Origin of the sequence: Pedobacter terrestris (assembly GCF_052343045.1) — a bacterium.
Taxonomy (GTDB): Bacteria; Bacteroidota; Bacteroidia; order Sphingobacteriales; family Sphingobacteriaceae; genus Pedobacter.
On sequence record NZ_CP180264.1, the window covers coordinates 4,150,487 to 4,208,157 of the forward strand.

56 protein-coding genes and 1 pseudogene (2 of these 57 running past the window's edge) are annotated in these 57,671 nt (G+C 38.0%); 26 read left to right on the top strand and 31 right to left on the bottom strand.

The window, feature by feature from the left end:
• The 4 genes from ACJVDH_RS17690 to ACJVDH_RS17705 all read left to right on the top strand — a co-directional run.
• Nucleotides 1-189: the end of a sterol desaturase family protein gene (locus tag ACJVDH_RS17690; RefSeq protein ID WP_443944727.1), read on the top strand. The gene continues 279 nt to the left of window position 1, outside the view; 189 of the gene's 468 nt are visible here — the last part of the coding sequence; the start codon falls outside the window, past its left edge; its stop codon occupies nucleotides 187-189.
• A gap of 33 nt (nucleotides 190-222) precedes the next feature.
• Complete coding sequence (locus ACJVDH_RS17695; protein WP_443944728.1) at nucleotides 223-669, top strand: hypothetical protein; 447 nt, start codon at nucleotides 223-225, stop codon at nucleotides 667-669.
• Between the two features lie 112 nt (nucleotides 670-781).
• Nucleotides 782-1,798, top strand: a complete 1,017-nt coding sequence (murB, locus tag ACJVDH_RS17700; RefSeq protein WP_443944729.1) for a UDP-N-acetylmuramate dehydrogenase — start codon at nucleotides 782-784, stop codon at nucleotides 1,796-1,798.
• A 132-nt stretch (nucleotides 1,799-1,930) separates the two neighbouring features.
• The gene (locus tag ACJVDH_RS17705) at nucleotides 1,931-2,461 is read left to right on the top strand and encodes an RNA polymerase sigma factor (protein WP_443944730.1); all 531 of its coding nucleotides are present in this window, start codon (nucleotides 1,931-1,933) and stop codon (nucleotides 2,459-2,461) included.
• A gap of 299 nt (nucleotides 2,462-2,760) precedes the next feature.
• On the opposite strand, the gene ACJVDH_RS17710 is transcribed toward ACJVDH_RS17705, so the two are convergent.
• The 3 genes from ACJVDH_RS17710 to ACJVDH_RS17720 form a co-directional block, all read right to left on the bottom strand.
• Nucleotides 2,761-4,242: a phytoene desaturase family protein gene (locus ACJVDH_RS17710; RefSeq protein WP_443944731.1), complete on the bottom strand. Its 1,482-nt coding sequence runs from the start codon at nucleotides 4,240-4,242 to the stop codon at nucleotides 2,761-2,763.
• Between the two features lie 122 nt (nucleotides 4,243-4,364).
• The gene (locus tag ACJVDH_RS17715; protein ID WP_443944732.1) at nucleotides 4,365-5,255 is read right to left on the bottom strand and encodes a hypothetical protein; all 891 of its coding nucleotides are present in this window, start codon (nucleotides 5,253-5,255) and stop codon (nucleotides 4,365-4,367) included.
• Between the two features lie 86 nt (nucleotides 5,256-5,341).
• Entirely contained in the window at nucleotides 5,342-6,043 is a 702-nt protein-coding gene (locus ACJVDH_RS17720; protein WP_443944733.1) for a DUF2490 domain-containing protein, read from the bottom strand.
• A 196-nt stretch (nucleotides 6,044-6,239) separates the two neighbouring features.
• Here ACJVDH_RS17720 and fabV point away from each other — a divergent pair, with 196 nt between their 5' ends.
• From fabV to ACJVDH_RS17740, 4 genes are all read left to right on the top strand, one after another.
• Entirely contained in the window at nucleotides 6,240-7,433 is a 1,194-nt protein-coding gene (fabV, locus tag ACJVDH_RS17725; RefSeq protein WP_443944734.1) for an enoyl-ACP reductase FabV, read from the top strand.
• Nucleotides 7,434-7,694: 261 nt separating this feature from the next.
• Nucleotides 7,695-8,147 (top strand): cold-shock protein, encoded by a 453-nt coding sequence (locus tag ACJVDH_RS17730; protein ID WP_443944735.1) that lies wholly within the window; start codon nucleotides 7,695-7,697, stop codon nucleotides 8,145-8,147.
• A gap of 303 nt (nucleotides 8,148-8,450) precedes the next feature.
• Nucleotides 8,451-9,149 (top strand): SIMPL domain-containing protein, encoded by a 699-nt coding sequence (locus tag ACJVDH_RS17735; RefSeq protein WP_443944736.1) that lies wholly within the window; start codon nucleotides 8,451-8,453, stop codon nucleotides 9,147-9,149.
• Between the two features lie 102 nt (nucleotides 9,150-9,251).
• Nucleotides 9,252-9,566: a hypothetical protein gene (locus ACJVDH_RS17740; protein WP_443944737.1), complete on the top strand. Its 315-nt coding sequence runs from the start codon at nucleotides 9,252-9,254 to the stop codon at nucleotides 9,564-9,566.
• Nucleotides 9,567-9,652: 86 nt separating this feature from the next.
• Here the strand turns inward: ACJVDH_RS17740 and serS are convergent, their stop codons facing one another.
• Entirely contained in the window at nucleotides 9,653-10,924 is a 1,272-nt protein-coding gene (gene serS / locus ACJVDH_RS17745) for a serine--tRNA ligase (protein ID WP_443944738.1), read from the bottom strand.
• A 113-nt stretch (nucleotides 10,925-11,037) separates the two neighbouring features.
• On the opposite strand from serS, the gene rsmI reads away from it, so the two are divergent.
• The 5 genes from rsmI (at nucleotide 11,038) to ACJVDH_RS17770 (ending at nucleotide 15,203) form a co-directional block, all read left to right on the top strand.
• Nucleotides 11,038-11,748, top strand: coding sequence for a 16S rRNA (cytidine(1402)-2'-O)-methyltransferase (rsmI, locus tag ACJVDH_RS17750; RefSeq protein ID WP_443947634.1), 711 nt, complete (start codon nucleotides 11,038-11,040; stop codon nucleotides 11,746-11,748).
• Nucleotides 11,749-11,764: 16 nt separating this feature from the next.
• Nucleotides 11,765-12,415, top strand: a complete 651-nt coding sequence (locus tag ACJVDH_RS17755; protein WP_443944739.1) for a PH domain-containing protein — start codon at nucleotides 11,765-11,767, stop codon at nucleotides 12,413-12,415.
• A 59-nt stretch (nucleotides 12,416-12,474) separates the two neighbouring features.
• Nucleotides 12,475-14,118 (top strand): apolipoprotein N-acyltransferase, encoded by a 1,644-nt coding sequence (gene lnt / locus ACJVDH_RS17760; RefSeq protein ID WP_443944740.1) that lies wholly within the window; start codon nucleotides 12,475-12,477, stop codon nucleotides 14,116-14,118.
• 24 nt (nucleotides 14,119-14,142) lie between these two features.
• Nucleotides 14,143-14,661, top strand: a complete 519-nt coding sequence (gene lspA / locus ACJVDH_RS17765; RefSeq protein WP_443944741.1) for a signal peptidase II — start codon at nucleotides 14,143-14,145, stop codon at nucleotides 14,659-14,661.
• A 125-nt stretch (nucleotides 14,662-14,786) separates the two neighbouring features.
• The gene (locus ACJVDH_RS17770) at nucleotides 14,787-15,203 is read left to right on the top strand and encodes an OsmC family protein (RefSeq protein WP_443944742.1); all 417 of its coding nucleotides are present in this window, start codon (nucleotides 14,787-14,789) and stop codon (nucleotides 15,201-15,203) included.
• 55 nt (nucleotides 15,204-15,258) lie between these two features.
• Here ACJVDH_RS17770 and ACJVDH_RS17775 read toward each other — a convergent pair whose 3' ends face one another.
• Both ACJVDH_RS17775 and ACJVDH_RS17780 read right to left on the bottom strand, forming a co-directional pair.
• Nucleotides 15,259-16,899 carry an NAD+ synthase gene (locus ACJVDH_RS17775; RefSeq protein WP_443944743.1) on the bottom strand — a complete coding sequence of 547 codons (1,641 nt, stop codon included), beginning with the start codon at nucleotides 16,897-16,899 and terminating at the stop codon, nucleotides 15,259-15,261.
• Nucleotides 16,900-16,920: 21 nt separating this feature from the next.
• Nucleotides 16,921-17,589 (bottom strand): porin family protein, encoded by a 669-nt coding sequence (locus ACJVDH_RS17780; RefSeq protein ID WP_443944744.1) that lies wholly within the window; start codon nucleotides 17,587-17,589, stop codon nucleotides 16,921-16,923.
• Between the two features lie 100 nt (nucleotides 17,590-17,689).
• Here ACJVDH_RS17780 and gldB point away from each other — a divergent pair, with 100 nt between their 5' ends.
• From gldB to ACJVDH_RS17800, 4 genes are all read left to right on the top strand, one after another.
• Entirely contained in the window at nucleotides 17,690-18,724 is a 1,035-nt protein-coding gene (gene gldB, locus ACJVDH_RS17785; RefSeq protein ID WP_443947635.1) for a gliding motility lipoprotein GldB, read from the top strand.
• A 33-nt stretch (nucleotides 18,725-18,757) separates the two neighbouring features.
• On the top strand, nucleotides 18,758-19,537 hold the full coding sequence (locus ACJVDH_RS17790; protein ID WP_443944745.1) for a patatin-like phospholipase family protein: 780 nt from the start codon (nucleotides 18,758-18,760) through the stop codon (nucleotides 19,535-19,537).
• A 512-nt stretch (nucleotides 19,538-20,049) separates the two neighbouring features.
• Nucleotides 20,050-20,853: a M12 family metallopeptidase gene (locus ACJVDH_RS17795; RefSeq protein ID WP_443944746.1), complete on the top strand. Its 804-nt coding sequence runs from the start codon at nucleotides 20,050-20,052 to the stop codon at nucleotides 20,851-20,853.
• 67 nt (nucleotides 20,854-20,920) lie between these two features.
• Nucleotides 20,921-21,811 (top strand): hypothetical protein, encoded by an 891-nt coding sequence (locus ACJVDH_RS17800; RefSeq protein ID WP_443944747.1) that lies wholly within the window; start codon nucleotides 20,921-20,923, stop codon nucleotides 21,809-21,811.
• Here ACJVDH_RS17800 and ACJVDH_RS17805 read toward each other — a convergent pair.
• The 7 genes from ACJVDH_RS17805 to ACJVDH_RS17835 all read right to left on the bottom strand — a co-directional run bounded on the left by ACJVDH_RS17805 (nucleotide 21,808) and on the right by ACJVDH_RS17835 (nucleotide 29,103).
• A complete protein-coding gene (locus ACJVDH_RS17805) occupies nucleotides 21,808-22,527 on the bottom strand; it encodes a 2-phosphosulfolactate phosphatase (protein WP_443944748.1) in 720 nt (239 codons plus the stop codon). The two genes, ACJVDH_RS17800 and ACJVDH_RS17805, sit on opposite strands and share 4 nt — an antisense overlap.
• Nucleotides 22,528-22,641: 114 nt before the next feature.
• Nucleotides 22,642-23,721 carry a glycine cleavage system aminomethyltransferase GcvT gene (gene gcvT, locus ACJVDH_RS17810; RefSeq protein ID WP_443944749.1) on the bottom strand — a complete coding sequence of 360 codons (1,080 nt, stop codon included), beginning with the start codon at nucleotides 23,719-23,721 and terminating at the stop codon, nucleotides 22,642-22,644.
• 187 nt (nucleotides 23,722-23,908) lie between these two features.
• Nucleotides 23,909-25,111, bottom strand: coding sequence for a glycosyltransferase family 4 protein (locus ACJVDH_RS17815; protein ID WP_443944750.1), 1,203 nt, complete (start codon nucleotides 25,109-25,111; stop codon nucleotides 23,909-23,911).
• Between the two features lie 21 nt (nucleotides 25,112-25,132).
• Complete coding sequence (locus ACJVDH_RS17820; protein WP_443944751.1) at nucleotides 25,133-25,741, bottom strand: ribonuclease HII; 609 nt, start codon at nucleotides 25,739-25,741, stop codon at nucleotides 25,133-25,135.
• Nucleotides 25,742-25,869: 128 nt separating this feature from the next.
• Complete coding sequence (locus ACJVDH_RS17825) at nucleotides 25,870-27,012, bottom strand: ABC transporter permease (RefSeq protein ID WP_443944752.1); 1,143 nt, start codon at nucleotides 27,010-27,012, stop codon at nucleotides 25,870-25,872.
• Nucleotides 27,012-28,148, bottom strand: coding sequence for a glycosyltransferase (locus tag ACJVDH_RS17830; RefSeq protein ID WP_443944753.1), 1,137 nt, complete (start codon nucleotides 28,146-28,148; stop codon nucleotides 27,012-27,014). The genes ACJVDH_RS17825 and ACJVDH_RS17830 overlap by 1 nt, the downstream gene beginning before the upstream one ends.
• Nucleotides 28,126-29,103, bottom strand: coding sequence for a hypothetical protein (locus ACJVDH_RS17835; protein WP_443944754.1), 978 nt, complete (start codon nucleotides 29,101-29,103; stop codon nucleotides 28,126-28,128). The genes ACJVDH_RS17830 and ACJVDH_RS17835 overlap by 23 nt, the downstream gene beginning before the upstream one ends.
• A 42-nt stretch (nucleotides 29,104-29,145) precedes the next feature.
• On the opposite strand from ACJVDH_RS17835, the gene ruvC reads away from it, so the two are divergent.
• The gene (gene ruvC / locus ACJVDH_RS17840; RefSeq protein WP_443944755.1) at nucleotides 29,146-29,733 is read left to right on the top strand and encodes a crossover junction endodeoxyribonuclease RuvC; all 588 of its coding nucleotides are present in this window, start codon (nucleotides 29,146-29,148) and stop codon (nucleotides 29,731-29,733) included.
• Nucleotides 29,734-30,121: 388 nt separating this feature from the next.
• Here ruvC and ACJVDH_RS17845 read toward each other — a convergent pair whose 3' ends face one another.
• From ACJVDH_RS17845 to ACJVDH_RS17900, 12 genes and pseudogenes are all read right to left on the bottom strand, one after another.
• Nucleotides 30,122-30,988 (bottom strand): DUF4349 domain-containing protein, encoded by an 867-nt coding sequence (locus tag ACJVDH_RS17845; protein WP_443944756.1) that lies wholly within the window; start codon nucleotides 30,986-30,988, stop codon nucleotides 30,122-30,124.
• Between the two features lie 389 nt (nucleotides 30,989-31,377).
• Nucleotides 31,378-31,596, bottom strand: coding sequence for a hypothetical protein (locus ACJVDH_RS17850; RefSeq protein ID WP_443944757.1), 219 nt, complete (start codon nucleotides 31,594-31,596; stop codon nucleotides 31,378-31,380).
• 57 nt (nucleotides 31,597-31,653) lie between these two features.
• Entirely contained in the window at nucleotides 31,654-32,421 is a 768-nt protein-coding gene (locus ACJVDH_RS17855; RefSeq protein ID WP_443944758.1) for a 5'-nucleotidase, lipoprotein e(P4) family, read from the bottom strand.
• 245 nt (nucleotides 32,422-32,666) lie between these two features.
• A pseudogene (locus ACJVDH_RS17860) lies at nucleotides 32,667-32,762 on the bottom strand (F0F1 ATP synthase subunit gamma); the annotation flags it as partial.
• 200 nt (nucleotides 32,763-32,962) lie between these two features.
• The gene (gene atpG / locus ACJVDH_RS17865) at nucleotides 32,963-33,847 is read right to left on the bottom strand and encodes an ATP synthase F1 subunit gamma (RefSeq protein WP_443944759.1); all 885 of its coding nucleotides are present in this window, start codon (nucleotides 33,845-33,847) and stop codon (nucleotides 32,963-32,965) included.
• A gap of 76 nt (nucleotides 33,848-33,923) precedes the next feature.
• Nucleotides 33,924-35,498, bottom strand: a complete 1,575-nt coding sequence (atpA, locus tag ACJVDH_RS17870) for a F0F1 ATP synthase subunit alpha (RefSeq protein WP_443944760.1) — start codon at nucleotides 35,496-35,498, stop codon at nucleotides 33,924-33,926.
• Between the two features lie 89 nt (nucleotides 35,499-35,587).
• Nucleotides 35,588-36,127 carry an ATP synthase F1 subunit delta gene (gene atpH / locus ACJVDH_RS17875; protein WP_443944761.1) on the bottom strand — a complete coding sequence of 180 codons (540 nt, stop codon included), beginning with the start codon at nucleotides 36,125-36,127 and terminating at the stop codon, nucleotides 35,588-35,590.
• A 65-nt stretch (nucleotides 36,128-36,192) separates the two neighbouring features.
• Nucleotides 36,193-36,702 carry a F0F1 ATP synthase subunit B gene (atpF, locus tag ACJVDH_RS17880; protein WP_443944762.1) on the bottom strand — a complete coding sequence of 170 codons (510 nt, stop codon included), beginning with the start codon at nucleotides 36,700-36,702 and terminating at the stop codon, nucleotides 36,193-36,195.
• A gap of 95 nt (nucleotides 36,703-36,797) precedes the next feature.
• Complete coding sequence (gene atpE, locus ACJVDH_RS17885) at nucleotides 36,798-37,007, bottom strand: ATP synthase F0 subunit C (RefSeq protein ID WP_443944763.1); 210 nt, start codon at nucleotides 37,005-37,007, stop codon at nucleotides 36,798-36,800.
• A 38-nt stretch (nucleotides 37,008-37,045) separates the two neighbouring features.
• Nucleotides 37,046-38,182 (bottom strand): F0F1 ATP synthase subunit A, encoded by a 1,137-nt coding sequence (gene atpB, locus ACJVDH_RS17890; RefSeq protein WP_443944764.1) that lies wholly within the window; start codon nucleotides 38,180-38,182, stop codon nucleotides 37,046-37,048.
• A gap of 14 nt (nucleotides 38,183-38,196) precedes the next feature.
• Nucleotides 38,197-38,553 (bottom strand): hypothetical protein, encoded by a 357-nt coding sequence (locus ACJVDH_RS17895; protein ID WP_443944765.1) that lies wholly within the window; start codon nucleotides 38,551-38,553, stop codon nucleotides 38,197-38,199.
• A gap of 130 nt (nucleotides 38,554-38,683) precedes the next feature.
• Nucleotides 38,684-38,911, bottom strand: coding sequence for an AtpZ/AtpI family protein (locus ACJVDH_RS17900; protein ID WP_443944766.1), 228 nt, complete (start codon nucleotides 38,909-38,911; stop codon nucleotides 38,684-38,686).
• Between the two features lie 104 nt (nucleotides 38,912-39,015).
• On the opposite strand from ACJVDH_RS17900, the gene porW reads away from it, so the two are divergent.
• From porW to ACJVDH_RS17925, 5 genes are all read left to right on the top strand, one after another.
• The gene (gene porW, locus ACJVDH_RS17905; RefSeq protein ID WP_443944767.1) at nucleotides 39,016-41,784 is read left to right on the top strand and encodes a type IX secretion system periplasmic lipoprotein PorW/SprE; all 2,769 of its coding nucleotides are present in this window, start codon (nucleotides 39,016-39,018) and stop codon (nucleotides 41,782-41,784) included.
• Between the two features lie 81 nt (nucleotides 41,785-41,865).
• Nucleotides 41,866-44,088, top strand: a complete 2,223-nt coding sequence (locus ACJVDH_RS17910) for a transglycosylase domain-containing protein (RefSeq protein WP_443944768.1) — start codon at nucleotides 41,866-41,868, stop codon at nucleotides 44,086-44,088.
• A 111-nt stretch (nucleotides 44,089-44,199) separates the two neighbouring features.
• Nucleotides 44,200-46,002, top strand: coding sequence for an excinuclease ABC subunit UvrC (uvrC, locus tag ACJVDH_RS17915; RefSeq protein ID WP_443944769.1), 1,803 nt, complete (start codon nucleotides 44,200-44,202; stop codon nucleotides 46,000-46,002).
• Nucleotides 46,003-46,152: 150 nt separating this feature from the next.
• Nucleotides 46,153-46,551 (top strand): nuclease A inhibitor family protein, encoded by a 399-nt coding sequence (locus ACJVDH_RS17920; RefSeq protein WP_443944770.1) that lies wholly within the window; start codon nucleotides 46,153-46,155, stop codon nucleotides 46,549-46,551.
• 30 nt (nucleotides 46,552-46,581) lie between these two features.
• Complete coding sequence (locus ACJVDH_RS17925; RefSeq protein WP_443944771.1) at nucleotides 46,582-47,934, top strand: DNA/RNA non-specific endonuclease; 1,353 nt, start codon at nucleotides 46,582-46,584, stop codon at nucleotides 47,932-47,934.
• Between the two features lie 132 nt (nucleotides 47,935-48,066).
• On the opposite strand, the gene porN is transcribed toward ACJVDH_RS17925, so the two are convergent.
• The 6 genes from porN to ACJVDH_RS17955 all read right to left on the bottom strand — a co-directional run bounded on the left by porN (nucleotide 48,067) and on the right by ACJVDH_RS17955 (nucleotide 54,712).
• On the bottom strand, nucleotides 48,067-48,975 hold the full coding sequence (gene porN / locus ACJVDH_RS17930) for a type IX secretion system ring protein PorN/GldN (protein ID WP_443944772.1): 909 nt from the start codon (nucleotides 48,973-48,975) through the stop codon (nucleotides 48,067-48,069).
• A 7-nt stretch (nucleotides 48,976-48,982) separates the two neighbouring features.
• Nucleotides 48,983-50,515 (bottom strand): type IX secretion system motor protein PorM/GldM, encoded by a 1,533-nt coding sequence (gene porM, locus ACJVDH_RS17935; RefSeq protein ID WP_443944773.1) that lies wholly within the window; start codon nucleotides 50,513-50,515, stop codon nucleotides 48,983-48,985.
• Between the two features lie 41 nt (nucleotides 50,516-50,556).
• On the bottom strand, nucleotides 50,557-51,369 hold the full coding sequence (gene porL / locus ACJVDH_RS17940; protein ID WP_443944774.1) for a type IX secretion system motor protein PorL/GldL: 813 nt from the start codon (nucleotides 51,367-51,369) through the stop codon (nucleotides 50,557-50,559).
• Between the two features lie 37 nt (nucleotides 51,370-51,406).
• Entirely contained in the window at nucleotides 51,407-52,729 is a 1,323-nt protein-coding gene (porK, locus tag ACJVDH_RS17945) for a type IX secretion system lipoprotein PorK/GldK (protein WP_443944775.1), read from the bottom strand.
• Between the two features lie 224 nt (nucleotides 52,730-52,953).
• Nucleotides 52,954-53,724: a uroporphyrinogen-III synthase gene (locus ACJVDH_RS17950; protein WP_443944776.1), complete on the bottom strand. Its 771-nt coding sequence runs from the start codon at nucleotides 53,722-53,724 to the stop codon at nucleotides 52,954-52,956.
• A gap of 16 nt (nucleotides 53,725-53,740) precedes the next feature.
• Complete coding sequence (locus ACJVDH_RS17955) at nucleotides 53,741-54,712, bottom strand: DUF4271 domain-containing protein (RefSeq protein WP_443944777.1); 972 nt, start codon at nucleotides 54,710-54,712, stop codon at nucleotides 53,741-53,743.
• 239 nt (nucleotides 54,713-54,951) lie between these two features.
• Between ACJVDH_RS17955 and ACJVDH_RS17960 the strand changes: the two genes are divergently transcribed.
• From ACJVDH_RS17960 to hemW, 3 genes are all read left to right on the top strand, one after another.
• Nucleotides 54,952-55,521: a Crp/Fnr family transcriptional regulator gene (locus ACJVDH_RS17960; protein WP_443944778.1), complete on the top strand. Its 570-nt coding sequence runs from the start codon at nucleotides 54,952-54,954 to the stop codon at nucleotides 55,519-55,521.
• Nucleotides 55,521-56,912, top strand: coding sequence for an MFS transporter (locus ACJVDH_RS17965; protein ID WP_443944779.1), 1,392 nt, complete (start codon nucleotides 55,521-55,523; stop codon nucleotides 56,910-56,912). Before ACJVDH_RS17960 ends, ACJVDH_RS17965 begins: the two co-directional genes overlap by 1 nt.
• 133 nt (nucleotides 56,913-57,045) lie before the next feature.
• Nucleotides 57,046-57,671, top strand: the 5' portion of a protein-coding gene (hemW, locus tag ACJVDH_RS17970) for a radical SAM family heme chaperone HemW (RefSeq protein ID WP_443944780.1). 502 nt of this gene lie beyond the right edge of the window; only the first 626 of its 1,128 coding nucleotides appear in the window; its start codon is at nucleotides 57,046-57,048; the stop codon falls past the right edge of the window.

Sequence of the window (57,671 nt, forward strand, 5' to 3'; positions counted from 1 at the left end):
CACGATTGGTTTATCCACAAACGCTTTCAACCTTTTCGGGCAAATAACGGCTATCTGATCAGGTTACGAAAGGCGCATAAAATTCACCACAAAAACAGAGAGAAAGAAAAAGGTAAAGCATTTGGTTTACTATTTGTAAGCAAAAACATCGTGAATAAATCAACACCGCAGCAATCAAAAATAAAGTAAACAGTTTTATAAATTAAAACGCCAATCGTAAATATGAGAAAGTGTACAGTCTTATTTTTGGTGATTACAGCTTTCCTTTTTTCTTGTAGAAAGAAAACGGATAAAGACCGGGCGATAGATTTGGTCAAGGAAAATGCAGAAACAACAACACAAAAACTTGATTTTGACCAGAGCCAATTGGACAGTTTGTATACCATATCGCCGAAAGCACTAGCCGATTCAATTGCAAAAGGAAATACTTTAGACAGTACATTGGCTATTCTTGAAAGTCAGATAGAACATTTTTCTCAGCAAGAATCGGACAGTGTGGGCCTAATTAGTGCAAAGCTGACCAAAGAACGCTACAGATTACTGGAAGTAACAAAACAAAAACCGGTTTTTATTGGCTGGAAACTCTCTAATGTGAAGGTTAAAAATGACTCAAATGAAAGTTTAAGTTTCAGTTTCGACAAAAATATCACAAAGATTGTAAACCAGTAAATCTATCTTTTAAGACTATTTACGAATTGCTCTACAGATGATCTTTTTGAATTTGAGAGACAATATAAGGCACGTTAATATTTTCTTACTTTTGTGGCCAAGATAATCCAGCATGTTTCAACTACAGGAAAATATTTCACTTCAACCTTATAATTCTTTCGGCATTAATGTCAACGGGCGCTATTTTGCAGAAATCGCAAACGTGCAAGATCTCAACAACTTGTTTGAGCATCCATTAACCCAACATTTGCCTTTACTTATTCTTGGTGGCGGAAGCAATATTCTTTTCACAAAAGACTATGACGGACTCATTATTAAAATGAGCATCAAAGGTATCCAACATGAAATAACTACCAAACAGGTTTTAGTAAAAGCAGGTGCTGGCGAAATCTGGAACGACTTTGTTCAATATTGTGTGCAAAATGATTTCGCAGGTGTAGAGAATTTAAGCTTAATCCCCGGAACGGTTGGCGCATCACCTATTCAAAATATTGGCGCTTACGGTGTAGAGCTTAAAGACGTATTCGAAAGTTGTGAAGCTTATGAGATTGAAACCGGAAAAATTAAAACCTTTACCTATGATGATTGTAATTTCGGTTACCGGGAAAGTATTTTTAAAAACACATTGAAAGGGCAATATATCATCACTAATGTCACTTTCAGGCTTTCATCAACAGCTCAAATCAATACCTCTTATGGCGCAATAGAAACTGAACTGGAGAAAAGAGAAATTAAAAGTCCAAACATTAAGGATGTTTCTGAGGTTGTATCCTATATAAGGGTAAGCAAACTACCAGATCCATCAACAATTGGCAATGCCGGCAGTTTTTTTAAAAATCCGGTAATTGAGAAGCATGAGTTTGCAGATCTTGTAGCAAAACACCCCGATGTGGTGCATTATCCCACACCAGACGGAAGAATTAAATTAGCCGCTGGTTGGTTGATTGAACAATGTGGATGGAAAGGTAAAATTATTGGCGAAACCGGTACATGGAAGAACCAAGCTTTAGTTTTAGTTAACCATGGCCGTGCCACAGGCAAAGAGGTTTTCGATTTTTCTGCACAGATTATAGACAGCGTTAAGTCTACTTTTGGAGTCACTTTAGAACGAGAAGTAAATATTCTGTGACAAAAACAGGCCAAATTGGGTAAAATACGCTTTGGCACGCGCTGTTTTATTTTTGGTATTAAGTTTGTTTTGATTGACTATGAATGGACATTATTTCATTTGTTTTTTAATCTTATCCTAAAGCTAAATATCATGACAAAATTTGAATTCAACCATCTGGTTAACCATCACTCAGTTTCCCTTAGATCCTATGCTTTAAATTTCACGAAAGATGCCGAAGATGCAAATGATCTTGTGCAGGATACCATGCTTAAAGCGATTACTTATTATAATAAATTTAAAGAAGGAACAAACCTAAAAGGTTGGTTGTTTACAATTATGAAAAATACTTTCATAAACAACTACCGCCGCCTGGTTAAAACAAATACACTTATTACGCAGAGCGATGAAATCTCTTCTGCAAATTTATCTTACAGCGCGACTAAAAATCAGGCAGAGAGTAAATTTGTAATGGGTGACATTCACAAAGCTTTAGAACAATTGCCTCAGGAATATTATGTCCCTTTTATTCGCTATTTCGAAGGCTTTAAATACCACGAAATTGCAGACATGTTAGAGATTCCTATCGGAACAGTAAAAACCCGCATACACGTTGCCCGCGGCATTTTGAAAAAGTATTTAAAAACCTATTCAAAAGATGCTCAGGTTACTGAATATAATTAAACGTACACTACCCCTGAAAAACAGAAAAAGCTGATGAGTTTCATCAGCTTTTTTTATGCCCAGTACATCAGGCAAAAATCTGGATGGAAAAATAGTTTAAAAAGTATTGAAAAGCAAAAGGCCTGGAAATCATCCGGGCCTTTCTACTCATCATATATTTGGTTAAATAATTCTTATTTCATAAACCTTTCTTCTCACTCACTAATCGAAACAAAAGAAAAGTTTGATTATGCTTTATTGTCTCATTTACTAGGCCTTTCGGCTTTGTGGATATAAAGATAGGTTTAATTTTGTTTTTGTCAAGCTTTTTTTAACTTTTTTTTTGTTTCTTTTGCAACCACCTGTCCGGATATGATTGCAGGAGGCACTCCAGGCCCCGGAACGGTTAATTGCCCTGTATATAAAAGATTTGTTACAAGGCTTTTCATCTTTGGTTTTAAGAACGCAGTCTGTTTCAAAGTGTTAGCTAAGCCATATGCATTACCTTTAAATGCGTTGTAGTCGGTCTTAAAGTCTTGCATGGCATACCCCCTTTTCACCACAATATGTGTTTGTATAGAATTACCGGTTAACAATTCAAATCGCTGTACAATCATATCGAAATACTTATTCCTTTCGCTTTCGTTATCTTTCAGATCGGGAGCCAGCGGAACTAAAAAGAATAAATTCTCACAATTTGCTGGTGCAAGGCTTTTATCGGTCACAGATGGACAGCACACATAAAACAAAGGTTTTTCAGGCCAATCGGGTTTTGTATAAATTTCTTCAGCATGTTGGTCGAAATCCTCATCGAAAAACAAATTGTGGTGTAGAATATTTTTAAGCTTTTTATCCAAGCCAACATAAAATAATAAACAAGAAGGCGCCATCGTTCTTTTATCCCAGTATTTCTCAGAATATCTTCTGTACTTTTCTGGCAAAAGTTTTTGTTCTATGTGGTGGTAATCTGCACTGCCGATAATAAAATCCGTGGAAAAGGTTCCTTTATTGGTTTGTAAAGCTTCGGCTTTGCTATCTATCACTTCAATTTTTTCTACATCGTGGTTAAAGCAAAACTTAACGCCTTGTTCTTTTGCAATAGTTTCCATTGCAGAAACAATACGCTGCATCCCTCCCATTGGATACCAGGTACCCAAAATTAAATCTGCATAGTTCATTAAACTATACAATGCAGGTGTATTTTGAGGTGTGGCACCTAAGAATAAAACGGGAAATTCTAAAAGTTTTCTCAGTTTATCATTTTTAAAAAGCGAATGAACGTGTTTGCGCATATTTCCGAGCAATTGTAGCCGGATACCGCTTACAGCTAAACGCGGATCAAAATATTCCATCACCGAGTGAGAAGGTTTGAAAACATACTCATTCATACCAACTTCATATTTGTACTTTGCCTGCGCCAGAAAAGTTGCCAGGTCTGCACTGCTGCCGGGTTCCAAAAATTCAAAACAAGCGTATAATTCTTTTTCGGTCGAAGGAACATCAAACACATCATTCTGCCCGAAATAAATACGGTAAGAAGGATTCAGCCTTTCGAGCGTATAAAAATCGGCCGTGGTTTTACCGAACAGATTAAAATAGTGCTCGAAAATATCTGGCATCCAATACCAACTGGGGCCCATATCAAAAGTAAATCCCGATTCAGACCACGTTCTCGCGCGACCGCCAGCCATTTCATGTTTTTCAAAAACGGTAACATCAAAACCATCTTTCGCCAATAGTGCTGCGGCTGCCAATCCAGAAAATCCTGCACCTATCACAGAGATATGTTGTTTTTTATCCATCGATATAAATAAAGGTAATTTTTAACAGTTTGTCTGCACAAGCCTGTCACTAAAACTATAAACATAAAAAAAGCATGTACGTTTGAGTGCACATGCTTTTTTTGGACTTATCAAATTCCGCATTAAAACTGGATTCCGAAAACCGTCATGTTTTCTATATAGTTGATTTTTTGACTGGCTTTATCATATTCATCCCACCCTGTAGTATGTACATTTTTAAGGTTTGTTGCACCAAGTTTAGTTGAGTTTTGCAGATAAATGTTCTTCCATATATAAAATTTTAAACCCGCCTTCACTGAAAATCCATATCCAGAAACGTTCCAGTGGTTATTTCTACCTGCACCAAACAAACGTACATCAGAGCGCGGAACGATTAAACCGCCACCTAAACCGGTTTCTAAAGTAAGCGAGGTATTGCCGGAAGGTGCAACCCAAATATCGTCGTAACGTTCAAATTCAACGTTGGCGTAATTAAATCCGTCTGTATGCTCGTAAGTTAGCATATTTTCCTTCACATTAATTATCTCTCCATTATATGTACCGGCCAAAGCGCCTGTTGGGATATTTTCTGGCGTGATAGTCGCACCGATATAACCGGTAATGGCAACCTGTTGCGGGATATCCATTACATATTTCATATGGTCCCAACCAATAGAAATACTATAATTATCTTTGATAAAATACCCCACACGGATGTTATATTGTGGAACGGAAATCTCTGCAGGGTTTAAATAATCCCAGCTTAACTTAGATTGCCTGTCTTTTGCAACCACATCTTTTAATGTGAAATCATAATTTGGTCCGGTAAAACGAATATCACTTTTCCCATACCAGGAGTTGTTGTAACCCCAGTGGAAGAAAAACTTTCCCTTACGGGAGAAATTCCGAATATTTTCTGGACTAAAAATGCTTTTTGATTGCGAAACCTTTTGTTCTGCAGTGCTTGTTGCTTCTTGTGCAAACATCCGTTTACCAAACAATAAAGCAATCAATAAAATTGAAATTTTTTTCACGCGGCAAATTGAGTGAAAAGCTACTTATTTTACAATAGCTGCAGAACAATAGTAAAGCGACACAATTGAAAAATGACTTTAAATCATTAAAACCTGGTGTAAAGCGCCAATTGAACAACATTATTGACGGTATTGCTGGGAAGTCCATGTACCGCTTGGTTTAAGTAACCAATTTCTAAATCCAGCTCTTTAGAGAAACGATAGCCTGCAGCCAGATATGCCCTATTTTGATCAAAAAAGCTATTATTCGTTTTACTTTTATTCTGGATATTCAAAAATATTTCATTTTGTAAAGCTACGAATGCGCCTTTCACAAAAGCCGTTTCTCTTTTTTGCAAAGGCTGAATAAACCTGAAAAAGTAACGGAAACGCTGTGCAAATGCGCGATCAAATTCACGACCTATAAAACGTTGCTCTATCCTAAACCGATGACTTGCAGAAATTTGTCCAAGATTATGTGTGTAAATGTATTGTTCAAAAATACGATGTTCATTCAAATAACTTCGCGTTTCATTTAGCTGTGTTTGTGTGGTTTGCCACAAATAGCCCAGTGCAACGTTATTATTTTTATTGATAAAATACTGAAGTGCGGGTCTAACCAATGTATTCCGCACGTATTTCCAATCGTCTACCGATCTGAATTGGGCATCAAACTGCAATCCCCATTTTTCATTGAATTTTGTATTGTTTAGAAACATAAACCAGCCCGTGTTCTGGTATTGGGTTTGCGCAGCGGCATGGAAGGCCAGACCCATCACCAGAAATGTGGCCCATAATTGTTTTTTCATATCGGTAGTATCTGAATTTGCTAAGTTAGTGCAACTTTTAAATAAAAACACATTGATCAGTTTGCAGAGTGCCTTTATTTAAAAATGATTTAGCTGTAAGCGATTAAAAATCTATCTTCGTTAAAGATTTGGATAAAAGCACTTACAAATGCTTCCTTTCCATTGAATTTATTTTTAAACATCAATCAAAAATAAAATGATTATTGAACCTAGAATGCGGGGATTTATTTGTTTAACTGCACATCCAGATGGTTGCGCACAAAACGTAAAAAACCAAATTGAATATGTAAAATCTAAAGGTGCTATTGAAGGTGCCAAAAAAGTATTGGTTATTGGCGCATCAACCGGTTTCGGTTTAGCCTCAAGAATTACTGCTGCTTTTGGTTCTGGTGCCGCAACTATTGGTGTATTTTTCGAAAAAGCACCTTCTGCAGGTAAAACAGCTTCGCCAGGTTGGTACAATAGTGCCGCTTTTGAACACGAAGCACATACTGCAGGCTTGTACGCAAAAAGTATTAATGGCGATGCTTTTTCAAAAGAAATTAAAGAAAAAACAATTGAGCTGATTAAAGCAGATTTAGGCCAAATTGATCTTGTGGTATATAGTCTTGCTTCGCCAGTGCGTAAACACCCGGATACAGAAGTATTACACCGTTCTACGCTAAAGCCAATTGGTACAACATTTACCAATAAAACGGTAGACTTCCACACAGGTAACGTAACCAACATTTCTATTGAACCTGCAAATGAAGAAGATATTGCCAATACTGTAGCCGTAATGGGTGGAGAAGATTGGGCAATGTGGATTGATGCGCTAAAAGCAGAAAACCTTTTGGCTGATGGCGCAACTACAGTTGCTTATTCTTATATCGGCCCGGCTTTAACAGAGCCTGTTTACCGCAAAGGTACTATTGGCCGTGCGAAAGATGATTTGGAAGCCACAGCTTTCACTATTGGTGATAAACTTAAAGATATTAACGGACAAGCTTACGTTTCTGTAAATAAAGCATTAGTTACGCAGGCCAGTTCTGCAATTCCGGTAATTCCTTTATACATTTCATTACTTTACAAAGTGATGAAAACCGAAGGTATACACGAAGGAACCATTGAGCAAATACAACGTTTATTTGCAGAACGCCTATATACAGGTGGCGATATTCCGGTTGACGAAAAAGGCAGAATCCGAATTGACGATTGGGAAATGCGCGAAGATGTTCAGGCAAAAGTTGCTCAGCTTTGGGAAGAAGCGACAACAGAAACTTTACCTGATTTAGGTGACTTGCCTGGCTACAAATCTGATTTCCTGAGTCTTTTTGGGTTTGAGATTGATGGCGTAGATTACCAGAAAGAAGCCAATGAAGTGGTAGAAATTGAAGGTCTTGTAGATTAATAAAATACCAGACGGATTTCAGTCCGAAAAATATAGAACATGGCCGGTTTTAACCGGCCATTTTTTTATCTGAAAATTGCTCTGCCAAATCAATCCAGACGGTCTACTAAAAATGGATTTTAAGCTAAAAATCCGTAAAAAAGATTGGCGTTCAGGCACAAACCTACAGCAGCACTCCGAATAAAATCGTGTTTGTGGCTAAGGTTTCTTATCTTTGCATAATTCTCACTCCCGCTTACACTCAAAACAACAGATATATATATGGCTAAATCTCAAGCAACTTTCGGAAAAAAAGAAAACGAGAAAAAAAAGCAACAGAAAAGGAACGAAAAACAGGAAAGACGCGAAGAGCGCCAGGCCAATGCTAAAAAAGGTTTATCTCTTGAAGATATGATGGCTTACGTTGATGAAAATGGAAACATTTCTTCTACGCCACCAGATCCTAAAAAGAAAAAAGTAATCAATACGGAAGATATCCAAATTGGAATTTCCAGACAAGAAGACATCATTGACGAAAATCCGGTTAAAAAAGGAACTGTTACTTTCTTTAACGAAAGCAAAGGTTACGGTTTCATCAAAAACACCGATACACAGGAAAGTATCTTCGTACACGTTAATGGTTTAGCTACTCAGATTAGAGAAGGCGATAAAGTTACGTTTGAAGTTGAAATGGGACAAAAAGGCCCTAATGCCGTTAAGGTTACTAAAATCTAGTGCGGGCTTAGTGCCTACACACTTTCATCAGATTTCTTCTGATTGAAAAATTGCCGTTTTTTGCTCTAGCAATTAATTCTTTTTCGCGTCCGGCCCGATTCCCATCTTAGCGAAGCACAAATTAATACACTGATTATCTTCATATTAATTAACACTTATGAAGTAATTTTAAATAAATTTAAAATTACGGTGTGGAATTTGTGCTGCTTTTACATCTTTAAGGTACACAAGATGAAAACCCCGGATTGTAGAATTAAAGTGCAAAAACTAATCTTCTACAACCGTTGAAAAACAATTAAGATTATGAAAAAATTAATGGTTATTGCATTAATTGCAATTTTAGGCATCACAAGCGCCAATGCCCAACAGGTAGATTTACGCAGAAAAATCAGCGTGAGCGGAACTTCGGAAACAGAGGTAACTCCAGATATCATTTATATCGGAATATCCCTAAAAGAATATCTTAAAGATGGCAACAGTAAAAAGAAAGTCGACATTACTACCTTAGAAACACAACTGTTTAATGCCGTACAAAAAGCAGGAATTTCTAAAGAAAACCTAACGGTAAACAATTTAAACAGCTGGAATTACGAAACGGAGAAAAAGAAAAACCCCGATTTTTTAAGTAGTAAACAATATCGGCTTAAAGTTGCAGATTTGAATAGGTTTAATGAAATCATCGCTGCTATTGATCCAAAAGGCATTTCGAACACCAATATTGAAAGCTATGATTATTCTAAAATGGAAAGCCTAAAAAAAGAGCTTAAAATTAAAGCCTTATTATCTGCTAAAGAAAAAGCAGCATACATGGTGCAAGCATTAGGTGGTAAACTGGGCGATGTTCTGGAAATACAAGATGGTGGCGACAGTGCAATACAACCTGTTTACAGAAATTATATGATGAAATCTGCAATGGCTGATGCAGAAGCTGCGGCGCCAGAAATTGATTTCAAAAAAATCAAACTTAGTTTTTCGGTAAATACAACTTTCGCCATCAACTAAGCTCAAAGCTTGTTTATTTAACATTTTTTTTTAAAACCTACCTCAACATTTTGGTAGGTTTTTTGTTATGTAATCACTTGATAACTTAAAAGATTAAATATTATGAAAAAATTTATTTACACTCTGGCGCTAGTGTTTAGTTTAGGAATTACTTTTAATGCTGCACAAGCGGCAGATAAGCCTGCTAAAAATCCTACAGAACTTAGTGCAGAACAAACCGTTCAGCTAGAAAGAATCAAAACGCGTGTTGAAGAAATCAGAGACATGGACAAGTCTAACTTGACAAAATCTGAACGTAAAGCATTGCGTAAAGAGTTGAAAGAATTAAAAGGACAAGCACGCGCAATGTCTGGAGGTGTTTATCTTTCTGTAGGTGCAATCATTATCATCATTCTATTATTGATCTTGATTCTATAATCAAATACAAAACATACTACCTATAAAAACAAAATAGCTTTGCATTTCTGCAAAGCTATTTTTATCTACGGCAAATTAAAACGGGATTAATCGATCATATCGAAACCCGTATATTTTACCAAAGCTTCTGGGATACGTATTCCATTTTCAGTCTGATAATTTTCCAGAATTGAGGCCACAATGCGCGGCAATGCCAATGCACTTCCATTTAAAGAATGTGCAAGTTGCGTTTTGCCTTCTTTTCCTTTAAAACGCAATTTCAGCCTGTTGGCTTGGTAAGTCTCGAAATTAGATACAGAAGATACTTCTAACCAACGCTCTTGCGCCGCGCTCCAAACTTCCATATCATACGTCATTGCAGAAGTAAAGCCCATATCACCACCGCATAAACGCAATACACGATAGTGTAAACCAAGTTTCTGCAACAGAGACTGAACATAACTATTCATATCTTCTAAAGTTTCGTAAGATTTCTCCGGATGCGTAACCTGAACAAGTTCTACTTTATCAAACTGATGCAAACGGTTTAATCCGCGTACATGTGCTCCGTATGAACCTGCTTCGCGGCGGAAGCAAGGCGTATATGCTGTATTTTTAATCGGCAATTCTTCTTCTTTTAAAATTACATCGCGGTACATATTTGTTACCGGAACTTCTGCTGTAGGGATTAAATACAAATCATCTACGGTAGAATGATACATCTGTCCTTCTTTATCTGGCAACTGACCAGTTCCAAAACCAGAAGCTGCATTTACCAAATGTGGAACCTGAACTTCTTTGTATCCTGCATCAATAGCATGATCCAAAAAGAAATTGATTAAAGCACGTTGTAACCTTGCTCCTTTTCCTTTATAAACAGGAAATCCCGCCCCGGTAATTTTCACGCCAAGTTCAAAATCGATGATATCGTATTTCGCTGCAAGCTCCCAATGTGGCAAAGGCTTTGATGGCAACTGTGCCGGCGTTCCGTGTACATACACAATTTCATTATCATCAGCAGTAGAACCTTGAGGCACTAAATGATAGGGAAGATTAGGCAATTGCACAATCAAATCATGCTGAGCCGTTTCTAAATCCGTCAGTTTATCGCCAAGCGTTTTAATTTGTTCTTTATGAGAACCGCTTTTTGCCTTAACAGCTTCAGCTTCTTCTTTTTTACCGGCACGCATCAACTCCCCAATTTGTTTGGCGGCAGCATTTGCTTCTGCAGAAATACTATCCAGCGAAGTTTGAGTAGATCGGCGTTCTTCATCAATTTTGATAATTTCATCTACCAACTCAGGTTGTTTGAAGTTACGTACACTTAAACGTTCCAAAACTTTCTCTCTATTCTCGCGGATATAGTTAACTTGCAGCATTTATTTTATTTTTTTAGCAAAGATAACAATTAAGTCGTCATTGCGAACGTAGGCAGGCATTCTCTATAAAAAGTTTGTTCATGCTGTTTTTTCGTAAAGACCTGCAAATACATATGGATGGAAAGTTATTTCTGGTACCTACACCGATAGGAAACCTGGAGGATATGACCTTTCGGGCAATCCGCATTTTGAAAGAATGCGATCTGATCCTGGCAGAAGATACCCGTACCAGTGCGCCAATGCTTAAACATTTTGGCATTGATAAAAAGGTGTACGCGCATCATCAACACAACGAACATAAAGCAACAGCAGAGATTATCCGTTTTTTACATGAAGGGCAAAAAATTGCATTAATCTCTGATGCAGGTACGCCAGCAATTTCTGATCCCGGTTTTTTTCTGGTTCGCGAAGCAATTAAACATGATGTTGCCGTAGAATGTTTACCTGGCGCAACAGCATTTGTACCGGCTTTAGTCAACTCTGGCTTGCCTTCTGATGCTTTTGTATTTGAGGGATTTTTACCGGTAAAAAAAGGAAGGCAAACCAAATTCAAGAAACTGGCAGAGGAAGACAGAACGATAATTCTTTATGAAAGCCCGCATCGTTTGCTGAAAACTTTAGAAGAATTTGCACAGTATCTGGGTGAAGACCGCCACGCATCGGTGAGCCGCGAACTGACGAAGATGTTTGAAGAAACCGTTAGAGGAACACTTGCAGAGATAAAATCACACTTTGAAAACAATACTTTAAAAGGAGAATTTGTAATTTGCATTGCAGGAAAACCTGCAGGTAAAAGCAAAAACAAATATCCTGAAGCTGAATAACCTTAGATTTAAAATTATGATTAGCATAGATAGATTTTTAAGTGACGAACAAGACCCAAAAGCCGTAGAAAAGGTCATTGGCAAATTGAACGATCTTTTAACCAATGGCGAAGAACTTTTATACCTCGCCGTACAAAAAAAACCTGCCGTAAATTTGTTGCCAGATAGTATTGCCATTTCTAATAAACGCATATTTTACTGCGAACCGGGCAATCTGGGTTTAACCATGAATTTTAAAGACATCTCCTGGAAAAACATTAAGGAAGTTTCTTTTAAAGAAGAATTTTTTGGTTCTAAATTTATTTGCGTACCACAGCAAGGCGAAAATATTGTTACCGAATTTATACCGAAGGTACAAGCTCGTAAATTACACCAGGCTGCAAATCAGCAATTGGAAGAATATAAGGAAATGTTGCGCCAGCAAAAACTGGAAGAAAACCGTGCAACAGCCTCGCCAATTAATTTAAACGCACAGGCTATTGAAGATATTCCGCATGTTGAAGTAAAAGCAGCACCAGAACCAATTCAGCTTGCGCCTATTGTAGAAGAAGAACCAGAAGACGAAACCACGCTTAAACTGCGTAAACTAAAAACGCTTTACGATAAACACCTCATTACTCAAGAAGAGTATGAATCAAAAAAAGCAGCCATTTTAGACAGTTTGTAAACGCCAATAATTGTTATGGATCTGGCTAAAAACCAATCCATAACAATCCCTTCCTAAAAATGAAATCCAAACAAACTTACCTTCTCGCTTTAAGCAGCGCTATAATGCTTTGGCTGGCATGGCCGCCTATTCACTTTACTACGCCTTTACTTCTTATCGCACTGGTTCCTTTGTTAATTGCTGTTGATGAAATCAGCAAAAACCCGTTAAAGACTAAAAGAGGAAAACACATTTTTTTACATGCCGGGTTAACATTTTTGCTTTGGAATACGGCGTCCATTTATTGGGTTTATAATGCAATAAGTGCGTACAATGGTGCAGCAGTTGCCTTGCCCGTTTCTCTTATTCCTTACGGACTTGGTTCATTCTTAATGACGGCTGCTTTCTGGATGTATTATCGTTTAAGCAGATATGCAAAACCTAAAATTGCCTACTTAGGATTAATTTCATTTTATATCGCACTGGAATATCTTCAACAAACCTGGGATCTTGCTTTCCCTTGGATGACACTTGGCAACGGACTCGCAGGTATGCACCAATTGGCACAGTGGTATGATCATACTGGTGTTTATGGTGGTTCTTTATGGATTCTACTGAGTAATATTCTCGCTTTCGAAGCATATAAAGCCATAAAACTAAAAACCGGTTATCCGAAATACAGAACGATTGGTATCTGGCTACTCGCCGTAATTATACCTGCCGGAATTTCACTTACCAAATATTACACGCTAGAGCAAAAAGGTACCGTATCTAATGTGGTTGTGGTACAACCCAATATTGATCCTTATCTGAAACTTGAAGATATTCCCCCGGCAGATCAAATTAAGATTTTAACCAAATTATCCGATTCTTTAGGTCAGCCGAATACAGAATATTTCATCTGGCCAGAAACTGCAATTCCGAGTTATGAAGATGAAGACAAAATTAGGCAAAGTACAAACTTTATCGCTTTGCAAAATTTTCTAAGCAAGTACAAAAACGGTTCATTGATCACTGGAATTGAAAGTGTAAAAATCTATCAAACACGGAAAACACCTTCGGCAAAGTTTGTTGAAGGACGAGATTTCTATTACGATAATTTTAATTCTGCCATGCAAGTAGAAAATTCTGCAAACGTACAGTTTTACCATAAATCGAAATTGGTACCTGGCGTGGAAAAAATGCCATTTCCACAGATTTTTTCTTTTCTGGATGGCATTTTTGCGCAACTCGGCGGAACCGTTGGTGGCTGGGGCTGGCAAGATGAACCCAGCGTTTTATATGCTCAAAGTGGAATTGGTGCCGCACCTGTTGTCTGTTATGAAAGTTTATGGGGCGATTGGATAGGCAAACAAGTTAAACAAGGCGCTCAATTCATTGCCATCATCACAAATGATGGTTGGTGGGGAAATACCTCTGGAAAAGACCAGCATGAAATGTATGCCCGGTTACGCGCTATAGAAACCCGCAGAGATGTTGCCCGTTCTGCCAACACCGGAATTTCTTGTTTTATAAACCAGCGTGGAGACATTACACAACATACAGAATGGTGGACCAGAACGGCCTTAAAAGCAGATATTCATTTGAATGACGAAATTACTTTTTATGTAAAAAGTGGCGACATTATTGCGCGGATCTTGTGTCTCTCTGCACTCTTATTGGCATTGATTATTCCATATCACAAATGGTTTAAAAAACGAAATACGCTGTCTAAAGCTCATTAATTTCTAAGAAAATCATCGCCACGCATGCATGCTACAGTAAAAAATCTCCGTTGGTCTGTTCTTCTGTTAATACTTACGTTAAATTTTGGTTGCGACCAGCTATCTAAAAATATTGTTCGCCGGAATATTTCGGAATATGAACACATCACTATAATTAAGGATCGGTTTACATTGACCAAAGTAGAAAATAGTGGCGCATTTTTAAGCCTGGGCGACGAGTTGCCTTACTTTTTCCGCATGATTGTGTTAAGTGGTCTTCCCCTGCTATTTCTCGGTTATGGCCTTTATTACCTGTTCTCGAAACGTAATTTGCCAATCGCCATGCAAATCGCTTTGTGCTTTTTGATTGGCGGCGGAATTGGAAATTTATACGATCGGATTTTACATGGATCAGTAACCGATTTTATGCATATGGATTTCTATTTTTTCCAAACAGGCGTATTCAATTTTGCAGACATTTCCATTATGATTGGCATTGGAATTTTGCTGTTAAAATCTTTAAAAAACAACACAAAACAGTTTACAGCAGAAAAAAACTCTTGAATGTGGTAAACGGCTTTTTACGTAGGCATAAACTTCATTTGTGGATAACAAAGAATGACTGGGAAAAAACAAACATTCAATTATCTTTATTGTTAAATAAAACGCAAACAAAAAATAGAATCACTATGAAAAGAAATGCAACAGCCGTATGGCAAGGTACCGTTAAAGAAGGTAATGGAAACCTGACAACGCAAAGTACCACATTAAACAACACACAATATTCATTTAACTCTCGTTTCGCTGAAGGTGTTGGTACCAATCCTGAAGAATTGATTGCTGCAGCACATGCGGGATGTTTTACCATGAAACTTTCTGCAAACCTTACTGAAGCTGGTTTTACAGCAGATAAGTTAGAAACCAAATGTGAAATTAATCTTGACCCTTCTAAAGGTGAAATTGTAGAATCGCATTTAACCTTAACAGCAAGTGTTCCGGATCTGACTCAGGAAAAATTTGATGAATTGGTTGCAGATGCAGAAAAAAATTGCCCGATCTCAAAATTACTAAACACAAAAATTACTGTTGATGCAACTTTAGCATAAGCTTATTATTTTTAAAAAAAAGTCCATTCTGAATTGAGAATGGACTTTTTTAATTTTAAGCCATGTATTTCCCCACAATTGGCATTCGCCTGCCCATGCCAAAAGCTTTCGGAGAAACTCTTAAAATTGGCGGCGTTTGATAGCGTTTAAATTCTGCTACGTTCACCATTTTAAGTATCCGCTGTACCAAAGCAGCATCAAAACCTTGAGCAATAATTGCTTTAGAACCTTGCTTCAGTTCAATGTGCTGATAGAGAATTTCGTCCAGAATATCATACTCAGGCAATGAGTCAGAATCTTTTTGATCCGGACGCAATTCTGCTGACGGTGGTTTTACAATCGTATTTACCGGAATTACCTCTTTGTCTTTATTGATGTATTTAGCCAAAGCAAAAACCTGAGTTTTGTACACATCGCCAATTACACCAATTGCGCCACACATATCTCCGTAAAGTGTGCCATAACCAACAGCACATTCGCTTTTGTTAGAAGTATTGAGCAAAATATAACCAAATTTATTGCTCATGGCCATTACAATTGTACCACGGGTACGTGCCTGGATATTTTCTTCTGTAAGATTGAAAGGCAAACCTTTAAATGCTGGTGCAAGAACAGTATCAAATGCCGCAGCAACATCTTTAATCGGGATAATTTCATGCATACATCCAATGTTGTTCACCAAATCGATCGCATCTTGCACGGAATGGTCAGAAGAAAACTTAGAAGGCATCAGTACCGCCATAACATTTTCTGCGCCAAGCGCTCTGCACGCCAGCGCACAAACTACAGCAGAATCAATACCGCCAGATAAACCCAAAACTGCTTTACTAAATCCAGATTTTTTAAAGTAATCCCGAATGCCAAGAATCAGCGCATCATGTATCTGTTCGATATCTGTTAATCTATCTGCTTTAGGTTGTTTGTTCTTTACATGTACAACTTCATTAAGATCAAAAACCTGTAAATCCTCCTCAAAATATTTCATTTCTGCTTTCACTTCGCCATCGGCATCAAAAACGAGTGAACCTCCATCAAAAATAATTTCAGTTTGTGCACCAACCTGGTTTACATAAAACACCGGGAGTTGATATTTCTTTGCATTTGCTGAAAGTACTTGTATCCGTTCATCATCATGTGTATAAGAAAATGGCGAAGCCGCAATATTGATCATTAAATCTGGCTGCTCCAAAATAAGTTCATCCATCGGATTAGACACATACAAAGGATTGTCGTTGATATTCCAAAGATCTTCGCAAATGGTTAAAGCTATTTTTTTTCCTTTAAATTCAATACAACCGAACGAAGTTGCTGGTTCAAAGTATCTGTACTCATCAAATACGTCGTAAGTTGGCAAAAGTGCTTTCTTTGCAATGGCTTTCACTTTTCCGTTTTCGATAAAGTAAGCTGCATTGAAGAGATCTTTTCCCTGGAGGACTTCATTGCGAATCGGAAGTCCAACAATGCATGCAATATCTGCACAATTTTCAGCGATTTCCTGAGCAGCTTTTTCGCAAAGCGAGATAAATTCGTCAAATTCCAAAAAATCGCGTGGCGGATATCCGCAAATGGCCAGCTCGGCAAAAACCACCAGATCTGCTCCGGCATCTTTAGCCTTTTTAATATGGGCTACAATCTTTTCGGTGTTGGCTTCAAAATTCCCGATGTGGTAATTGAGTTGAGCTAAAGCTATTTTCATATTCAGATGAGATAAATATTTTTAGAAAAAGACACCAAAATTAAGCGCAAAAAAGTGGTTTTTGGCACTTCTTCCGCTGTCTTTAACTATATTGGTAAAACCGTTATTTAGTGTAATACCAGCAACAATAGAAGTATTTCCGGCAACATCAAACTCACAACCCCCGCCAATAATTAAACCAGCACGATAGAATTTGCTGTAATCATAAACATTCTGATCAGAGGCAACTTCAAAGCCATTGCTTACTGCATCTTGTTTTGCGCTGATGTTGATATCATTTGATAAACCAAATTGGCCATACCAGCGGCGGCCATCCATCTTAATGGTTTTAAGTTTTACTGTAAGTGGAATCTCAATATATTGCATTTTATATTTCAAATCATACGCTGCAGGATCTGAAATACCGGCAGAGTAAGGTGAAACATTAACCTCAGTGCTTTTGCCATTAATTGTTGTGATGGTTAGTGCGGTAGAGAAACTGTAGTTTGGCGCGAAATTAAAATCGCCCATAATTCCGTAAGAAAAACCCAGCGCTACACCATCAGTTTTACCTTGATCGGGTTTAATCCAGCCAATTGTTGGCGTAGCCGTTAAACCTAAGCGGAAACCATAATTGGTTAGGGGAGAATTTTGCGCCCAGGCACCAAGCGTTATAAAAGATAAAATTAGGATCGTCGTTATTTTTCTCATGTTCTATAATATTTCACAGTTTTACTTGCCATAGAAAGGGCTTAAAATTTTGTTTGATACGATGTATGAACAAAAACATTTTTATCTAGTTTTGTTGTACATGGTCTATAACGTAAAACAGAGGCAAATTTATCTATTTTTTCTTGTTGCGATTGCATTTATTTCCTGCAAAAGGAATACGCGACCCGATGTATCGAACATCAACCTAAGCATTAAAATAGAACGCTTTGATAAACAGCTATTTGAAGGAAAAAACAAAAATCCAGATCAAACAGATGCCGTATTAAAACAGCAATATGGTTTGTTTTATGACGATTTTATGCACAAGATGGTTGGAAGTCCGGAGTATGCTGACCGTGACATTCTGAATACGCTTTATCAGGATCAGGCGTATACAGATTTAACGAAAGAAGTTGATAGCGTATTCCCAAGCCTTACAGAACAGGAAGCCGGATTAACCGAGACTTTTAAGTATATAAAATACTATTATCCTAAAGCCAAAATTCCAAAAATGATTTCATTTGTATCGGGCTTTGCGTATCAGATGCCAGTTGGTGATCAATATCTGGGTATTGGTTTAGATATGTTTTTAGGAAAAGACAGCAAATTTTATCGGGCAATTGTAGAAAGTGTTCCGCTTTATTTATCCCGGAGGTTTACGCCCGAATATATTGTACCGAGAGTTGCAGAAACGTATGCACATGAAGAATTGTTTGCAGAACCAGATGGCAACCGCACTTTGCTGTCTAAAATGATATTTCAGGGAAAAATACTCTATTTCTTAGATCAGGTTTTGCCAGAAAACATTACGGATTCTGTAAAAATCGGTTATACAGCACAACAATTGAATTGGGCGCAGACTTTTGAAGGCGATATATGGGCATATTTTCTGGAAAATAATTTCCTCTTTGAAACCGATTACCAAAAGATTCAGGTATTTTTATCCGAAGGACCATTTACTCCAGGCTTGGGTGAAAAACGAGAATCGGCACCAAAACTGGGCATTTTTATGGGCTGGCAAATTGTTAAAAAATATATGGATGAGCATCCGGATATCAGCTTGCAACAACTTATGGCAGATCATGATGCACAGAAAATATTGAATCAATCAAAATATAAACCAAAACAGAAATAAATTTACGCTGTTGATTCTGAAAGATTATTAAGCATGAAAGTTGGCATTGTATTATCAGGTGGAGGAATCCGTGGAATTGCGCACTTAGGCGTTCTTAAAGCGTTTAGCAATTTGGGCATTACCTTTAGCCACATTAGTGGTACAAGTGCGGGAGCAATTGCAGGTTCTTTTTTCGCTGCCGGAATTGATCCGGAGGAAGGTTTAAATATTTTTCTGCGCACAAAACTTTGGAAGTTTGTGCGGCCGGCTGTAGGTTCTCTTGGTTTAATCAATATCGAAAATACCTCCAACATCCTTAAAGAATACTTTCCGGAAGATCGAATAGAAAAGCTTAAAATTCCGCTTACCATAGCAGCTGTTAATTTTAGCGAAGGCAAACTTACTTATTTTACAGAAGGTCCGCTCATCAGGGCAATCCATGCATCCAGTTGTATTCCTGGCATTTTCCGTCCGATTATGATTGATGGCCAAATGTACGTAGATGGTGGTATTTTAAATAATTTTCCGGTAGAACCCTTGATGGAAGAATGTGACTTCATTATCGGTTCGTCTTGCAACCATCTAAAACCCGTTGATAAAATTACCGGAATCACAAACTTGATGGGCAGAGCTGGTGTTATGTCTATTAATCACGATATGGAAAGAAAAGCCAAGTTCTGCAATGTATTAATTGAGCCCAAAGGTTTGGGTGCTATTAGTACATTTGATATGAAACGTGCTGAAGATATTTACTGGTTGGCACACGAAGAAGCCTTAATTACGATAAAAAATAACCCAACCATCAGAGAACTGATTAATCCGGCGTTGGGCTAATACCATTTTCCCGAATATTTTATTTCAATAATATGCTATACCAGATAGCCTGTTCTGTCTGAATTCGTGTTTATTTTTCAGGAGTTTTCCTACTCAATTACACTTTGCTAAGAAAAAAATCATTTTTTTCTTATGCTTCTCCTTCCCAAAAAAGCAACAATATTGAAAAATTGGCTTAAAACACCTGAAAACGCGTATTTTTTCCTTTAACAAAAAATCGACCTGCTCAAAAATTCACTAAAAAGACGACTTAATACTACATTTTGCAATTATACTAATTCGTTTTACTTAAATTTAATAATACAATTAAATAAAATATTTAATACAATTAACTTGTTTAATAACAGACAAAAAGATATTTTCGAATTGTGTTTGGCATTTGCCTAAGCTATGTATGAGTTGTCTAACTCTATACTTTATTTGAATTACCGCTCTCAAAATATACACCGATATTCTGATCAATTACCGGTACTAAAGCAAACTAATCAACTAACACTAAAATAAATTTAACTATGAAAATTACTAAACTAAACCTAGCTGTTGCCACGGCTCTGGCACTGAGTACAGTATTGTATTCTTGTAAAAAACAACAAGCTGATGAAACAGCTGTTCAGGATCAGCCTACGCTAAATGCAGTAAATCCGCTGGCGAGTGTACAAATTTGTACAGAAAGAACATTAGATGGCACAACCCCCAGAGGTGCGGTACTGGCCAGTAAAAAGTGGACTCCAGGAACAACTTTAAAGGTAAGCTTAAACGGAAGTACAGCTGCCATTCGCAATAAAGTGATCCAGTATGCAAAAGAGTGGGAAAAATACGCAAACATTAAATTTAACTTTGTAACCAACGATCGTACGGCAACTATCCGCGTGGGCTTTGTTGCCAATGATGGCTCTTGGTCTTATATTGGTAAAGATGCGAACTCCATTTCATCAAACAATACAACGATGAACTTTGGCTGGCTAACTGCTAGTACAGCAGATTCTGAATACAGCAGAGTAGTGATACATGAATTTGGCCACGCTTTAGGTATGATTCATGAGCATCAGCATCCGCTGGTTTCGATTCCGTGGGATAAACCTGCTGTGTATGCTTATTATGCTGCAGCACCAAACTATTGGAGTCAAGCCACTACTGACAATAATATTTTTGCGAAGTATAGCACCAGTCAAACCAATTACAGTGCTTATGATACCGCATCTATTATGCACTACTCTGTACCGAATGAGCTTACACTTGGTGATTATGAAGTTGGATGGAATACTGTACTTTCTCCAACAGATAAAACTTTCATTGCATCAGTTTATCCTTTCTAAATCAATACCACGATACGCATAGGAACCGAAGCATTCCTATGCGTATCTTATTCTAAAATTTCAGCCTTTGAAAAATTATTTTCTGATTCTATTACTTGTATTTGCAGCTCAGCTTGGTTTTGCGCAATCTCCTTCAGGCAAATGGAGTATTAAACCAGCTGTCGGATTTCAGACTACAAATTTTGATTGGTCTATTGCTGGAGATGCAAATGGTGGAAACCCAAATGTTTTATCAGAAGTTATTTGGCAAAACCTGAAAGGCATGCAATACGGACTCGATATCCAATATAAACTATCGGATAAATTTGGGATTAAAGCGGTTGCCCAATATGGCAATTTTGGAAAAGGTTCCGCAACCGATACGGATTATGCCGACGATAACCGCCAAAGACCTTTTTACGAAGATCAACTCAATTCAAATAAAGGCAATATTTTTAGCACAGGATTGCAGATCAACTATCGCCTTTGGCAATATAAAAATTTCAGCCTTACTCCGCTTCTTGGCATTTCTTATCTACATCAACGATATTACCTTTTGGCAAGCGAAAGCAATCCAAACTCTGCTGGCTTAAACTCTACTTACACCATTTCTAATCGGGGTTGGGATTTTGGTACTGAAATTGGATTTCGGGAAAAGCATTTCGCTTTATCGGCAACAGTAATTGGTGGCTTTTATACTTATGCCGCTACCGCAAGTTGGAACCTGATCCCAACTTTTGCACAACCGATAAGTTTTACACAAGATGCCAATTCTTTCCGCTTTGAAACCAAATTTAATTTATCTGTTCCGATCACATCAGATCTGAGTGCAGAATTGGACTATCGTATAAACAAGCTGAATACCAAAACAGGTGTAGACAGAACTTTCTATACAGATGCTCCGGGTGATGAAACGCAGTTTAATGGCGGAACACTCAGAAACAACAGCTTGCAGGTTGGATTAAATTTTCGTTTCTAGTTGCGTTGTAGCGCGATCAGACGTTCGCCATTTAACACCGGTATTGCATTACAGATATTTAATTGCAAACAAAAAACTACATCCTCTTCAATATTCAGTTGCGCAAGGCGATGGCTATGTGAAGATTTGTGCAGATACGCTCGAAGATCGTCTTTTGCCAATGCATACAAATCTTCCGCTGCAACGCTAGAATCATCAAAATGCTCAAAGCCTTTTCTCAATTTATTTACAACTGCACCAGCAAATAATGTATCTTCTAAATTGAACTGATCTTTCCATCCGGCACAAAGTAAAAGTACATCCCGATCCTGAGCGGCAAGATAATCGCATAAGGCATCAAGATTTAAAAAGGAACCAATTAAAACCTGAGCTGCACGTTTGTTGGCCAAGTGCAAGGCTTTTGTTCCATTTGTTGTAGTAAGTACCACAGTTTTTCCGCCAACTTTCTCTTGGGTATAAGAAAAAGGAGAATTTCCAAAATCATATCCTTCTACTACCTCTCCGTTGCGTTCTGCAGCCAATAAAAAACCCTTATCGGCATAAAGCAAGCAATCTTCTACATCTGCAACAGGAATAATCGCTTCTGCACCATTATCAATCCCGTAAGTGATAGAAGTAGTAGCCCTAAGAATATCAATTACAACGACTATACTTTTTTCAATATCGTAGAGATCTATTAATGCGGGCGTTAAGCAAACTTCAATTTTTTTTGACATGTATGGAGATATAGGTATTTAGTTGTGAGAATTAGACTGACGAGGTGAATATTGAGTTTTGTATATTTGGTCTAACACCTCTCAATATTCACATCTTTATTTTATTCTCAGATCTTATTTATAAAAAGGAAACTTGACCACTTTTGCCTTAATTGGCGTATTGCGGATTAAGATATAAATCTCTATACCTTCTTTAGCAAATTCTTTTGCGATGTAGCCCATGCCAATCGCTTTTTGTAAAGATGGCGCCTGTGTACCAGAAGTTACTTTACCAATGATATTGCCATCTGCATCTGCAATTTCATAATCGTGACGCGGAATACCGCGATCAATCATTTCAAAACCAACCAATTTCTTGCGGATTCCAGCTTCTTTTTGCGCCAGAAGTGCTTCAGAATTGGTAAAGGTTTTGGAGAATTTAGTAATCCAGCCCAAACCCGCTTCAATTGGAGAAGTTGTATCGTCAATGTCGTTTCCATATAAACAGAAACCCATTTCCAAACGCAAAGTATCTCTTGCACCCAAACCAATCGGCTTAATATTATTTGCTTTTCCGGCTTCAAAAATGGCATCCCAAATTTGATCTGCATATTGGTTTTCGAAGTAAATTTCGAAACCACCTGCACCAGTATACCCTGTTGCAGAAATTACAACATTATCTACGCCGGCAAAAGTTCCTTTCTGAAAACTGTAATATTCCATAGAAGCCAGATCTACATCGGTTAAACTTTGTAAAGCATCTGCCGCTTTCGGTCCTTGAATAGCCAATAGAGAAGTTTGGTCAGAAATGTTATGCATTTCAACAGCGCTGCTGTTAAATTTCTGAATCCAGTTCCAGTCTTTCTCAATATTTGATGCATTTACCACCAACATATAAGTTTTCTCATCTAAACGATAAACCAAAAGATCATCCACAATACCACCATTTTCATTTGGCAAACAAGAATATTGCACTTTTCCATCGTACAATTTAGACGCGTCATTGCTGGTTACGCGCTGAATAAGATCTAGGGCATTTTCGCCTTTAAGAATAAATTCGCCCATATGACTAACATCAAACACACCAACGCTATTGCGCACGGTTGCATGTTCTACATTTATACCTTCGTACTGTACAGGCATATTATAGCCTGCAAACGGAACCATTTTAGCGCCTAAAGCAATGTGTTTTTCTGTTAATGCGGTATTTTTCATTTTTGTTTTTCTTGGCGGCAAAAGTACTAAGAAAAACATAAATCCGACGGTAAAGTTGATGCGTTTTAGAGCTTTTAAGAAATTTTAACCATTATTGATTCTTTTAGCTTTGGTTTTTATTGCTTACTATTCAGAAAAAAAGAAAATTTCTGGAAATTGAATAAATCTGCTCTGATTGTTGTAGAGGTTACGCGGTATTTAAACCAGTATATACATCGAGCATTTTCTGTGAAACCAATTGTACAGCGTGTTCACGTTCTACAGTTAAACGTGCATTTTCTCCAATTTGCGCCCATCTTTTCGGATTGATTACACACTGAAGAATGGAGCGATAAAATTCATCTGCTGTATTCGCGATTAAAATATCGTGCCCGTGCCTATAATTGATCCCTTCTGCTGCGGTTGTAGTGGCAATAATGCACTTTTTCATCGCCATACCTTCAATAATTTTTACCCGCATACCAGTTCCGGAAATTAGAGGTACAATCATAATTGCTTTAGAATTAATAAATTCTATTGCGTCGAACACTTCGCCTTCTACGATCAGATTATCTGAATCATACTCAAAAAAATGCTTTTGCATATTCTTGCCCGCAATATAAAAACGGAGATCTTTATTTAATTTTTCAATATCTGGCCAGATATCGTCCAGAAACCATTCCAAACCTTCCTGATTGGGCCGCCAATCCATTGCTCCAAGATGAAATAATGTTGGAAAACTGATTTTAGATTTATCAATTTTATATTTTTCCAGATCGAGTGCAACCGGAAATACAGACATTGGAATTTTACATCCAAAGCGTAAAATACTTTGCCTGTCTGGCTCACTAATGGCAAAAATGTGATGAAATCGGTTAATCTGATCCGTTTCATAAGCCTTTAGTCTTTGCGCTAAAAAAGCCAGGTATTTTCTGCGGACTAAAAACCGTTCTGAAAGCGATAAGCGCTCCCAAAGGGTAAACTCTATATTGTGTGCACGGTAAATCAGTTTGGCATTGCTGTTCTCTTTTACGGTATCAAGATATGGCACTACAAATAAACCTTCAAATTGAATAACATCGAAAGTGTTTTCTCTTAGTAGATTTTCGAGCTGACGGGTCGCATCTTCTGTAAAATACCGGGAAACATTATAGGATTCATTGGTGAAAATATTAAAAAATGCTGACCAAACGTTTACCTCGGTATCCAAATCCACGCTGTGAAATTTGATTTGCTCAAAAACCGGATCGGAAATATCTTCTGCGTCGAAATGTCCTTTAAGCGGATTTAGGCTAAACAAAGTAATATCTGCACCAAGTTGTAGCAAACCTTTTATGGTATTGTAAACCACAATTGGATAACCACTATTTGGCGGGAAGGGAATCCGCTTAGTAATGAACAAAATTTTCACAATTCCGTGAATTTACAAAATTTAGGCGTTTTTTGAAAATAGATCCAGCTGGGGTTCACTAACATTGAAGGTTTTACGATGAAATGGCGAAAGCCCGATTTCCAATACTGCTTTTCTATGTGCAATAGTTGGATAACCCTTATTGCTTAGCCAATTGTAATGCGGATAATCCAAATGAAGACCGCCCATATATTCATCCCGGTGGGTTTTGGCCAGTATTGAGGCGGCAGCAATATTCAGATATTTACCATCGCCTTTTATAATACAACTGTGCGGTATTTCAGGGTAAGCTTTAAAACGGTTTCCGTCTATCACCAGATATTCTGGTTTTGTATGGAGCAGTTCTATCGCTCTATGCATTGCCAGAAAAGAGGCATTGAGAATATTAATCCGGTCAATTTCTTCATGATCGCAGGAAGCAACTGCCCAAGCCAGCGCTTCGCGTTCAATAATTGGCCGCAGTAAATCTCTTTGCGCGTGAGACAATTGTTTTGAATCATTAAGTCCTTCCAAAACAAATCCTTTAGGAAGAATAACTGCGGCTGCAAACACTGGACCAGCCAAACAACCTCTGCCTGCTTCATCGCAACCCGCTTCTAAAAACTCTTCCTGATAACAAGTCAATAACATGTTGCAAATATAAGACTATGATTTTACACCGCCTTAAACAGCTGAGAAAAAGCAATTGTAGAATGCGTTTTTAGCGGCAGAAAACAACAAATTTAATACTGAAAGCAGATTTAGATTTGAACAAGCAACTATACCGTTACGTTCTGTCCTTTAACATCAAAAGCATCTCTAAGACCGATGGCTAAAACATTAAATGCATAAACCGTAAGCATAATGGCTAAACCCGGAAGAACGGCCAGATAAGCCGCATCCATTATAATGTATCCGTAGTGTTCTTTTATCATTCCACCCCAACTTGGCATTGGAGGTTGTGCACCAAAACCCAGAAAACTTAATCCGGTTTCCAACAAAATTGCCGAAGCAAAATTAGACGATGCAACCACCAAAATTGGCCCTGCAATGTTGGGCAAAATATGTTTGATGATAGTTCTGCTTGTACTAAAGCCAAGTGCGCGTGAGGCTTCTACAAATTCTACTTCCTTTAGCGCAAGTACTTGTCCGCGTACTAAACGCGCAACATCAACCCAGGTAGATAAACCTACAGCGATAAATATCTGCCAGAATCCTTTTCCTAAGGCGAAAGAGATTGCGATTACCAATAATAGCGAAGGTAAAGACCAGATTACATTCATAAACCAACTGACTGCTGCATCTACTTTTCCTCCATAATAACCGGCAATTGCGCCAAGGCTTACGCCAATAAATAATGAAATGAGCACGGCCATTAAACCTACAGACAGCGAAACGCGGATACCGAGTATTAATCGACTTAGCAAATCGCGGCCGTAAATATCTGTTCCAAGCAAAAAAGTTTTAGAATAGATGTTGCGTTGGATAAATTCCGTTTTCAGTTTTTCAGCTGAAGTATTTAATGCACAATCCGGGCATAGCGCCAGCATAGAATATTTTACAGGCTTTGCTTTTTCATCCGCTCCAATATACTCTGTAGCCCAAATATCTTTCCCTTTAATTTCAAAGCCTGTTATAGGGATACCTTTAAAATTTGGTGTTTGCCCGAAAAGCATTCGTTCAAAAACATTTACTTGTTTAATCTTTTCGTTTCTATTGATGATTAAAAATTGAAAACGACTGCCGGGTTTTTGTTTCGCCAAAGAAACCTGAAAGGTATTTGCATTTGGAGATTGGTCTGGCATAATTAAATACCCAAAAATGCCCATCAAAATTACAAGCAGTATAAATATCATTCCGGCAAAAGCCAGCTTATTCTGCTTAAATTTGATCCATATTTTTTTTGACGGGCTATTGTCCATTACCTTACCATTCTGCCTTTCCAGTTGTATTTTCCACTATTTCCGGCAATGCCGATGTAGACCATATAAAGTACATGAAAGATATTCAAAACCGGAAGAATAAACAGCAGTTTCCTACGTTTTGCAAAACCGGTTAGTTTCCATAAAAATAGCACCTCTAAAAATATTTTCACCATAAGTTGATAACCTACCAGATTCATAAAACCCGGAATAAACAAACCGGCTAAAAAGTTGGCCAAAATGCTAAGGTTAAATAACCAAATTAATGCGCCAAGCACCACAAGGAGTTTATTCTTATATTTAGTGGTTTTAGAAGCCCATCTTCTTCTCTGCTGAATAAACGCATTTAAGGTTTCTTTGGCATGCGTGTACACAATAACATCCCTGTTTTTACAGAAACCAATTTGCCCAGGATAACGGGCGGCAATTTTATGCAATAACAATTCGTCGTCTCCAGATGCCAGATCATCAATTCCCTTAAATCCGCCAACTTCATAAAAAGCATTTTTTTCATAGGCTAAGTTTGCGCCATTACAGGTAGAAGATTGTCCGTTGCCAATTGTTGATGCTCCTAAACCAATCAAATACAAAAACTCTAACGATTGCATATTTTCGAAAAAACTTGTTTCCTCGAAATAGGCCACAGGCGAAGAAATCATCTTGTAGCCTTTTTCTTCATAACAGGCAACTACCGTACTAAGCCATTTTTCGCCCATTCTGCAATCTGCATCTGTTGTAACAATTAAATCACCGGAACAGGTACCAATGGCTGTTTGAATGGCTTTTTTCTTGTAGGAATTTAATGCTTGATTTTCGTTGAGCATAATCAGCCGTACATTCCGATCAGCATATTCTTTTACAATTTGCGCTGTATTATCGGTAGAATGATCATCTATAATTATGATCTCCGTAAGCGCATTCGGATAATCTTGTGCTATTAAATCATCAAGGGTTTTTCTGATGTTTTCTTCCTCATCGCGTGCAGCAACAATAATAGATACCTTAGTTTTGGGAGACTGACCTGCGGGAACAAAATACCGTAATAAATTCCAGCCGCGCATAAAAGCCAGAAGTAAGAAAACGTAAACAAGCGTTAAAAATGCAGAAAGAACACTAATGAGTTTTAGGATTTCCAAAGAAGTTGAGTTTAAAGACGAAATAAGTGCCTAATATAGCAGGAATAATAATATTTACGAACCAGATAGTAGCAGTACAGGCAATTACCGCAACATCCTGGTGCGTTACGAAACTAAAAAAATATGAAGCGGTTAAACTGCGAACCCCAACTTCAAAAAGATCTAGCGAAGGCAAAGCCGATTGAATAAAAAACATGATGCAAATCATCATCACAATATCCAACGGACTTAAACCCGGAATCAGCCAGAGAAACAGCACCAGATATTGGGAAGTGAAAACTGCATAGCGCGCCAAACAAAACATTAGTATTTTGAACAGTTCTGGTTTGCTATACCGGGATAAAATGCTGTAAAACCGTTCATACTTTCGCATAAACTTAATGGAAAGCAACAATCGGTTTAACCATTTAATATTAAAAAAGAATACGAGAAAAAAAATGCAATAGGCTACAATTACCAATCCCAACGGATATATTAACCAAGCACTAAAATTTAAAAAACGATAGGCAAAGGCATAAATGGCAATTGCGCCGAAAAAATTGGTTAAAACCATTTGGCCAATATTCCCAACCGCCATAACCACAACGCCAACAATACGTCTTTTTGGCGAAAGAAAAAATACACGGCCACCATATTCTCCTAAACGGTTGGGTGTAAATACTGCAAGTGTTAAACCGCAAAAAACAGATTCTACAGCACGGTAAAAACTAATTTTTTCTACATCACGGATAAGCCGCTTCCATTTTGCGGCTTCCAGGAACCAATTGAGTAACATCATACCCAACACAATGCCGATAACCAATGCAATTTCTGAATGCGGAATATCTTTTACAAGTGTTTGAAAATTGTGCAGGTTTTTATTGGCTACAAACTTCCGGTAAATAAACCAAAAGGCGATGACTACAATTGCAGCTTTGATAAAGAAGGATAATATTTTTTTCTGCCTACCGGTCAAACTTTCTGTTATTAGTTTGCAAATATGCTTAATATTGCCGTAATGTTAAGCGAAAAAAAAGAACGGATTATTTTGGGGATTGATCCCGGAACGGCGGTGATGGGATATGGTGTAATTTTGGAAAAGGGAAATAAAACTGAATTGCTGAGCATGGGTGTAGTGAAAATGACACATCTTGACGATCCTTTTTTGAAGCTTCAGCGTATTTTTGAAAAAACTGTTGTACTGATAGACGATTACAAACCAGATGTTTTAGCCATTGAAGCACCATTTTACGGAAAGAATATACAGGTTTTGCTGAAACTTGGTCGCGCGCAAGGTACAGCAATTGCCGCTGCATTATCACGCAATATTTCAGTAACAGAATATTCGCCTAGAAAGATTAAACAATCTATTACCGGTAATGGAAACGCGACTAAAGAACAGGTTGCCGGCATGTTGCAAAGATTGCTTAATTTTAAAGAAACACCAGAATTTTTAGATGCTACCGACGGACTTGCCGTAGCCGTTTGCCATTCTTTTCAAAAAATTACCACCGGAGGGAAATCTAAAACCTATTCTGGCTGGGAATCTTTTGTAAGCGATAACAAAAGCAAAGTAAAAGGCCTTGCTTCAAAAATAAAAAAATAAAAAATTAAATTTCTGATTTAGGGGACATTTTATAGCGAGTACATTTTTGTAGAATCAGCTGTAAAGTGATACTGGCCGGGGTGAAAAGCAAAATATTTATAATCATCAAATTTGCTTCTGCGGTATAACAAACAGAACCTTTTGAATCGCTGTCATCTTGAGCGGTTATATAGAAAATGCAAAATGGCCAGGCCAATAATAACAATACATTTGTTAAAAAGGGAAAATCCTGTTCTTCCGGTTTTAGTTGTCTACACCGATATGTAGATACCATGGGAATGATAATGTAAGGCAAGATAAAGACGACTATAACAATCAATGTTGAGCGATTTTATTCAATAAATAATGCGCATTTGCTAGAGATAAGTTAGCAAATGCGCATTAAAGATTAAGATTCTGGTTGTGCTGTTAACTTGCTTTTCCGCACAAAATGACGGATAATAAAAAAGGCCGCAACGCCGGTTAAAACCAACAACCAGATATTTACCAGTGCCAAAAAGATTTCTTTAAAAATTGTCCATCCGTTTACAATATTTAACCAAAGTCTGTTGCCGAAGCTAGGACGGTAGTCAGACAAATTATCGTTAGCGATAATTGCAGTTTTTATGGTATTGTCTTGATAAAAATTTAGCGTGAGCGTACTGTATTTCACTTTAGAATCGATAGTCAAGTTGTCTATTCTTTTGTCTAAAGCCTCGTCTTTTAACCCCAAAGTTCTATCGATAGTATTCGTTTTTTTTCCAGCGGCATTTTGCATTTGTTTTGCGGCATCCAATCGGTTTTCACTTTTGATTTTATTTGCGAGGTATTGAATACTCTGATCGTCCATTTTCATAGACTGTGTATTTACAAAAACAGACATCTTTGCAATTGAATTTGTAAATGCATCTAGTTTATCTGTCGGGATTTTGGCAATCACATACCCTTCTGTTCGGTAAGCTGTAATTTCTTTAAGAGAATCTGCAGAAATTTTCACTTTCTCCGTTTCTTGAATGGTACTTTCTACAGAAAATTCAGTAATGGTGCCACCTTCGGCATGTATGGTTTTGCTTAAAGTTTCTTTGGTATTCTGAACATCGCGAACGCGGAAGCGCATATCGGCAGTTTTAATAATTTTTTGAGCAACTGCACCTTCAATATCCTGCGGAGCAACAACGGTTTCTGCAGAAACGGCATCTGCACTTTCGTTTTTATTTGAGGCATTGCAACCAAAAAGCGCTAGCACTATGGCCATGGCAATAATATTCCTTTTCATGATGTAGAGGTTTAAATTAAATAATCGATTAAACGTACTTCAAATGGCCATTGGAAGTTGGTGTGCTGTAATTTTAAGCTTTCACCGTATTTTAACCTTAATACCTGAAACCCATTTAGGTAACCCTTGTAAATCTAGATCGATCGTTTTCGTTATAAATCTGAATACCAAAAAAATAAAATCATTGAGGGGAAGATTGCTTGAATTGTGCAGAGAATAAACGGTCTTAAAACCTGACAGAAATGTGCATAAAACCCGATTTTTTCTCGGGTTGAATAAAGCGAATGGCAGAGCTGCTGTACCCGAAGAGCAGAAAAATTGATTTTCAATAAAAAAAGCCTGTCGTGATTTTGGCACAACAGGCTTGTTATATTTTAGAGAGAAATAGGTTAAGAACCTAAAATTTTGAATACACCTTTGATGGCAACGATAGCACCAATGAACAGAACGATCCATGAAATTAATGACATTTGCCAAGAATCATGTGCAAAACGCAGATAAGTTCCAAGGATGCTAATCAAAACGCCAACGATGATTAATTTGTAAATACTTGGCTGATTAGCCGTTTCCATGCTTTCTGTATAGTGTTTAACTTCTCTGTTGTCCATAACATTCATTTTTATGATGCAGCAAAAGTAATACTTATTGCTGAATTTTTATAGAACTTAATAACTTTTTAATCGTTCTAAACGTTGTTTGGCTTTTTCTTTGTCGTTTGGCTTTTCGCCTTGATACAAAGGCTTTTCCCAATCGCCGTACATTGGATTTGGCAGAACAATATATTTTGTACCAAACAATTGTTGATTTTGATTAACCTGCTCAAAAGTATTCTTCTGTTCTCTGTAGAAAACATTACTAAAATCGCTTAAATTATCGCCGCAGAACAATAAAATATTGTGCGTTTGAAGCAGTTTTTGCCTCCGAGGTTCTTTGTTTGAACTTTCTTTCATAGGTAAAAAATGCGCATCATCTGCGTAAGGAAATCCAAATTTCTGAAGGTTTTTCAAAGTTGCTTCATAATCTTTACCATCCCGGTTGCTGAGGTAGAATGTTTCGATATTCTTCGAAGCCGCAAATTTCAGAAAAGCCAGTGCACCAGGAACAGTATCTGCCTGAGCTAAATTTGTCCATTGAGTCCAATCTGCGGCATCATAACTGAGTCCTTTCTTTATTTCATGACCTTGGTAAGCAGAATTGTCTAAAACGGTTTCATCGATATCTACTACAACGCAGTTTGGCCTTTTACTCGTATCTGCCCATAAAGTCTCTTTAAGCGAAAGTTTTGCAAAGTTATACGCTTGGAAACAAAGTGCGCGATATTCGCCAGAATGCTGCTGCCAAAGCACTGCATTCGTATAATCACGTGCAGGAGATTGGGCGAATGTTAATACAGGAAATCCGAGTATTAAAAAGAAAAAGAGTTGTCGTTTCATTGTTTTTAAAATATGAGCAAAGATACTGATGGATCTTAATACTTGTATCTATCGGGTGATGAAGACACCAACCGATTTTTTGTCCAAAAATTCCATTACAAAAGAATTTTAGTTATCACAGATTATAATCCGAAATAATCATGTTTTAATTTAAAGCATGCAGCACACGGCCAAAAAAAGCCCCACTTTCTTTCGAAAATAAGGCTAATATTTTGTTTGTAACTTGATGCTATTTTTGGAACTTATTATCCGTTTAATGCTGCTGCACCACTTACAATCTCGGTCAACTCGGTCGTAATCGCAGCCTGACGAGCTTGATTGTATTGAAGTTTAAGCAATTTTCCTACCGGTTGGTGTCTTCACCAACCGATTTCTTGTCCAAAAATTCCATTACAAAAGAATTATAGTTATCACAGAAACTAATCCGAAATAATCATGTTTTTAATTTAAACCATGCAGCGCAAGGCAAAAAAAAGCCCTACTTTCTTTCGAAAATAAGGCTAATATTTTGTTTGTAACTTGATGCTATTTTTGGAACTTATTATCCGTTTAATGCTGCTGCACCACTTACAATCTCGGTCAACTCGGTCGTAATCGCAGCCTGACGAGCTTGATTGTATGAAAGTTTAAGTGATTTAAGCAATTCACCAGCATTTTCAGTTGCTTTATCCATAGATGTCATCCGCGCACCATGCTCTGATGCATGGGAATCCAAAACAGCTTTATACAACTGAATTTTAATTGATTTAGGGATTAACTGCTCTACAATTTCCGATTTAGAAGGCTCAAGAATATAATCTACGTTCGAAGTTTTAGTCACTACAACCGGTTCATCAGATTTTGGTAAAGGCAACAATTGTTCTGTAGTAATAAACTGAACTGCTGCATTTTTAAAGCGGTTATACACCACTTCAACTTTATCAAATTCACCCTTTTTGAAACCATTCATAATGGCGTCTGTAATTTTCGTTACATTCTGGAAAGTAAGATCGGCATATACCTCATTATTGTTTCCAATAACATTGTATTTGCGTTTCTCATAGAAATCCTGAGTTTTTTTACCGATAGAAATAATGCTTACGTTTCCGTTTTTCAACTGCTCGGTATATTTCTCGGCAATCAGGTTATTGGCCGCTTTAATTACGTTCATGTTAAATGCACCAGCCAAACCACGGTTGGAAGATACAACAACAATTAAAACCTTATTCGGCTCACGCTCTTGAATAAAAGGCGATGAAGAACCTTCCAAACTTGCAGATAAGTTACCTAAGATCTCCTTTAGCTTGGTTGCATAAGGACGCAAAGCGATGATTGCATTTGTTGCACGTTTCAACTTAGCAGCCGAAACCATTTTCATAGCTTTGGTAATTTGCTGTGTAGATTGTACAGACGCAATACGGTTTCTTACTTCTTTTAAATTAGCCATTTTTTTGTTGTGCGTGGAGCGGAGGGCGTTAAGCGTCTGGCCATCGGCAAACGCTTAGCGCCCCGCGCTTAGCTTATTAATATTTACTTGAAATCTCTTTTGCAACAGTGTCTAAAACACCAGTAATGGTATCGTCAAACTTGCCTGCTTTTAATGCAGCTAAAGTTTCTGGATGACGCAATTCCAACTGTGTAAGATATTCTGTTTCAAATTCTCTTACTTTATTGATTGGAACGCTACGCATTAAGTTTTTAGTACCTACATAAACAATTGCAACTTGTTTTTCTACAGTGAATGGAGAAAATTGTGCTTGTTTAAGCATTTCTACGTTACGCGCACCTTTATCCAGTACTGATTTTGTAGCTGCATCAAGATCTGATCCGAATTTAGAGAAAGCCTCTAATTCACGGTATTGAGCCTGATCCAATTTCAAGGTACCAGCAACTTTTTTCATTGATTTAATCTGCGCATTACCACCTACACGTGATACCGAAATACCTACGTTAATTGCCGGACGAATACCTGAGTTAAACAGATTAGACTCTAAGAAAATCTGTCCATCTGTAATTGAAATTACGTTGGTTGGGATATATGCAGAAACGTCACCCGCTTGAGTTTCGATAATTGGCAATGCGGTTAATGAACCACCACCTTTAACGATTCCTTTGATAGACTCTGGCAAATCGTTCATGTTTCTTGCGATATCATCATTTGCGTTGATTTTCGCAGCTCTTTCCAACAAACGACTGTGAAGATAGAAAACGTCTCCAGGATATGCTTCACGGCCCGGTGGACGACGAAGTAACAATGAAACTTCACGGTAAGCGACCGCTTGTTTAGATAAATCATCATAAACAATTAATGCTGGTCTTCCTGTATCACGGAAAAACTCACCAATTGCAGCACCTGCAAATGGTGCATAAAACTGCATCGGAGCCGGATCTGCTGCAGAAGCAGCAACAACTACTGTATATGGTAAAGCACCATTTTCTTCCAATGTACGTACAATGTTTGCAATAGTAGAGTTTTTCTGACCTACAGCCACATAAATACAGAATACTGGCTGGCCAGCTTCATAAAATTCTTTTTGATTGATGATGGTATCGATACAAACCGCAGTTTTACCAATCTGACGGTCACCGATTACCAACTCACGTTGACCACGGCCAATCGGAATCATCGCATCGATTGCTTTGATACCTGTTTGTAATGGCTCATTTACAGGCTGACGATAAATTACACCTGGTGCTTTACGCTCAATCGGCATTTCGTAGGTATCGCCCAAAATCGGACCTTTACCATCGATAGGCTGACCTAAAGTATTTACCACACGGCCAAGCATGCCTTCACCAACATTGATAGAAGCAATTTTCTTAGTACGTTTAATGGTGTCACCTTCTTTAATTTCTTCAGAAGAACCCAACAATACCACACCCACGTTATCTTCTTCAAGGTTTAATACGATACCTTGCAGGCCGTTCTCAAACTCAACCAGCTCACCTGATTGAACTTTAGTTAAACCGTAAACACGGGCAATACCGTCGCCAACTTGCAACACGGTACCAACTTCCTCAAGTTCGGTTTCTGATTTGAAGCCCGCCAATTGCTGTCTGATAATTGCCGATACTTCGTCTGGTCTTACCTCTACCATAATTTTACTTTATATCTTTTTGTAAATTTTTAGTGCTTGTCGCATGGCGTTTGGGCGGTGTATACGCTAAACGCTTATCGCAAATGCGCTTAGTGCGCAAATTCTTTTTTTAACTTATTTAAATTGCTTGCAATGCTGGCATCAAATTGCCTGTCGCCAACTTTTAGGATAAAACCACCAATCAATTTATCATTTACTTTTTCATTGATCAGAACTTCATTAGCACCCAATTCTCTTTTTACAATGGCAACAATTTCTTCTTTCGCCGCTGCAGTTAATGCATTGGCAGAAGTAACTTCTGCTGTAACAATTCCTTTAATGGTATTGTATTGGTGGATGAACTGTTTAGCTGTTGCAAACAAAATTGCAGACCGTCCTTTGTTTACCACAATGGTAAAGAATGATAAAGTAATTTTATTCACTTTATCTGCAAACAAGTCTTTCAAAATACCAATCTTTTTATCGGTTGGTACAATTGGGTTTTTAAGTATTGCTTCAAGTTCAGGTGATTGATCCACTACTTTATCAAATAAGACCATATCATTCTTGATCTCTTCTAACGCATTGTTTTCGTTAGAAAGATCCAGTAATGATTTCGCATACCTGCCTGCAACTTTAATTTCTGACATATAATATTGGATTGGCGCCGGGCGCGGAGCGTTTTACTGCCAACCGCCTTACGCAATTCTCTAAACTAGTTTAACTCAACGTCTTTTAACAAATTCGAAACCAAAGCTTCCTGTTTAGCTTTATCATCCAATTGATTGCGTAAAACGCGTTCAGCAATTTCTAATGACAAAGTCGAAACCTGTGTTTTAACTTCAGCTAAAGCAGCTTTCTTCTGGTTTTCAATTTCAATCTTCGCTTTTTCGATCAACTTAGCGCCTTCTACCTGAGCTTGTTTTTTTGCTTCATTCAAAATGCTGTCTTTCAATGTTTTTGCATCTCTCAAAATTTCATCGCGTTCAGCACGTGCTTGTTGCATCAAATCTTGGTTTTGAGCAGTTAAACGAACCATTTCTTGTTTAGCAAGTTCGGCTTTGTTTAAGGCATCGTCAATGCTTTGCTCGCGATCGTGAATTGCGTTCATAATTGGTTTCCATGCTAAGGTCTTTAACAGGATAAACAATATTACAAATGCGACTAAAGCCCAAACAACAAACCCTAAGTGGTAATTTAATAATCCTTCGAATAATTGATCCATTGGTATATCTTATCTTAAATCTTTTTCTTTTAAAAAAAGACCGGGAAAAACCAATCGTTTTAGCCCGATCTTTTTGTGTTTTTGTTGAGTCGGAATTAACCGTTACCCAATAATGCAACTACTACACCGAATAAAGCAACACCCTCGATAAGAGCCGCTGCGATAATCATAGCAGTTTGAATTTTTGAAGCAGCTTCTGGTTGACGAGCAATACCATCCATTGCTTTACCACCTACTTGTCCGATACCTAAACCAGCACCGATTACTGCTAAACCGGCACCTAATGCCGCGATTGAACCTGTCATAACTAATTTATTTTAATTTAATTTAAAAAAAGTTCTCCTTAATGATGCTCTTCTACTGCTGTTCCGATAAACAATGCAGTAAGCATGGTAAAAATAAAAGCTTGTAAAAACGCAACCAGCAATTCCAACACATCCATAAATAAAACGAATGCTACAGAGATTGGTGCAATAGCGATTGATTTGAAAATAAAAATCAGCGCCAACAAACTTAAAACGATAATGTGACCAGCAGAAATGTTTGCATACAAACGAATCATTAATGCGAATGGCTTAGAAATAACACCAATTAATTCCACAGGAATCATGATTGGATACAACCACCACGGAACGTCTGGCGTTAAAATGTGTTTCCAGTAATATTTATTTCCGTTAAGGTTGGTTACAATCAATGTAATGAAAGACAACACGAAAGTTAAAAAGATGTTACCCGTTAAGTTTGCACCTCCTGGGAAAATCGGAATTAATCCTAAAATATTGTTGATCCAGATGAAGAAAAACATGGTAAGCAACAAAGGCATAAACTTTGCATACTTGTGGCCAATATTTGGTCTGGCAATATCGTCTCTCACAAAAATAATGATTGGCTCAATTAAAGACTGAAAACCTTTAGGCGCTTTGCCTTCGCGTTTTTTGTATGTTGAAGCTACACCGGTAAAAATCAGAACCAATAGAATTACTGAAATCCACATGGCTACAACGTTTTTCGTCATAGAGAAATCGTATACTTTTTTAGAAAGTACGTTGTCAATTTCGCCATTTGAACCTACAACTTTAATTTTTTCATCGTCCAAACGATACGTATAAAACTTACCTGCATAATCGTGTTCACCGTGGTGAAAGTTTGCAGAAGAAAAGGTTTCAATACCTTTATCTGTATACAAAATAATTGGCAGAGGAATAGACGTGTGACCCCATAAATGCCACACATGCGCATCAGCGATGTGTTCCATAATCACTTTTGTAGGCTCGAACTTTTCTTCGCCATGTTCTGATCCGGCATCAACGTGTTCTCCGGAAACAGCTTCGCTGGATTTTGCAACAGCACTATCTACAGGAACAACAGCAGTATCATGTTGCGCGAAAGCATTAACACGAACAGACAAAAACGCAACTAAAAGCGCAAAAACAACAATTAGCCTTTTAACTTTCAACACAAAAACTTGGTTACAATCCATTTATTGGCAGTTTTTTACTTTAAATTTTGGTGGCGCAAGTTACGTAACAGACAGTAGATTTCAAAGGCGGTAAACAAGAAATATAAAGAAAAAAAATTTAGGGTAAATAGAAAGCCATTTCCCTTAACTTTTATGCTGTAAATCAGCACGAAAGCCATACAAAAAATCATCTTCACCGCCACAGATCCCATAATTGCCATTACACCTACTTCCGGGTTTCGTTTTACGCCTAAATCTACAAGGGTATACGCGATGTACGTTATCCCAGCCATAAAGCCAAGTGTAAGCCAGAATTTAGGTGCAAAAAAGATGGTTGTGGGGAATACAATTGGGAGCAATGCTGCCGTACCGATAAGTAAGCCAACAAACATAAAGTAGATGCTTGTAAATTTGGTCAGGGTCAATGGGTAAATGTTATTAGTAAAACTTTTGCAAAGATAAGCTTTTATAAATTAAGTAGTTGATCCGGATTGATAATTTTTGATTGCTTTTTTCAGGGACTTATTTGGAGTTCATTACTTGCCTTATAACCAGATAAAGACTGCTGCAAACGCCAATTAAAGCAAATATCGCGGTAAACAATTTGCCTCCGCCAGGTCTGGATGCATCTATCTTATATCCAATAAAAGCAAATACGCCTATAATCGCCACCATTTGGAAGCCTATGCCAGAATATTTTATTGCATTATTTGCCTTTTTCACTCTATTTTCTTCTTTCGGATTTTCCATTTTAAAATGCAATAATTAACTTAACTTTGAATAATTGAAATATATTGCCACAGATAATAATCGCGGCTTTTTACTGTTATATCCATTAAAGAGATTCATCATCCTTGAAAAACCTAACGCCCCAAGTCTTAAAACCTTTATTTATTGCCCTGAGCGTACTTTTTGTATATGGCTGTATTACGCCTAAAGATACAACTGTAAGCCGCAAAATGCAGAATCTAACGGCAAGATATAACTATATATACAATTCAAATGTTTTGTTAACGGAGTATAACGAAGCTTTGCTTAAAAATTATGAAGACAATTATGAGCAAATTCTACCAGTTTATCTGGATCCGGAACCGAAAATCAATCTCGAAATTACTTTAGGTAAATCCGATAAATTGTTGGATGAAGTTATTCGTAAAGCACAAAAAGTAATTAATGAAAAAGGCTACAGCAATTATATTGATGATGCCTACATGCTTTTAGGAAAAGCCAGTCATTTAAAAGGCAATTATTTTATGGCTTCAGAGTATTTCGACTATGCTGCCAAAACCTATCGCAATAATTTAAAAACCTATGTATTGGCAATGAACTGGAAAGCGCGCAGCCAAATGGAATTGAACAATATGCAGTATGCAGACAAATTGTTGGATACCATGTTGCGCTCTGCAGATTCTTTAAAAACAGATTTGGGCGAACCTCTAGCCACTACGGCACAAATGCGCATTTACCAACATCGTTATAAAGAGGCTATTTTATTGCTTCAAGCAGCCATTCGCAGTGCGCCAGAAAAGCAACTCCGCATCCGCTGGCAATATATTCTTGCCCAATTGCAACAACAGGAAAAAGATTTTCAGAACGCTTTCATCAATTTCACCAAAGTAGAAAACAGCAATGCGCCATTTGAAATGTATTTTCACGCCAATCTTCAGCGAATTAAATTAAAGGCGCTCATTAGCGGTTATAAAATAAATGAAGACCGCGAAATGCTGGCTTTATTAAAGGACGATAAGAATTTTGACTACATCGATCAAATCTATTATCATGTTGGGCAATTGTACTACACAGAGGGAGAATTTAAAAAAGCTGAGGACAATTATCTGAAATCTGTTCGGGTTAATACTAGAAATCAAAACCAAAAAGCACTTTCTTATTTGAAAATTGCCGATCTGAACTTCAATGAGCTAAAGAACTATTTACGTGCAAAAATCTATTATGACAGTACCGTTGCGGTATTGCCCAGAAACTTTCCGGATTATGATCTGATTGTTAAAAAAGCAGCAAACCTGCAATATCTTACAGATCGATTCTCTATTATTTCTCGCGAAGATACTTTACAGACTTTTGCAAAACTGCCAGAAGGTGCGCGCGCTGCACGGATTAAAGCGCTGTTAACGCCAAAAGTAGATAGCGCTGCGCTGGTTAAGCGTTCCAACAATCCGACACAAAGTGTTACCGGAATGACAGATCCGGCGTTGAACATCAACACATCGGCTACCGCCGGAAGTACTTTTTATTTCAGCAATGCCACTGCTATATCTAACGGTTTATCCGATTTTAAGAAAAAATGGGGCAACAGACCTTATGAAGACAACTGGCGCCAAAGTGTAAAATCATCTGCTCAAGAAACTAGTCAGATGCTTTCAGGCGGCAAATTGCCTAACACGATTGATCCCGTAAATGGTACAGACAGTGCATCACTTGTTGCGCGCGCAGCATTAGAGAAAGAATATCTGGATGCAGTTCCAACAACCCCAGAATTGCTTGCAGCATCCAACTTAAAAATTATGGATGCTTATTTTGAAATTGCCAGTTTTTATCAACAAGAACTGAACGATAAAGAAGAAGCCACCAAAATTTACCAGATTCTTTTGGAGCGTTTTCCTGAAAACAACCACTTGGTGGCCATTTATTATGCACTTTACCTGAATTATAAAGGTGTAGATGAAAATAAATCTAACGAGTACCGCCAATTGGTGGTTACGAAATTTCCTGAATCCAACTTTGCTAAGTCAATCTTAGATCCGTCTTTCTCTGCGAAACAAACTCAGGCAGAAAATACAATTAACAACAGTTACAATCTAGTCTTCGACGATTATATCCGTAAGAATTACAATGATGTAATCCAAAAAGTGAACGAGAGCAATACCAACTTTCCAAATAACGATCTGGCGCCGCAATTTGCATACCTTAAAGCAATTGCAATTGGACGAAATGCAAAAGTAGATGCGTTGCTAACCGAATTTAACAACATTACAACGAATTATCCGGATGATAAAATTATTACGCCTTTGGTAAGAGACCATTTGAAATATATTGAAGCCAACCTGGAAGATTTTAAACAACGACCGGTTGCTCTGATTGATTTTGATTCTAATGCACCACGTTTTGTACAACAAACGCCACCGCCGGTTGTACAGCCAAAACCAATAAAAAAAGAAGTTGATTCTAACACTGTTGCAGCTATACCAATAAAAAAACCTGTTGAAAAAGTTGCAGAAAGTAAACCCGCAGAGAAACCGGCAAGCGTTTTCAGTGCGGCAACTTCAGAAGAATATTATTTTGTAATTGATGTGGAAGATGCAACCTTAACGCTAAGTTCATCTCGCTTTGGTATTGGTCAGTTTAATCGTGGAAATTATCCTGACAATGATTTGGCCCACAAATTGATTGAGCTGGATAATGATCAGTTAATTTACATTACCAGTTTTGTAGATCTGGAAGATGCACGAATTTATCAGGCCAGTATCTTATCTCAATTGAAGAATATTATGAAGGTTCCGGTAGAGAAATACCAGTATTTTATTATCTCAAAAGAGAACTTCGAAAAGCTGACAAACAAAGACAGAATTAAAGAATATCTTGATTTTTATCGCAACAACTATTAATTGAGTGTAAATTGCGCCTTTAAATCATACAGTATTCAATCTTTAAATGCAGATTTGAATTAAATTTTTATCAACAACACAATGAAAAATTCCCTTACTGCTCAAGATACCAAGCGATATAGTTTACGCATTTGGAAGATTTTAATTGCAGGAATTGCGATTTTCGCCATTTTTATCTCCATGATTGGCTTTGGTCTTTTTGGTGCATTGCCCTCTTTCAGAGATATTGAACATCCAAAAAGCAACCAGGCATCAGAAATTATTGCTGAAGATGGCCGCCCTTTGGGTACTTATTTCGTACAAAACCGTTCTAATGTAGCTTATAAAGAGATTTCGGCAAACGTAATAAATGGATTAATTGCAACAGAAGATACTCGATTCAAAGAACATTCTGGCATAGATTTCCAGCGTACCTTCACCATTATTTTTTACAACCTAATTGGTAAAAAACAAGGTGGAAGTACCATTACACAACAATTGGCATTGAACCTCTTTTCTGAAGAAGGCCGTCAGAAAAATTTCTTTAAAAGAGTAATGCAAAAATTTAAAGAATGGATTGTTGCGGTGAAGCTGGAACGCAATTATACAAAAGAAGAAATCATCACGATGTACCTGAATACGGTAGATTTCGGAAATCAGGCATACGGAATTAAATCTGCCGCACGTGTTTATTTCAACACCACACCAGATAAACTTTCGGTTACAGAAGCCGCAACATTGGTGGGTATGCAAAAAGGAATTACCATGTATTCACCAACGCGCAATCCGGAGCGCTCACGCAATCGCAGAAATACTGTAATGGCAATGATGGTAAAGTCTGATTATCTTACGGATCAGGAATTTGAAACGCTGAAAGAAAAACCTTTAGGCTTACATTTTAATGCCGCAACGGTAAATGATGGTATTGCACCCTATTTCCGCTCGGTTTTGAAAAACGATATCAAAGCAATTTTCCAGGAATTGAATATCAGGAAACCTGATGATACGCCTTACGATTTAGACCGCGATGGTTTAAAAGTTTATACCACATTAAATTATGACATGCAGGTATATGCAGAGGAAGCGCAAAAAGAATACATGAAAATTTTGCAGGCGCAATTTATCAATAGCTGGAAAGGAAGAAATCCATTTAAGGATAAAAGCCTTCAGGTAGAACAAGGGATAAAACGATCTGACCGATATAAAGCGTTAAAAGCGGAAGGCAAATCGGATGAAGAAATTACAGAAGATTTTAATACAAAAACAGAAATGTCCATCTTCACCTGGAAAGGCGACATTGATACTTTGATGAAACCAATTGATTCTGTTCGGTATTATAAAATGTTGCTTAGAAATGCGATGATGTCTATGGACCCAACAAATGGCCACGTTAAAGCCTGGGTAGGTGGAATCAATTTTGAACATTTCAAATATGATCAGGTAAAAATGGGAACCAGACAAGTAGGTTCTACAGCAAAACCATTCACTTATGCTGTAGCGATAGAAAATGGATATTCGCCATGTTATACGGTACCAAATGTTCCGGTTACTATTGAAGGATATGGAAAACCATGGACACCGGGTTCATCTGGAAAACCTTTAGAAGGATCTATTACATTACAAAAAGCCTTGGCATTCTCTCAGAATTATGTTACTGCATATCTAATGAAACAAGTTGGCCCCGTTGCCGTTTCTGCTTTGGCAACTAAAATGGGTATTCCAAATGTTCCGGCATTTCCGTCAATCGCTTTGGGTACATTTGATTCTTCTGTATACAATATGGTTGGTGCTTATGGCGCATTTGCGAATAAAGGCGTATATACCAAACCCATTTACCTGTTAAAAATTACCGATAAAAACGGTGTCGTCTTGTTCTCACAAAAGGAAATACCGAAACCGGTTATGAGTGAAGAAGTAGCTTACGTAATGACGCGCATGCTGAAAGGTGTTGTTGCCGGCGGAACGGGTTCTCGTTTAAACTATAAATACCATGTAAATGCGCCAATTGGTGGCAAAACCGGAACAACACAAAATAACTCTGATGGTTGGTTTATGGCCATTACACCGCAATTGGTAACTGGCGTTTGGACAGGTTGTGAAGACCGCGCATTCCACTTTATCAGTACCGGACAAGGTGAAGGTGCAAATACGGCCTTACCTATTTTTGCCGGATATATCAAAAGAATTTACGCCAACCCTTCGCTTAAAATCAGTCATGCTGATTTTGAGGCACCAAAATCTGGCGTTTCAATTGTATTTGATTGTAACCAATATCAACAACAGGAAGAAGGCACAACCGAACTGGACGAGAAACTTGGTTTCTAAAAAATATCATCTTTATTAATCGAAGCCTCATGAAATATGGGGCTTCGTAATTTAAAACAAAACACCATCCTGTAAATGGTGTTTCTAGCTTTACACCGTATTTTTGTATCGATGAGTAGTTTTGATCACAAAGCAGCCTTAACCGCAATACCGCATAAACCCGGCGTGTACCAATATTGGGATGCCGACGGCAAACTGATGTACATCGGCAAGGCAAAAGATTTGCGCAACCGTGTAGGTTCATATTTTAATGCAGACAGGCAACAATTTAATGGCAAAACACGTGTCCTCGTTTCGCGAATTCGCAAAATAACCTTCACGATTGTGGATACCGAAATTGATGCCTGGTTGCTTGAAAACAGCCTCATTAAAAAACATCAGCCAAAATTCAACATTAATTTAAAAGACGATAAAACTTATCCCTGGATTATTGTTAAAAACGAAAAATTTCCTAGAATTTACTGGACCAGAAAAGTCATCAAAGATGGATCAACTTATTTTGGCCCTTACGGATCAATCGGGATGATGCACACCATTCTGGATTTAATTAAAGAAACGTATACGCTGCGCACCTGTACGCTGCCGCTTAACCAGCAAAACATTGCAGAAGGAAAATTTAAGGTTTGCCTGGAATATCAGATTGGCAATTGTAAAGGTCCTTGCCAGAACTATCAATCAGAGGCAGATTACGATCAAAATATTGCGGAGATCAAAGAAATTCTGAATGGTAAAATTGGGAATGTAATTCGAGAGGTTAAAACAATTATTAAAACCGCGGCAGAAGAATTAAATTTCGAGCTTGCGCATACCTATTCCAGAAAATTGCAGGTATTGGAAAAGTACCAAAGTAAATCTACTGTTGTAAATAGTGCAATTACTAATGTAGATGTTGTAAGCATTGCTTCTGATGAACGTTACGCCTTCGTAAATTATTTGAAAGTGATGAATGGTACAATTATTCAGACCCAAACCATAGAAATCAAAAAGCAACTGGATGAAAGTGACGAAGAAATCCTAACACTGTCCATGCTGGATTTTCGAACAAAATTCAACAGTACATCTAAAGAAATTATTGTTCCTTTTGAGCTTTCACTTGAAGATGAACACCTGAAATTTACAGTTCCTAAACTTGGCGAGAAGAAGAAACTGCTAGAGCTTTCGCAAAAAAATGTGCTATTCTTCAAAAAAGAAAAGTTAAACCAGTACGAAAAGCTAAATCCGGATTTGCGTACAGATCGCATCTTAACCACAATGCAAAAAGATTTACGCCTAACGCAACTGCCCAAACATATTGAGTGTTTTGATAACTCCAACTTTCAGGGTAAATATCCGGTTTCCGCTATTGTGGTATTTAAAGATGCCAAACCATCTAAAAAAGATTACCGGCATTTTAACGTGAAAACCGTAGAAGGACCTAATGATTTTGCAACCATGGAAGAAGCGGTTTATAGGCGTTATAGGCGATTATTGGATGAAGACCAGCCATTGCCTCAACTTATTATTATTGATGGTGGTAAGGGGCAGTTGTCATCGGCCGTGAAAAGTCTTAAAGCTCTTGGCATTTACAACCGAGTAACAGTAATTGGCATTGCGAAAAGACTGGAAGAACTTTTTTATCCGGGCGATTCCTATCCGTTATATCTGGATAAGAAATCAGAAACTTTAAAAATCATTCAGCAATTGCGAGATGAAGCACACCGGTTTGGTATTACATTTCACAGAAAGAAGCGAGACCAGGGAACGCTTAAAACAGAATTGGAAGAGATTGATGGAATTGGTAAGGTGACAGCAGATAAACTATTGAAACATTTCAAATCTGTCAAAAAAATAAAAGAAGCCAATGAAAAAGAGTTGGCAGAAGTATTAAACCAAAAACAGATTATTCATGTTCTAGAGCATTTCAAGGCCGAATAAGCGGCTGGAAAAATTAGATCTATAGAAAATGGACAGACCGAAAAATGCGGCATTTGTTAACGGTATTTTAATATAACAATTGCATTTATTACAATTTTGTTTTATAACTTACGTCTGTTAAAAAATCATTAAACGTCTATCCAAAATTACATGAGCAATATTGCCCTTACTACATTCAGTAATCTTTTGGCTGGTGTACTGTATTTTAGTGAATCGGAAAATCCATTCACCGTAAGCGATTGGGGTAAAATTTCTCCTTCAGATGTACACGCGCAAATCGCTATGCGTTTTGATCGAAAACCAGAAAACCTCAAAACCCTCCAACCCGATGCATTTTTTGAGAGAATTGTACAACGCGCTGATCCATCAGACCACATCGTGGTAGAACATGCACAGAAACTTGCGGCATTTTATCAAAAAATAAGATCCAGTCTCAGCAATATCCAAGTTACGCGCGTAGAAGGTAACGTTCAGATTCCGATTCTGATTACCGGACATACAGAAGACGGAACTTGTGTGGTGGCCGAAACTTTATCTATCGAAACCTAAAAACCAACCCTTTCCTTAAATCCAATAAACATGAAAATTTTAAAAAAATTAAGTGTAGTGGCTATACTATGTCTTGGCCTTGCTGCATGTAAAAAACAAGACGAAATTAAACCAGAACTAAAACTCACCTCAGCATCTAATGCAATTGCAGCCGTACTTTCTGGTTTTCCGGAAGGGTTTGAATCTGGAACAAAAGCCAGTTATACCAGTGGCAGTGTTACATTAACTAGCGGGAGCTGGACACTCGATGATGCATTAATCGGCGACTTAGCCGCTGATGCAAAAAGTGGAAGCAAATCTGTTCGAATCCGCAATAATGGAACATTAACCATGAACTTTAATGTAAGCGGTGCAAATACTGTCACTATAGCACATGCGAAATACGGAAGCGATGCCAACAGTACCTGGCAACTTTGGTATTCGACAAATGGGGGTTCAAGCTGGGCACAAACAGGTAGTACCATTACCTCAAGTTCTACAAGTTTAGCTATTGCCACTTTTACACCGTCTATTACGGGCACAGTACGCTTTCAGGTGCGTAAAATAAGTGGAGGTTCTGCGCGGATTAATATTGATGAGTTTACGATTTCTACTGATGGAGGAGGAACAACAACACCGCCGGTAACTGTAGGAGACAACAGCCATCTTTTACTTGGTAATCCGAGCAATGCTACAACGAGCACAACATCTGCAGAAAACTATCTCATGGATCGTACATATTACGTGAGTTCTTACAGTAAAACCAGAGGTATTCCAAATTGGGTAAGCTGGCATTTAGCTGCATCAGATATTGGTTCAACATCTCGTCAGGATGATTTTAGAGCAGACACCGGTTTACCATCAGGCTGGTATCAGGTGGGCAGCAGCAGTTACTCTGGTTCCGGATTTGATCGCGGCCACAATTGCCCATCAGGAGATAGAACTGCTTCTGTAGCGGCTAATTCCTCTACATTTTTAATGACAAATATGATTCCGCAATCGCCAAATAACAATCAAGGCCCGTGGAACGATTTAGAAAGTTACACGCGCTCGTTGGTAACCGCAGGAAATGAAGTGTACATCATAAGCGGTTCTTATGGATCTGGCGGAACAGGAAGCAACGGCGGCATAACCTACACGATTGACAATGGTCTCGTAACCGTGCCATCAAATGTTTGGAAAGTGATTGTAGTATTGCCAAATGGAAATGGCGATTTAAGTAGAATTACTAGCTCAACCCGCGTTATCGCTGTAAATATGCCCAATACAAATGGATTAAATACCAACTGGAAAACTTTCAGAACATCTGTAAATGCAATTGAAGCCGCAACGGGTTACGATTTACTTTCTAACGTTTCTACATCGATACAAAATGTTCTTGAGGCAAGTGTAGACAATCAATAACAAACATTCATCATCACTCAAAAAGCCAGCGTATAATATACACGCTGGCTTTTTGGTTTTATTGAAACTCATCTCCTAAACTCAGTGAAAATTAAGGCACAAAAAAAGAGGATTTTCATCCTCTTTTTATTTCTAATATTCCCAAAGACTTTGTTCGTAATCGAGAACTGATTTTTTAATGCGTTCAGATTCATATAAACGTTCACGCGGATTGGTGATAATGTCTCTGATTTTGTTGTCGCCAGGATTCGATTCCTTAACAATATAACTTGCAAACAAACGACGAATAAAGAAATCATCGAATGTAAGTGTAGAAGCATCGTTATTGGTATTGATTAGGCGTTTGCGGCTTAAAAGCTCACGTGCTTCCGGGTAATACACCCAAAAAACCGGCTGCCATTGTTGGCTCACTTCATTAAACTTTAACGGCGCAATACCGACAATACGCGGCTCGAAAATAGAACGTTTTGTATCGAAAATCCAATCTTCTTTAATTCTGAATTTTAAGAACAACTCCGGATTAAAATCATTTACCACAGTAGTTACTGTACCTGTTTTATTGTTTGAAACCTCAGCAGTTCCTAAAGCTGCTTTAGCTGCAGAATCTGTTGATAAAGGATTATTGAAGGCATCATCTTCATTCAAAGCGCTGTCAATCGGAGAATATGCGGTTAATTCCTCTGCTTTAATTGCAGCCATTAACACCTCAATCAATCTTGATTTTGGCGATCTTAAAGGCGAATTTACGGTATCTCTCAAATCCACTTCTCTCCAAATGCGTTTTGCATAGAAAACATCTTCTTCACGTACATCTGCCAATGGTACCATTTCTGTACTATCTATATCTTTACGTGCGTAAAAACCATCTTTAGGCGGAACCTTCAGCTTTTTCTTAGCTGTTTTAGCCGGTGCTGCAACAACTGTATCTGCTTTTGGAGCCGGTGCTGCAGCAGTAGCAGGCTTTAATTTAGTTGGCTTTTTTTGCGCAAAAGTTACTGACGCAGCTACCATTAAAACACCTATACTTAAAATCCTTTTCATCGTCTTCTTATTTTACACTAAATGCAAGTGAAGGTAAAATTCTTTGTCGGCCGTCTGGACCTTGAGAAACTATATCTTCAAAAAATACTTTTGTTCCTGGCGTAATTGAACTCAAAGCACCTTTCACTGCGCCTGCAAAACTTCCTCCGTTACCCGGAATAGTTACTGCATCTGCACGCGGCTTAATAATTGTTACTTTGTATCTGATAATTTTGAATGAAACATCAAACGGGAAATCATCCAAATCAGCTTCAATTTCACTTTCACTTTTCAATTGTACCGAAGCTACATCTCCCCCTGCTCTTCCACCAACTTTAGCTACCGGAGCCGGAATTGCTTTTACACGGAATTTCTGTGTACCTAAGCTAACCGATTTGCCCGCATTGCTTGCAGAAACATTAATAGAAACATCTTGTCCGACTAAGCTACCGGGAACATTTACATTGAAATTTCCGTTACTGCCAGACATGCTTCCTGCAGAGATATTTGCTTTTACACTCTCTAGCGGGAAACCAGCTGCAGAAACCGTAAATGGATTGGCAATACCCGCATAAATTACATTCAGTTTGGTTGAAGAAACTGTTGCAGATGGTTTTGCTACCTGATACGTTTGAGGTTGAGTTTTATATTCTTTAACCTGACCATCTGTTTGACGAACACGAACTGTACCTACCCAAGTAAACTGACCAACACTTCCTGTGCCGCCGGTGTATGTTCCTTTTCCATCTTTAACAGTAAGTTTATTGCCATTAACGGTGATATCCGGAGTAGATCTGGAATCACTTGCCGTCAAAAACACTTCTGCAGTGTAAGGCTGGCCTTGAATAACATAAGATGTTGGAGCAACAGCAACCGCAGCAAACTGATCTAAGTTTACCTGCGCTTTATCCATATTTCCGAACAACTTTTTCACAACCTCAGCTTCTGCATTTTTAGTATCGGCTTGTAATTTAGTCAATACAGTCATTGCTGCGGTTAGTGGCGTTCCTTCGCCGAAATACGTTTCTTGCCAGTTGCCTTTTCTTTTCGTTGCCGGATCTTTAGCTTCAAGAGAAAATGCTACAGTAGCCTGATCTTCTTTATCCAACAGCGAAATTAATTTCTCACGGGTGGTATTGATTTTAGCTTTCAACTGATCTGCTTTTTTCTGATTGATCATGATGGTTTGGGCAATATCCAAATTGTCACGATTTACCAGATCACCAGTTTCAGGATTAATTCCATCACCCGCAGTCGTAAATTCTTTTTTTAAACTTTCAATGTAATTGTTCAGTTCATCTGCCGCTGCGCGTGCTTGTTTTGCCTTCTCGTAAATAGGCTGAGCGCGTGCAGGTTCTTCTTTTAGCTTTGAATTTTCAAAAGCCGAAAAAAGTTGGTTAATACTGGTATTTACATTGTTTTTAGATGTATCCAAACTATCGTTGATATTTTTGAATGCATCTAAAACCGTATCTGATACGTTCAGGGCGAGCATGGCCAACAACACCAAATACATGATGTTGATCATTCGCTGCCTGGTTGATTCTTTTCCGCCTGCCATGTGCTATTTAGCTTTTATTTAAAAAATTAAAAACCAGTTAATTATACACGTGGGCTATTCATAGCCGAGAGCATGTTACCATAAATTGCGTTTAACGAAGCCAGGTTTTTGGCCAGTTTGTTTACCTCGTCTTTAAACTGTTTAGAATCTTCCATAGATTCATTAAAGTTTTGCATGGTTAATGATAAGTTAGCGTAAAACTTATTCATTGATTTTAAATGCGCACTTGAATCTTGTAGTTCCAATTCATAAACAGCATTTAAAGCCGACAAATTTTTAGCCAGGTTGGTAACTTGATCATGATATGCCTGAGAATCTACTTTACTTTCGCCCATTGCACGCAGATTAGCAGTTGCACCGTCAAAAGCAGAGCTTAAATTGTCAAAACCAGCTGTTGCAGTTTTAACTTTAGCTGTAAATTCATTTGTGGCTGCAGATGCATCTGCAACTTTTGAAATGTTGGCCACTTTATCTCCGAAAGTACGCAAACCTGCGCCTAAACTTTCAATCAATTCCGGACCTATTTTCGCGTCAGAAAGCATTTTGTCTAATGCCGCAGTGTTGGACGCTGTAGCTACAGGTGCAGCCACCGGACGGGCAGATGCCACTGGCAATTCGCCTTTGAAATCTTCTCTCAATTCAGGGTATACTTTTTCCCAAGCCGGTTCTGGCTCTGGCGGAAAAAATCCCGTTAAAAAGAATAATAATGCCTCTACGCCCAGACCAAGCCCAATCATGTAATTACCCAAAATACCTCCAATGTGAAGGATTTTAAATAATGCTCCAACAATTACAATACTTGCTCCCCAGGAAATCGCTACGTGTAACCAGCTTGGTTGTTTTTTCGCCGCCATAAAAAATGTTTTTGTTTTTCTTTAGTTTCTGTTTGTTTTAGTTTCTTAAGTCTGTTCCAGGATATGCAGATACACATCTAAAACCGATGTATGATCTTTGTGCATCCTGATAGTCATAAGTTGATACAGCATTTTGCAGGAAATATCCGGTATCCTTCCAAGAGCCGCCTTTCACCACTTTACGTTTAAGATATTTGCTATCGTTTTTGCCAGCAACATATGTAAAGTTTGGATTCAGATCGTGAAGTAAAGGTGCAGCACCTTTATTATAAGCTGTTTTGGTCCACTCGGAAACGTTTCCGGCCATGTTATACAAACCATAATCATTCGGGAAATAAGACCTAACCCCTACTGTATAAATACCCCCGTCACTCGAATAATCACCGCGACCAGGTTTGAAGTTCGCCTGCAAACATCCTTTAGTATTGCGAATGTATGGACCGCCCCATGGATATTTTGTTTTAGTATTTCCGCCGCGCGCTGCATATTCAAATTCGGTTTCTGCAGGTAAATCGTAATCTAAGCGGGCATTCATTGGCAAACGTCTGGCGGTTGCAACACCTTGGTACAGTTGCGTACGCCAGTGAGAGAAGGCTTTCGCTTGCTCCCAGCTTACCCCAACAACCGGATAATCATCATAAGAAGGGTGATTGAAATATCCACGTACCATTGGGTCGTTTTGAGAATATGAAAAATCAGATTTCCAAACCATGGTATCCGGATAAATTGCAACTTCATAACGATCAATATAATCCTGACGTTTACTGTTTGGATCTTTATGACCTAATGCCGCTTTATCCATATTTAAAATGGCATAATTGTATACAAATTTACGCACATCAAACTCTTTCCTTCCGGGAAGTGCATCCAAGCCTGAATAATACATTCCATCTAACTGATTGGCTTGCTGACCTGCATTACGGCCTTTTCCCCTCCAAATATTTGCGCCATTGGGACCAACTTTTTTCCAGTCGATGTTTTTTTGTCCACCAAGTTGATTCGCAGCTCCGTTTTTAGGGTTAATGGTAAACTGTTGAGGAAGCCCCATCATAGTTACGGCAATAGAATCGCGTACCCAATTGGTAAACTGGCGATATTCTGCATTAGAAATCTCCGTCTGATCCATGAAGAAGGCACTGATCGTTGTCATTCTGCTCGGACCATTTTGCGAAAAGGTTATATCTTCATCAGAACCGCCTAGTGGTGTGTGGCCTGGCGGGATGTAAACCATCCCCAACGGGATTCTGTTGTTTTTGAACTTTCGGTTATACGCTCCAACCAGCTCACCCTGACCTCCATGGCCACAGCTCGACAGCAAAACAGTTATACCTAACACAGCCAGAAGGTAAATTTTCTTCATATTTTTTTAAATGTGCGATGCACTTTTGGGGACAATTTCCTCAAAAATCACAGAAATTATCAACAAATGCAAATATTTTAAAACTAAATCGTTACGCAATTAGAGAGCTATCAAGAATTAGGCAATAAAAGCCAAAATTCTCCGGCTACAAAAAATGTGTAACTTACTAATAATAGCAAAGTTACACATTTTTTGTCTTGACTAAGAAAAATTTATTGTTGGTATTATTTATTAGATATTTTGATGTAGTTCTCAATGGCCATTGTCATTGATGGAACACCCGGTGTGGGCGCCGCAATATCTACAATCAATCCCATATCCGTAACGGCTTTACTGGTGTTTACACCAAAGGCAGCAATACGTGTATTGTTTTGTTGGAAATCGGGGAAATTTTTAAATAGAGACTGAATACTTGACGGGCTGAAAAAAGCAATTACATCGTAAAAAACTTCGGCAAGATCAGACAAATCGCTCACAACTGTGCGAAATAAAACCGCAGGCGTAAAATCATATCCGCTTTTTTCAAGAAACTTCATTGTATCTTCTGTAGCAACATCAGAACATGGGTATAAGAACTTTTCACCAGCATGTTTTTTTAACACTTCTGCAAGGTCTGCAGCAGTTTGCTTCCCGAAGAAAATTTTTCTTTTACGATACTGAATGTATTTCTGAAGATACAATGCAATCGTCTCGGATAGGCAAAAATACTTCAAATCTGCAGGCACATCGTAACGCATTTCCTCGCAAATTCTGAAGAAGTGATCAGCCGCATTCCGGCTGGTAAAAATGACCCCGGTAAAATCAGCCAAATTGATCTTATCTTTCCTAAAATCCCTTGCTGGCACGCCCTCAACGTGAATAAAGGATCTGAAATCTACTTTAAGATTGTACTTTTTCGCCAAATCATAATAAGGAGATTTTTCTGTTTCAGGCTTTGGTAAAGTAACTAAAATACTTTTTACTTTACGCATTCTAGAGTCGTTGTTGTCTTGCATTTTTTCCTTTTTCCTACTACAATCCTATCGTTTTTATTAGTATCAAAATAGGGCATATTTCGAGGGCGCAAAAGTACAAAAATAAATGCATTTTAGAAAACTTATTATTTGAAAGTATGCTGATCCCAGCCCTTAACAACTGGAAAGCAAATATTACGATTAACAGGATGTAAGCCAATACAATATACGTAACACCGTATTTTAGTGGCGATAATGCAAAGGCTACAACTAAGGGTATAAACAATAAAGATGCATTGAAATAACTTAAATATAATATTGAAATGTATTCTCCTACTGGTTTCTGAACATTAAATACATAACCCAGAAATCTTAATATAATCAACTTTAGCGCGTAAAATGCTATAATAGTTAAGGAAATACTAAAGAAAAACTTAAATCCGTCTCTTGCTTGATAAAGCTCGTAATATTGAGCAACAAGAAAGAAAAACATACCTAGAATAAAACCAAATTGAATAAATAACAGCAAAAATGGCCAAGAACTAAATAGATTGTCTTCTTTGTTGATGTTGTTTAATACCCGGTTACTGAAAAAAGATTGAACAATGGCAGAGAGTTGTTTAGCGAATGCATTTTTTAAAATGGCAAAAATAACCAGCATGGCAAAGATAAAACCCAGCAAACCAACATTTCCTTTTCGCATAGGCTTACCAAGCTGATAAGGGTTTACTTTTTTCTTAAATGCTCCGTATTTTTTCTGCCAGGCCAATAAGTCAAGTTTTGGAAAAACGTATTCTGCTTGCACACTGTCTAACAATGCAGTTTTATTCAGCACGCTATCGGCCAAAACCCAGGTATGACTGATCAATGAATCTGTAGTTATTTTTTGTCTGGCCAGCGTAGCCGAATCAATTCTGTACCAACGACGCACAGGTTGTACCGCAACTGTAGAATCTACAGCTTCTTGTGCTAATGACGCAAAGCCCGAAAGCAATAAGAAAAACAGAATATAATGACGTAGACCACTCATGAATTGCCGTAAAAATACCGCATTTTTTTGGATAAATTAAAAGTGATAAGATTATTGGAAGAAAAGCTTTAGGAACCCCTGCTTTACTCCCTTCTTCTGCTTGCCAATTGATTAGCATTTCTTTTTAAGTTTTCAATTAATAACGCAGACAAACAAATTTGGCATTATCACTAACAACCGTTATTCACTTCTTACCAATTGACAACTTTCCAACGCCAATAATCCATTACATTTGCAGCATGAAAGAGCTCATCAATTATTTGCTCCAATTTGGAAACCTGGATGAGGCACGGCTTAATTTAGTGCAATCAAAATCACTTGAAGTGAGCTTAAAAAAAGGCGCTTATTTTTCTGAAGCCGGAAAAATTTCTACAGAGCTTGGATATATAACCGATGGCGTTTTCAGAACTTGTTATTACGATAAAACAGGAAATAGTTATACCCGATATTTTGTTTACGAAGGTCGCTTTATTGTCGATATTAATAGTTTTCTGGATGGTTTACCTGCTGCAGAATACATAGAAGCAGTAACAGATTGTACAGTGCTGCAATTTTCTAAAGCAGAATTTACAGAACTTTCTCTCGCCATTCCAGGATGGACAGACATCTTCTCTAAAATTACCTCTTACGTACTGGAAAATAAAATGCGTGCCAGCAGTAATATGTTGGTTCAGGATGCGCAAACACGATATTTACATTTCCTCAAACACTATCCTGGCTTGCCCAATCGTGTGCCGCTTAATATGCTTGCTTCTTATTTGGGCATCACACCAACTTCACTAAGCCGAATCCGCAAAAACATCATATAATGCAAACTACACACCTTACAGATATAGAAAAGAATACCGCAAGATCTACTTTCAGATGGACAATTCTCGTAACCAGCATGGCGTTTATTGTTGCCCAGCTAGATGTTTCTATCGTGAATATTGCCTTGCCTCAAATTGCCCAGACTTTTCACATCGAAATTAGTGGTCTGCAATGGATTGTTGATGGATATACACTTGCATTTGCCGTATTAATGTTATCTGCCGGAAATTTGAGTGATCTTTTCGGCGCAAAGCGATTATTCCAGGTAGGCATCCTGACTTTCGGCTGCGCCTCAGTGCTTTGTGGCTTTGCCTCATCAGCAACCATGTTAGTCGCTGCCAGGGTTTTACAAGGCCTCGGCTCTGCCATTATGATACCAAGCTCACTTTCTGTACTCAACCAAACGTTTGCAGATGTACCAGAAAAACGATCAAAGGCCGTAGGTTTCTGGACCGCAGCAGGAAGTGCAGCAATCGCCGCCGGACCAATCATCGGCGGAATTATCGTAGAACTGAGCGATTGGCGGTATATCTTTTTCATAAATGCACCTTTATGTTTAGGCGCAATTGTATTGACTTCTCGCTTAAATCAACCCTTTAAAAAACCTGAATTTAAAGGCCTTGACCCATTCGGGCAAATTACCTGGATGGCATCAATCACCTTGTTTATCGCTGCGTTGATAGAATGGCCGCAGTTGGGCTTTCAAAATCCATTTATTTATGGCAGCCTGATTTTGGGAAGCTGTTGCTTTGCGCTTTTTATCCTCTTGGAAAAGAAAGTAAAGCATCCGATGCTTCCGCTTAATTTATTCGCTTCGCCTTCATTTAACGTATTGCTCTTTGTTGGCGCGGTGCTTAATGGATTTTACTACGGAACCGTATTTATTTTAAGCCTTTATCTGCAAAAAGTATTGGGATACACACCGTTTATTTCCGGGCTGGCTTTCTTACCGCTTACCGTTGGTTTTGTCATTTCGAATGTGCTTAGCGGTGGGATTATAAACCTTTTCGGCATCCGTTTGCCAATCCTTTGCGGATTATTGATTTTTGGAATTGGTTTCGCCGGATTATTTATCGCCGGAAATCACACACCTTTCTGGCAATTATCAATTCCTTTTTTAATGATTTCTTTGGGCATGGGTTTGGCTGTGCCGGCAATGACAACAGGAATTTTATCCAGCGTAAATAAGAATTTATCAGGCACCGCATCTGCTGCACTCAACACCGCTCGCCAGGCTTCTGGAGCAGCCGGAGTTGCTGTTTTAGGCGCGATAGCGTCTGGCGGCAACACGGCAATTTTACATACCATTGGTTTAAGCGCGGGTGCGGCAATCGCATTAACATTTGTGGTGTTTGTGCTGGTTTACAAGTTTCTTGAAAAGAAAAAATAAACAATCTTGTTTGGCAAATGTGGTTTCGCATTGTAAATCTTTTCTGGTGCTTTAAAACGAAGATTGTATTCAGAACGTAAAAGAATACCTACCGATTAGGCGAATCCACTAAATACTTCTGTATTTTTGCAAAATGGCTGGCATTTACATTCATATCCCTTTCTGCAAAAAGGCATGTCATTACTGCGATTTCCACTTTAGCACTTCTATGAAGTATGCAGATGAAATGGTTGAGAGCATTTGTAAAGAAATTCGGCTAAAAAAAGACCGCATTTCAGGGCAAATTGGAAGCATTTATTTGGGCGGTGGCACGCCTTCTATTTTACCGCTGCCTGCCTTGCAAAAAATTTTCGACACCATAAATCATGTTTTTTCTGTTGATGCGGCAGCAGAAATCACCATTGAGACAAACCCCGACGATTTAACAACACAGAAGCTTAAAGAGCTTAACCAGCTGCCAGTTAACCGTTTCAGTATTGGAATCCAATCTTTTTATGATGAAGATCTGAAATGGATGAACCGGGCACATAGTGCCGAAGAAGGCCAAAACAGCATTAAAAGAAGTCAGGATGCAGGTTTTGAAAACCTGACAATGGATTTAATTTATGGTTTTCCACTACTTACCGATGAAAAATGGCTTAACAATATTCAACAAAGTATTGAATTGCAGGTACCGCATATCTCGGCTTATGCCTTAACCGTAGAACCTAAAACTGCTTTGGCGCATGCCATTAAAACACGTCAGCAAACGCCGGTTAG

What these genes read in the sequence shown, in the direction of transcription:
- gldB (WP_443947635.1), top strand. Translation starts at nt 17,690, where the DNA reads ATGGTCTATAACGTAAAACAGAGGCAAATTTATCTATTTTTTCTTGTT.
- ACJVDH_RS17770 (WP_443944742.1), top strand. Translation starts at nt 14,787, where the DNA reads ATGAAAAGAAATGCAACAGCCGTATGGCAAGGTACCGTTAAAGAAGGT.
- ACJVDH_RS17795 (WP_443944746.1), top strand. Translation starts at nt 20,050, where the DNA reads ATGAAAATTACTAAACTAAACCTAGCTGTTGCCACGGCTCTGGCACTG.
- fabV (WP_443944734.1), top strand. Translation starts at nt 6,240, where the DNA reads ATGATTATTGAACCTAGAATGCGGGGATTTATTTGTTTAACTGCACAT.
- ACJVDH_RS17925 (WP_443944771.1), top strand. Translation starts at nt 46,582, where the DNA reads ATGAAAATTTTAAAAAAATTAAGTGTAGTGGCTATACTATGTCTTGGC.
- gcvT (WP_443944749.1), bottom strand. Translation starts at nt 23,721, where the DNA reads ATGAAAAATACCGCATTAACAGAAAAACACATTGCTTTAGGCGCTAAA.
- ACJVDH_RS17735 (WP_443944736.1), top strand. Translation starts at nt 8,451, where the DNA reads ATGAAAAAATTAATGGTTATTGCATTAATTGCAATTTTAGGCATCACA.
- atpH (WP_443944761.1), bottom strand. Translation starts at nt 36,127, where the DNA reads ATGTCAGAAATTAAAGTTGCAGGCAGGTATGCGAAATCATTACTGGAT.
- ACJVDH_RS17850 (WP_443944757.1), bottom strand. Translation starts at nt 31,596, where the DNA reads ATGGACAACAGAGAAGTTAAACACTATACAGAAAGCATGGAAACGGCT.
- porM (WP_443944773.1), bottom strand. Translation starts at nt 50,515, where the DNA reads ATGGCAGGCGGAAAAGAATCAACCAGGCAGCGAATGATCAACATCATG.
- ACJVDH_RS17710 (WP_443944731.1), bottom strand. Translation starts at nt 4,242, where the DNA reads ATGGATAAAAAACAACATATCTCTGTGATAGGTGCAGGATTTTCTGGA.
- ACJVDH_RS17845 (WP_443944756.1), bottom strand. Translation starts at nt 30,988, where the DNA reads ATGAAAAGGAATATTATTGCCATGGCCATAGTGCTAGCGCTTTTTGGT.
- murB (WP_443944729.1), top strand. Translation starts at nt 782, where the DNA reads ATGTTTCAACTACAGGAAAATATTTCACTTCAACCTTATAATTCTTTC.
- porL (WP_443944774.1), bottom strand. Translation starts at nt 51,369, where the DNA reads ATGGCGGCGAAAAAACAACCAAGCTGGTTACACGTAGCGATTTCCTGG.
- atpE (WP_443944763.1), bottom strand. Translation starts at nt 37,007, where the DNA reads ATGACAGGTTCAATCGCGGCATTAGGTGCCGGTTTAGCAGTAATCGGT.
- uvrC (WP_443944769.1), top strand. Translation starts at nt 44,200, where the DNA reads ATGAGTAGTTTTGATCACAAAGCAGCCTTAACCGCAATACCGCATAAA.
- ACJVDH_RS17920 (WP_443944770.1), top strand. Translation starts at nt 46,153, where the DNA reads ATGAGCAATATTGCCCTTACTACATTCAGTAATCTTTTGGCTGGTGTA.
- ACJVDH_RS17755 (WP_443944739.1), top strand. Translation starts at nt 11,765, where the DNA reads ATGATTAGCATAGATAGATTTTTAAGTGACGAACAAGACCCAAAAGCC.
- ACJVDH_RS17805 (WP_443944748.1), bottom strand. Translation starts at nt 22,527, where the DNA reads ATGTCAAAAAAAATTGAAGTTTGCTTAACGCCCGCATTAATAGATCTC.
- ACJVDH_RS17965 (WP_443944779.1), top strand. Translation starts at nt 55,521, where the DNA reads ATGCAAACTACACACCTTACAGATATAGAAAAGAATACCGCAAGATCT.
- ACJVDH_RS17720 (WP_443944733.1), bottom strand. Translation starts at nt 6,043, where the DNA reads ATGAAAAAACAATTATGGGCCACATTTCTGGTGATGGGTCTGGCCTTC.
- ACJVDH_RS17740 (WP_443944737.1), top strand. Translation starts at nt 9,252, where the DNA reads ATGAAAAAATTTATTTACACTCTGGCGCTAGTGTTTAGTTTAGGAATT.
- ACJVDH_RS17790 (WP_443944745.1), top strand. Translation starts at nt 18,758, where the DNA reads ATGAAAGTTGGCATTGTATTATCAGGTGGAGGAATCCGTGGAATTGCG.
- ACJVDH_RS17820 (WP_443944751.1), bottom strand. Translation starts at nt 25,741, where the DNA reads ATGTTATTGACTTGTTATCAGGAAGAGTTTTTAGAAGCGGGTTGCGAT.
- atpB (WP_443944764.1), bottom strand. Translation starts at nt 38,182, where the DNA reads ATGGATTGTAACCAAGTTTTTGTGTTGAAAGTTAAAAGGCTAATTGTT.
- atpG (WP_443944759.1), bottom strand. Translation starts at nt 33,847, where the DNA reads ATGGCTAATTTAAAAGAAGTAAGAAACCGTATTGCGTCTGTACAATCT.
- atpF (WP_443944762.1), bottom strand. Translation starts at nt 36,702, where the DNA reads ATGGATCAATTATTCGAAGGATTATTAAATTACCACTTAGGGTTTGTT.
- ACJVDH_RS17900 (WP_443944766.1), bottom strand. Translation starts at nt 38,911, where the DNA reads ATGGAAAATCCGAAAGAAGAAAATAGAGTGAAAAAGGCAAATAATGCA.
- ACJVDH_RS17955 (WP_443944777.1), bottom strand. Translation starts at nt 54,712, where the DNA reads ATGAGTGGTCTACGTCATTATATTCTGTTTTTCTTATTGCTTTCGGGC.
- porK (WP_443944775.1), bottom strand. Translation starts at nt 52,729, where the DNA reads ATGAAGAAAATTTACCTTCTGGCTGTGTTAGGTATAACTGTTTTGCTG.
- ACJVDH_RS17960 (WP_443944778.1), top strand. Translation starts at nt 54,952, where the DNA reads ATGAAAGAGCTCATCAATTATTTGCTCCAATTTGGAAACCTGGATGAG.
- ACJVDH_RS17855 (WP_443944758.1), bottom strand. Translation starts at nt 32,421, where the DNA reads ATGAAACGACAACTCTTTTTCTTTTTAATACTCGGATTTCCTGTATTA.
- ACJVDH_RS17705 (WP_443944730.1), top strand. Translation starts at nt 1,931, where the DNA reads ATGACAAAATTTGAATTCAACCATCTGGTTAACCATCACTCAGTTTCC.
- ACJVDH_RS17910 (WP_443944768.1), top strand. Translation starts at nt 41,866, where the DNA reads ATGAAAAATTCCCTTACTGCTCAAGATACCAAGCGATATAGTTTACGC.
- ruvC (WP_443944755.1), top strand. Translation starts at nt 29,146, where the DNA reads ATGTTAAGCGAAAAAAAAGAACGGATTATTTTGGGGATTGATCCCGGA.
- ACJVDH_RS17775 (WP_443944743.1), bottom strand. Translation starts at nt 16,899, where the DNA reads ATGAAAATAGCTTTAGCTCAACTCAATTACCACATCGGGAATTTTGAA.
- rsmI (WP_443947634.1), top strand. Translation starts at nt 11,038, where the DNA reads ATGGATGGAAAGTTATTTCTGGTACCTACACCGATAGGAAACCTGGAG.
- porN (WP_443944772.1), bottom strand. Translation starts at nt 48,975, where the DNA reads ATGAAAAGGATTTTAAGTATAGGTGTTTTAATGGTAGCTGCGTCAGTA.
- atpA (WP_443944760.1), bottom strand. Translation starts at nt 35,498, where the DNA reads ATGGTAGAGGTAAGACCAGACGAAGTATCGGCAATTATCAGACAGCAA.
- serS (WP_443944738.1), bottom strand. Translation starts at nt 10,924, where the DNA reads ATGCTGCAAGTTAACTATATCCGCGAGAATAGAGAGAAAGTTTTGGAA.
- ACJVDH_RS17780 (WP_443944744.1), bottom strand. Translation starts at nt 17,589, where the DNA reads ATGAGAAAAATAACGACGATCCTAATTTTATCTTTTATAACGCTTGGT.
- ACJVDH_RS17825 (WP_443944752.1), bottom strand. Translation starts at nt 27,012, where the DNA reads ATGGACAATAGCCCGTCAAAAAAAATATGGATCAAATTTAAGCAGAAT.
- ACJVDH_RS17895 (WP_443944765.1), bottom strand. Translation starts at nt 38,553, where the DNA reads ATGTTTGTTGGCTTACTTATCGGTACGGCAGCATTGCTCCCAATTGTA.
- lnt (WP_443944740.1), top strand. Translation starts at nt 12,475, where the DNA reads ATGAAATCCAAACAAACTTACCTTCTCGCTTTAAGCAGCGCTATAATG.
- lspA (WP_443944741.1), top strand. Translation starts at nt 14,143, where the DNA reads ATGCATGCTACAGTAAAAAATCTCCGTTGGTCTGTTCTTCTGTTAATA.
- ACJVDH_RS17730 (WP_443944735.1), top strand. Translation starts at nt 7,695, where the DNA reads ATGGCTAAATCTCAAGCAACTTTCGGAAAAAAAGAAAACGAGAAAAAA.
- ACJVDH_RS17695 (WP_443944728.1), top strand. Translation starts at nt 223, where the DNA reads ATGAGAAAGTGTACAGTCTTATTTTTGGTGATTACAGCTTTCCTTTTT.
- ACJVDH_RS17950 (WP_443944776.1), bottom strand. Translation starts at nt 53,724, where the DNA reads ATGCAAGACAACAACGACTCTAGAATGCGTAAAGTAAAAAGTATTTTA.